This is a genomic window from Shewanella canadensis, from assembly GCF_003966225.1.
Taxonomy (GTDB): domain Bacteria; phylum Pseudomonadota; class Gammaproteobacteria; order Enterobacterales; family Shewanellaceae; genus Shewanella; species Shewanella canadensis.
The window spans coordinates 57,672-115,342 of sequence record NZ_RXNU01000010.1 but is presented as its reverse complement, the minus strand read 5'-3'; the positions used below and the strand labels follow the sequence as shown (position 1 = coordinate 115,342).

53 protein-coding genes (2 of these 53 cut by a window edge) are annotated in these 57,671 nt (G+C 47.3%); 29 read left to right on the top strand and 24 right to left on the bottom strand.

The annotated features are described in order from the left end of the window. A protein-coding gene (locus EKG38_RS17225; RefSeq protein WP_126521459.1) for a pseudouridine synthase crosses the window boundary here: on the top strand, positions 1–381 show its final stretch. 558 nt of this gene lie to the left of the window's left edge; the window shows 381 of its 939 coding nt (coding positions 559–939); its start codon lies off the left edge, out of view; it ends in the stop codon at positions 379–381. 62 nt (positions 382–443) lie between these two features. Here the strand turns inward: EKG38_RS17225 and EKG38_RS17220 are convergent, their stop codons facing one another. Continuing rightward, positions 444–2,393, bottom strand: a complete 1,950-nt coding sequence (locus EKG38_RS17220; protein ID WP_126521458.1) for an alkaline phosphatase D family protein — start codon at positions 2,391–2,393, stop codon at positions 444–446. A 127-nt stretch (positions 2,394–2,520) separates the two neighbouring features. Here EKG38_RS17220 and EKG38_RS17215 point away from each other — a divergent pair, with 127 nt between their 5' ends. The 4 genes from EKG38_RS17215 (at position 2,521) to EKG38_RS17200 (ending at position 6,319) form a co-directional block, all read left to right on the top strand. After that, entirely contained in the window at positions 2,521–3,306 is a 786-nt protein-coding gene (locus tag EKG38_RS17215) for a hypothetical protein (RefSeq protein ID WP_126521457.1), read from the top strand. Positions 3,307–3,322: 16 nt separating this feature from the next. Further along, positions 3,323–4,573, top strand: a complete 1,251-nt coding sequence (locus EKG38_RS17210; RefSeq protein ID WP_126521456.1) for a sensor histidine kinase — start codon at positions 3,323–3,325, stop codon at positions 4,571–4,573. Between the two features lie 4 nt (positions 4,574–4,577). Further along, positions 4,578–5,180, top strand: coding sequence for a response regulator transcription factor (locus tag EKG38_RS17205; protein ID WP_246033205.1), 603 nt, complete (start codon positions 4,578–4,580; stop codon positions 5,178–5,180). A 164-nt stretch (positions 5,181–5,344) separates the two neighbouring features. Beyond that, positions 5,345–6,319, top strand: a complete 975-nt coding sequence (locus EKG38_RS17200; protein WP_126521455.1) for a sensor domain-containing diguanylate cyclase — start codon at positions 5,345–5,347, stop codon at positions 6,317–6,319. 348 nt (positions 6,320–6,667) lie between these two features. On the opposite strand, the gene EKG38_RS17195 is transcribed toward EKG38_RS17200, so the two are convergent. Further along, on the bottom strand, positions 6,668–7,297 hold the full coding sequence (locus EKG38_RS17195; RefSeq protein WP_126521454.1) for a response regulator transcription factor: 630 nt from the start codon (positions 7,295–7,297) through the stop codon (positions 6,668–6,670). A gap of 213 nt (positions 7,298–7,510) precedes the next feature. Between EKG38_RS17195 and EKG38_RS17190 the strand changes: the two genes are divergently transcribed. Continuing rightward, positions 7,511–9,352 (top strand): sensor histidine kinase, encoded by a 1,842-nt coding sequence (locus EKG38_RS17190; protein WP_126521453.1) that lies wholly within the window; start codon positions 7,511–7,513, stop codon positions 9,350–9,352. 191 nt (positions 9,353–9,543) lie between these two features. Here the strand turns inward: EKG38_RS17190 and EKG38_RS17185 are convergent, their stop codons facing one another. Both EKG38_RS17185 and EKG38_RS17180 read right to left on the bottom strand, forming a co-directional pair. Next, positions 9,544–10,899, bottom strand: a complete 1,356-nt coding sequence (locus EKG38_RS17185; RefSeq protein WP_126521452.1) for a hypothetical protein — start codon at positions 10,897–10,899, stop codon at positions 9,544–9,546. 285 nt (positions 10,900–11,184) lie between these two features. Further along, positions 11,185–11,922: an SDR family NAD(P)-dependent oxidoreductase gene (locus tag EKG38_RS17180; RefSeq protein ID WP_126521451.1), complete on the bottom strand. Its 738-nt coding sequence runs from the start codon at positions 11,920–11,922 to the stop codon at positions 11,185–11,187. A 249-nt stretch (positions 11,923–12,171) separates the two neighbouring features. Here EKG38_RS17180 and EKG38_RS17175 point away from each other — a divergent pair, with 249 nt between their 5' ends. Both EKG38_RS17175 and EKG38_RS17170 read left to right on the top strand, forming a co-directional pair. Further along, positions 12,172–13,065 carry a LysR family transcriptional regulator gene (locus EKG38_RS17175; RefSeq protein ID WP_126521450.1) on the top strand — a complete coding sequence of 298 codons (894 nt, stop codon included), beginning with the start codon at positions 12,172–12,174 and terminating at the stop codon, positions 13,063–13,065. A 192-nt stretch (positions 13,066–13,257) separates the two neighbouring features. Then, entirely contained in the window at positions 13,258–13,635 is a 378-nt protein-coding gene (locus EKG38_RS17170; protein WP_126521449.1) for a hypothetical protein, read from the top strand. Positions 13,636–13,773: 138 nt separating this feature from the next. Here EKG38_RS17170 and EKG38_RS17165 read toward each other — a convergent pair whose 3' ends face one another. After that, positions 13,774–14,688, bottom strand: a complete 915-nt coding sequence (locus EKG38_RS17165; RefSeq protein WP_126521448.1) for a LysR family transcriptional regulator — start codon at positions 14,686–14,688, stop codon at positions 13,774–13,776. Positions 14,689–14,819: 131 nt separating this feature from the next. On the opposite strand from EKG38_RS17165, the gene EKG38_RS17160 reads away from it, so the two are divergent. Together EKG38_RS17160 and EKG38_RS17155 are read left to right on the top strand one after the other, a co-directional pair. After that, the gene (locus tag EKG38_RS17160; protein WP_126521447.1) at positions 14,820–15,911 is read left to right on the top strand and encodes an alkene reductase; all 1,092 of its coding nucleotides are present in this window, start codon (positions 14,820–14,822) and stop codon (positions 15,909–15,911) included. A 749-nt stretch (positions 15,912–16,660) separates the two neighbouring features. Further along, complete coding sequence (locus tag EKG38_RS17155) at positions 16,661–17,461, top strand: hypothetical protein (protein ID WP_126521446.1); 801 nt, start codon at positions 16,661–16,663, stop codon at positions 17,459–17,461. Positions 17,462–17,794: 333 nt separating this feature from the next. On the opposite strand, the gene EKG38_RS17150 is transcribed toward EKG38_RS17155, so the two are convergent. Further along, on the bottom strand, positions 17,795–18,100 hold the full coding sequence (locus EKG38_RS17150) for a panthothenate synthetase (protein ID WP_126521445.1): 306 nt from the start codon (positions 18,098–18,100) through the stop codon (positions 17,795–17,797). Between the two features lie 966 nt (positions 18,101–19,066). On the opposite strand from EKG38_RS17150, the gene EKG38_RS17145 reads away from it, so the two are divergent. Next, on the top strand, positions 19,067–19,420 hold the full coding sequence (locus EKG38_RS17145) for a YkgJ family cysteine cluster protein (protein ID WP_126521444.1): 354 nt from the start codon (positions 19,067–19,069) through the stop codon (positions 19,418–19,420). A 409-nt stretch (positions 19,421–19,829) separates the two neighbouring features. On the opposite strand, the gene EKG38_RS17140 is transcribed toward EKG38_RS17145, so the two are convergent. The 5 genes from EKG38_RS17140 to EKG38_RS17120 all read right to left on the bottom strand — a co-directional run bounded on the left by EKG38_RS17140 (position 19,830) and on the right by EKG38_RS17120 (position 26,175). After that, positions 19,830–21,011 carry a putative sulfate/molybdate transporter gene (locus tag EKG38_RS17140; protein WP_126521443.1) on the bottom strand — a complete coding sequence of 394 codons (1,182 nt, stop codon included), beginning with the start codon at positions 21,009–21,011 and terminating at the stop codon, positions 19,830–19,832. A gap of 270 nt (positions 21,012–21,281) precedes the next feature. Next, positions 21,282–22,685 (bottom strand): tetrathionate reductase family octaheme c-type cytochrome, encoded by a 1,404-nt coding sequence (locus EKG38_RS17135; RefSeq protein ID WP_126521442.1) that lies wholly within the window; start codon positions 22,683–22,685, stop codon positions 21,282–21,284. A gap of 45 nt (positions 22,686–22,730) precedes the next feature. Further along, a complete protein-coding gene (locus EKG38_RS17130; protein ID WP_126521441.1) occupies positions 22,731–24,443 on the bottom strand; it encodes a DUF3373 domain-containing protein in 1,713 nt (570 codons plus the stop codon). A gap of 213 nt (positions 24,444–24,656) precedes the next feature. Continuing rightward, positions 24,657–24,986 (bottom strand): c-type cytochrome, encoded by a 330-nt coding sequence (locus EKG38_RS17125; RefSeq protein WP_126521440.1) that lies wholly within the window; start codon positions 24,984–24,986, stop codon positions 24,657–24,659. 469 nt (positions 24,987–25,455) lie between these two features. Beyond that, on the bottom strand, positions 25,456–26,175 hold the full coding sequence (locus tag EKG38_RS17120) for an SDR family oxidoreductase (protein ID WP_126521439.1): 720 nt from the start codon (positions 26,173–26,175) through the stop codon (positions 25,456–25,458). A 200-nt stretch (positions 26,176–26,375) separates the two neighbouring features. On the opposite strand from EKG38_RS17120, the gene EKG38_RS17115 reads away from it, so the two are divergent. Beyond that, entirely contained in the window at positions 26,376–27,275 is a 900-nt protein-coding gene (locus EKG38_RS17115; protein WP_126521438.1) for a LysR family transcriptional regulator, read from the top strand. A 59-nt stretch (positions 27,276–27,334) separates the two neighbouring features. Here EKG38_RS17115 and EKG38_RS17110 read toward each other — a convergent pair whose 3' ends face one another. Both EKG38_RS17110 and EKG38_RS17105 read right to left on the bottom strand, forming a co-directional pair. Beyond that, positions 27,335–27,922 (bottom strand): class I SAM-dependent DNA methyltransferase, encoded by a 588-nt coding sequence (locus EKG38_RS17110; protein WP_126521437.1) that lies wholly within the window; start codon positions 27,920–27,922, stop codon positions 27,335–27,337. Between the two features lie 70 nt (positions 27,923–27,992). Beyond that, the gene (locus EKG38_RS17105) at positions 27,993–28,190 is read right to left on the bottom strand and encodes a hypothetical protein (protein ID WP_126521436.1); all 198 of its coding nucleotides are present in this window, start codon (positions 28,188–28,190) and stop codon (positions 27,993–27,995) included. Between the two features lie 378 nt (positions 28,191–28,568). Between EKG38_RS17105 and norV the strand changes: the two genes are divergently transcribed. The 3 genes from norV (at position 28,569) to EKG38_RS17090 (ending at position 31,623) form a co-directional block, all read left to right on the top strand. Beyond that, positions 28,569–30,065, top strand: a complete 1,497-nt coding sequence (norV, locus tag EKG38_RS17100) for an anaerobic nitric oxide reductase flavorubredoxin (RefSeq protein ID WP_126521435.1) — start codon at positions 28,569–28,571, stop codon at positions 30,063–30,065. Then, a complete protein-coding gene (norW, locus tag EKG38_RS17095; RefSeq protein WP_126521434.1) occupies positions 30,062–31,207 on the top strand; it encodes an NADH:flavorubredoxin reductase NorW in 1,146 nt (381 codons plus the stop codon). Before norV ends, norW begins: the two co-directional genes overlap by 4 nt. A gap of 77 nt (positions 31,208–31,284) precedes the next feature. Continuing rightward, entirely contained in the window at positions 31,285–31,623 is a 339-nt protein-coding gene (locus tag EKG38_RS17090; RefSeq protein ID WP_126521433.1) for a TehB family protein, read from the top strand. 102 nt (positions 31,624–31,725) lie between these two features. On the opposite strand, the gene EKG38_RS17085 is transcribed toward EKG38_RS17090, so the two are convergent. The 3 genes from EKG38_RS17085 to EKG38_RS17075 are packed head-to-tail and all read right to left on the bottom strand — an operon-like array spanning position 31,726 to position 34,926. Further along, positions 31,726–32,496, bottom strand: coding sequence for a class I SAM-dependent methyltransferase (locus tag EKG38_RS17085; RefSeq protein ID WP_126521432.1), 771 nt, complete (start codon positions 32,494–32,496; stop codon positions 31,726–31,728). Further along, entirely contained in the window at positions 32,493–33,449 is a 957-nt protein-coding gene (locus tag EKG38_RS17080) for a DUF547 domain-containing protein (RefSeq protein ID WP_126521431.1), read from the bottom strand. Before EKG38_RS17080 ends, EKG38_RS17085 begins: the two co-directional genes overlap by 4 nt. A gap of 16 nt (positions 33,450–33,465) precedes the next feature. Continuing rightward, positions 33,466–34,926: a radical SAM protein gene (locus tag EKG38_RS17075; protein WP_126521430.1), complete on the bottom strand. Its 1,461-nt coding sequence runs from the start codon at positions 34,924–34,926 to the stop codon at positions 33,466–33,468. A 353-nt stretch (positions 34,927–35,279) separates the two neighbouring features. Between EKG38_RS17075 and phsA the strand changes: the two genes are divergently transcribed. The 4 genes from phsA to EKG38_RS17055 all read left to right on the top strand — a co-directional run bounded on the left by phsA (position 35,280) and on the right by EKG38_RS17055 (position 40,739). Beyond that, a complete protein-coding gene (phsA, locus tag EKG38_RS17070; RefSeq protein WP_126521429.1) occupies positions 35,280–37,562 on the top strand; it encodes a thiosulfate reductase PhsA in 2,283 nt (760 codons plus the stop codon). A gap of 12 nt (positions 37,563–37,574) precedes the next feature. After that, positions 37,575–38,147, top strand: a complete 573-nt coding sequence (locus EKG38_RS17065; RefSeq protein ID WP_126521428.1) for a 4Fe-4S dicluster domain-containing protein — start codon at positions 37,575–37,577, stop codon at positions 38,145–38,147. Further along, complete coding sequence (gene nrfD / locus EKG38_RS17060) at positions 38,144–39,085, top strand: NrfD/PsrC family molybdoenzyme membrane anchor subunit (protein ID WP_126521427.1); 942 nt, start codon at positions 38,144–38,146, stop codon at positions 39,083–39,085. Before EKG38_RS17065 ends, nrfD begins: the two co-directional genes overlap by 4 nt. 460 nt (positions 39,086–39,545) lie before the next feature. Continuing rightward, entirely contained in the window at positions 39,546–40,739 is a 1,194-nt protein-coding gene (locus tag EKG38_RS17055) for a conjugal transfer protein TraF (protein ID WP_126521426.1), read from the top strand. A gap of 303 nt (positions 40,740–41,042) precedes the next feature. Here EKG38_RS17055 and EKG38_RS17050 read toward each other — a convergent pair whose 3' ends face one another. After that, positions 41,043–41,777, bottom strand: coding sequence for a sulfite exporter TauE/SafE family protein (locus EKG38_RS17050; RefSeq protein WP_126521425.1), 735 nt, complete (start codon positions 41,775–41,777; stop codon positions 41,043–41,045). 126 nt (positions 41,778–41,903) lie between these two features. Continuing rightward, on the bottom strand, positions 41,904–42,218 hold the full coding sequence (gene metJ, locus EKG38_RS17045) for a met regulon transcriptional regulator MetJ (protein ID WP_012144376.1): 315 nt from the start codon (positions 42,216–42,218) through the stop codon (positions 41,904–41,906). A gap of 234 nt (positions 42,219–42,452) precedes the next feature. On the opposite strand from metJ, the gene metB reads away from it, so the two are divergent. The 7 genes from metB to EKG38_RS17010 all read left to right on the top strand — a co-directional run bounded on the left by metB (position 42,453) and on the right by EKG38_RS17010 (position 49,818). Next, a complete protein-coding gene (gene metB / locus EKG38_RS17040; protein WP_126521424.1) occupies positions 42,453–43,619 on the top strand; it encodes a cystathionine gamma-synthase in 1,167 nt (388 codons plus the stop codon). Positions 43,620–43,631: 12 nt separating this feature from the next. Beyond that, positions 43,632–46,019, top strand: coding sequence for a bifunctional aspartate kinase/homoserine dehydrogenase II (locus tag EKG38_RS17035; protein WP_126521423.1), 2,388 nt, complete (start codon positions 43,632–43,634; stop codon positions 46,017–46,019). Between the two features lie 461 nt (positions 46,020–46,480). Next, complete coding sequence (gene metF / locus EKG38_RS17030; protein ID WP_012144373.1) at positions 46,481–47,371, top strand: methylenetetrahydrofolate reductase; 891 nt, start codon at positions 46,481–46,483, stop codon at positions 47,369–47,371. A 358-nt stretch (positions 47,372–47,729) separates the two neighbouring features. Continuing rightward, a complete protein-coding gene (locus EKG38_RS17025; RefSeq protein WP_246033204.1) occupies positions 47,730–48,104 on the top strand; it encodes a hypothetical protein in 375 nt (124 codons plus the stop codon). Positions 48,105–48,245: 141 nt separating this feature from the next. Then, the gene (locus tag EKG38_RS17020; RefSeq protein WP_126521421.1) at positions 48,246–48,461 is read left to right on the top strand and encodes a hypothetical protein; all 216 of its coding nucleotides are present in this window, start codon (positions 48,246–48,248) and stop codon (positions 48,459–48,461) included. A 25-nt stretch (positions 48,462–48,486) separates the two neighbouring features. Then, positions 48,487–48,714, top strand: a complete 228-nt coding sequence (locus EKG38_RS17015; RefSeq protein ID WP_126521420.1) for a cysteine-rich CWC family protein — start codon at positions 48,487–48,489, stop codon at positions 48,712–48,714. Between the two features lie 363 nt (positions 48,715–49,077). After that, positions 49,078–49,818 carry a PIG-L deacetylase family protein gene (locus tag EKG38_RS17010; protein ID WP_246033203.1) on the top strand — a complete coding sequence of 247 codons (741 nt, stop codon included), beginning with the start codon at positions 49,078–49,080 and terminating at the stop codon, positions 49,816–49,818. Positions 49,819–49,893: 75 nt separating this feature from the next. Here the strand turns inward: EKG38_RS17010 and EKG38_RS17005 are convergent, their stop codons facing one another. Both EKG38_RS17005 and EKG38_RS17000 read right to left on the bottom strand, forming a co-directional pair. Next, positions 49,894–50,733: a tetratricopeptide repeat protein gene (locus EKG38_RS17005; protein ID WP_126521418.1), complete on the bottom strand. Its 840-nt coding sequence runs from the start codon at positions 50,731–50,733 to the stop codon at positions 49,894–49,896. An 847-nt stretch (positions 50,734–51,580) separates the two neighbouring features. Continuing rightward, on the bottom strand, positions 51,581–51,988 hold the full coding sequence (locus tag EKG38_RS17000) for a hypothetical protein (protein ID WP_126521417.1): 408 nt from the start codon (positions 51,986–51,988) through the stop codon (positions 51,581–51,583). Positions 51,989–52,172: 184 nt separating this feature from the next. On the opposite strand from EKG38_RS17000, the gene EKG38_RS16995 reads away from it, so the two are divergent. Both EKG38_RS16995 and EKG38_RS16990 read left to right on the top strand, forming a co-directional pair. Further along, complete coding sequence (locus EKG38_RS16995; RefSeq protein ID WP_126521416.1) at positions 52,173–52,388, top strand: FAD-dependent oxidoreductase; 216 nt, start codon at positions 52,173–52,175, stop codon at positions 52,386–52,388. A gap of 163 nt (positions 52,389–52,551) precedes the next feature. Then, the gene (locus EKG38_RS16990; RefSeq protein WP_246033202.1) at positions 52,552–52,968 is read left to right on the top strand and encodes a hypothetical protein; all 417 of its coding nucleotides are present in this window, start codon (positions 52,552–52,554) and stop codon (positions 52,966–52,968) included. On the opposite strand, the gene EKG38_RS16985 is transcribed toward EKG38_RS16990, so the two are convergent. After that, positions 52,939–53,454 (bottom strand): MarR family winged helix-turn-helix transcriptional regulator, encoded by a 516-nt coding sequence (locus tag EKG38_RS16985; protein WP_126521414.1) that lies wholly within the window; start codon positions 53,452–53,454, stop codon positions 52,939–52,941. The genes EKG38_RS16990 and EKG38_RS16985 overlap by 30 nt on opposite strands. Positions 53,455–53,647: 193 nt before the next feature. On the opposite strand from EKG38_RS16985, the gene EKG38_RS16980 reads away from it, so the two are divergent. Beyond that, the gene (locus EKG38_RS16980; protein ID WP_126521413.1) at positions 53,648–54,190 is read left to right on the top strand and encodes a VOC family protein; all 543 of its coding nucleotides are present in this window, start codon (positions 53,648–53,650) and stop codon (positions 54,188–54,190) included. A 50-nt stretch (positions 54,191–54,240) separates the two neighbouring features. Here the strand turns inward: EKG38_RS16980 and EKG38_RS16975 are convergent, their stop codons facing one another. The 3 genes from EKG38_RS16975 to EKG38_RS16965 all read right to left on the bottom strand — a co-directional run. Beyond that, positions 54,241–55,197, bottom strand: coding sequence for a hypothetical protein (locus EKG38_RS16975; protein WP_126521412.1), 957 nt, complete (start codon positions 55,195–55,197; stop codon positions 54,241–54,243). Between the two features lie 305 nt (positions 55,198–55,502). Then, entirely contained in the window at positions 55,503–57,344 is a 1,842-nt protein-coding gene (locus EKG38_RS16970) for a DEAD/DEAH box helicase (RefSeq protein WP_126521411.1), read from the bottom strand. A 228-nt stretch (positions 57,345–57,572) separates the two neighbouring features. Then, a protein-coding gene (locus EKG38_RS16965) for a M28 family peptidase (protein ID WP_126521410.1) crosses the window boundary here: on the bottom strand, positions 57,573–57,671 show its end. It continues 966 nt past the right edge of the window; 99 of the gene's 1,065 nt are visible here — the last part of the coding sequence; the start codon falls outside the window, past its right edge; it ends in the stop codon at positions 57,573–57,575.

The following is a 57,671-nucleotide window of genomic DNA, read 5'->3' as shown; positions in this document are numbered from 1 at the left end:
GAGTTAACGTTTCCTGTTCATTGGACGGTAAAAAACCGTATGGTTAAGGGAGAGCCCAGCTTCACCATGAAAGTGGTAGAGGGGGAGGCTAATACCCATTCTGAGATCACTCTTATCGAGATGCGAGGCGAAATCGGCGTGTTCAAGTTGTCACCGATAACCGGGCGTACACATCAACTCAGAGTGCATATGCAGAGTCTGGGGATGTCGATACTCAACGATCGATGTTACCCCGTGCTTCAGCCGAAGGCCGAGGATGATTACGAGCGGCCGTTAAAGTTGCTCGCGAAAAGGCTTAAGTTCAAGGACCCGGTGACGGGGATCGAGTTCGATATCGAGTGTGATGGCTTAAATGATGGCTTAGATGATGTTGAGTCATAGAAGGTAAGCCATCACAGCAACCGGTAAATTAAGCGCTCTGGTTTAATGCTCTTTGTCGCAGTTTATCGGCTCGACTCCTCAGCTTGTACTTGAGAGTCCCGGTGCTTTCGACTCGGTTTGTTGAAGTGTGTCTCTGTCATATCCGCATGGAGTACGCTGATTTGAGTGGGGGCACCGTTGGGCCCGAATCTGACCAGACCGATACCACTCCTGTTCACTAATCGCCTGCTGCGTTCGCCATTGGGGCGACGACCACGAATATTCATCCGCTTACGCTTGGTAAAAAAGTTTAGCGGCGAGAAGTGGCCATAAAGCCAGCCATTGAGTTTATCGAAAATGGGCAGTAACTTTTCCGGAAACTGATTCTTAATACCGCTGCAGGTGATCTGGTAGATCTGCGGGCCGCCTTTTCTGAAGCGAATATGGATATCGTAGCTGAAGGAGTAGTGCACATCGCCTGAGAGGATGACAAACTGCTCCGGGGTCTTTCTGTGTTGAAAGATACTCAACAGAGTATTGGCCGTTCCCGGGTGCGCCATCCAGTTCTCGGCATCGATTAACAAGGATCCCCCCAGCATTGTTGCCGTTCTCTGCATCGTCTCTATCAGTTTTACCCCAAACATGGGGGCCGCCGAGACGATGATGACCTTACTCTGACCCACCAACTCCTGTTGAAGCTCCATTAAGGCCTCCCAGTCCATCAGGCCCGACGGCTTGGCAAGGTTAGACTCGCTACGCCAGCGATTGGTACGGGTATCGAGCACCACCAGTTTAGGGGAGGTGTTCAGGGTGTAGTGCCAGTGTTCGAATCTGAGCAAGGTATCGATCAGCTGGTCATGTTTGGTTTCATCTTGCGCTGTAAAAAAGTCATTCAGCAGGGGAGCTATTTCAGGCGTAAATTTGGCGGGGGCATTGCCTATTCCCTGAAAAATGGCATAACCAATCAGCGCATTACCTATAATGCGTTTAGAGAAGGCATGGCCATAGGCTGCCTCCTCCCATTTAGCGGTGAGGTTCCAGTCATCGGTAATATCGTGATCATCGAAGATCATATAGGTGGGCAGATGTGCCATAAGCCGCCTGACCTGAGCCAGGCCGGACTTAAACTCCAGCAGATGTATCCACTCCCGCCCCCATCGTTTAGTGTTCGCCGCCGATAAACCCACCACCTCTTTGGGAATATCGATCTTTTCCCATAGCTCGGGTGACCAGCTGAGCAGATAGAACGCGATAACTTCCCCCAAACTGACCAGATGATTTTCGGCGATGGAAGAGGTAAATATGGGGTGGTTCTTATACCAATGAGTAATGGGGGTCTTAGCCGGGTACTGGGTTCTGGGAAGTAAGTTCTTATGCCTGCGGTAGAGCGCCGCGGGATGGTAGCTTATCGACTCACTCCCCGGCAGGGCTGCATGGTCAAATTTCTCCTGCGGTAACCCCAGTAGTTTTATGACCTCACCGATGGCGTAGATCATAGGGCCGGCGACGTCATCGACATAGACCTGATCGCCGCTGAGCATCATGAGTGCGGGTCTGGCCTCTACACTCAGGTTCTGCTGCAACCTGGTGTCGGCGGCGACTAAGGCATCGCCGCTATGGTGGTGAGCATTACGGCACGAACCGTGTAGCATAGTATCTATGTCAGGTTTGATGACAAATTCAGGTGTGGCATTTTCCGGGTAATTGAGCGCTTCTATTTCAGCAAAGATGGCCCCATGTTGACTGTCGTCGAGTCGGTAACTTATCGCTTCATTAGCTGGCAGAAGCTGAGCCCGGTTGACATGGATAATATATTGCCAGGCATGCTCTCCAAGTCTGAGGGCGTGCACCTGATTGGTGCTCAGTGACTCTTTAAAGACGAGTGCTGATGTTTCACTGTGGTGCTTCAGAGCCAGAGTCAGCGATAACTCATTCATAGGCTCACGACTGACATACCATAGGGTAAAGTTATCTGAGTCGCAGTGGCGAAGAGTGGGCCCCGCTATGACAAGTGGTAGTTGCGCCTCTGGCATTTTTTATCTCTTTTTTAAACCATCCCGGATAGCTCACAGACTAAACAAGTCACTATGGTTTGAAAAGCTTAATCGCTATAGTATCCAATTGGATTGGATCAAAATTCATTGAAATGGAGTTTAACGAATGATTTCCGTAAAAAGAGTGTTATTACTGATTCTTGCAGCCGTTATAGGCTCACCAGTTAACCTATACGCTTGCGATGCACTTCCCTCTCAAATAGACAGTGTTATCAAGGACAGTAAAAATAATATTATTTTGGTTGGGGAGATGCACGGAACCCGTGAGTCTCCGGAAAAATTTTATCAGATAATCTGTAATGCGCTAAAAAATCAAGAACGGCGACTCGTGGTTGGAATCGAGCTCTCAGAGGGGCAGATCATCATGGATGGAGATGCGAAGCACCTCGAGTCCAGTATTCAAAACTCCGAAGTCTGGAGGACCCAACATGATGGTAAGACGAGCCTTGCCATGTATGACTTGCTTATGAAACTTAACGAGTTAGTTAAGGCCGATGCCCTGGATCTTCTGTTTTTTGAATCCGAGGATGAACAGAGAGATCTCGATATGTCTAAAAAGATTATTGAGAGTATTTCAGAACATAATTTGATTATTGCTTTAACCGGGAACCGGCATAATAAAATTAAGCATGGTAACTCATGGGACTTAGCTTCGAAGAATATGGGAGCTTACATCAAGGAGTCAGGCGAGGCCGTGGTGAGTGTTAATTTACTTCAGACCGGTGGTACTGCCTGGGTATGCGAGTCAGGCTGCAAAGTTCATCAGCTAAGGGATAGGGATTTATCTACTAAGGAAGAGGTCTTTAATGCCGGTGAAAAAAGCCGGTATGAGATCCATTGGATGCTGGGTAAGGTGAGTTCATCGGCTCCCAGGATTTTTTCAGAAAACTGACACAGAGACCTAACGTATGCCCCACAGTTTACTTCCTAACTTGAGACCGTCGGATCAGCTGGCTTTCTTGCGTATCTTGAGTCTATTGCTCAAGCTCGGACTGACATTTACCGCGGCGGAAACTTTCGGGCTCTCCCTGTATAGTCCGGCACTTAATTATGCCCTGCTGCTTGAAACCATCTATCTCGGGGTCACCTTCTCGATACGCCATCCGCTACAGTCGAAAGACTCGGGCCTGTTCATCGCGCTGCTGCTCGATACCGCATTTTGGATCACCTGGCTCTATTTTACCGGCGGGGCCACCAATGCGTTTATCTCGTTGTTACTGCTGCCTATCGCGATAGCGGCCGTGATACTGCCTCGCTGGGCACCCTGGTCTCTGACCCTTATCTCGACATTTGCTTATAGCCTGATGCTCTACTTTGTCCCCCAGGAACAGATGCAACACCACGGCATGGATATGAGTTCACATTACTTAGGTATGTGGTTTAACTTCGTCATATCATCACTGGTGCTGACCACCAGTGTCGCGTTTATCTCCAAACGGATGAGGCGGCAAGACTCTGAACTGGCCTATATGCGTGAAGCTCAGTTACGGCAGGAGAAGCTGTTGGCGTTAGGCACCGCGTCGGCTCAAATGGCGCATCAGCTGGCCACTCCGCTGTCCAGTTTACGTCTGCTGGTTGAGGAGGTGGACGAAGAGCTAGGGCATAACTCGCCAGCGGTTAAGGAGATGGATACCGCCCTGTTTCGCTGTGAACAGACTCTGACAGAGCTCAGGTGTGCGACCGAATCTATTCGCGAGCATAAACGGGTAGAGGTTGAGGTGGGCGAGCTTATCGCTATGTTAAGGCAGCAGGTCACACTGCTTATGCCTCAATTAAAACTTGAGTTGGAGTTGGATGAGGAGGCCAGCCACACCTTAGTGCAAACCGATACCAGCTTGTTGCCTGCTCTACTCTCTTTAGTCGAAAATGCCGCTCGTGCCAGCAATGAACACCTGCAGGAGCAGAGAGTCAAAATTGAGATAATTCTTGATGATGTTTATCCCTGTATTCGTCTTCGGGTGCGTGATTACGGTGTTGGGATCCCTAAGCGTCTGTTGTCTCAATTGGGGCATAAGCTGGTGGACAGTCCAACGGGGATGGGAATAGCGTTGATGCTTAGTCATGCCAGTTTTGAGCGTCTGGGCGGGAAATTGATTTTGGGTACACATGTGGATGGTGGTGCCGTCGCAGAAGTAACTTTACCTGTGGAGGGAAGCTAAAACTATGTCACTAACTCATTCACAAGCTAAGTCAAAAACTAAGCAACAAGCCTGCTCGCTATCTAAGTCGAAAAAGCTGTTGATCATCGAAGACGATCTGGCTCTGGGCGGGGTATTGGCGAGGCGCTTAACACGGCAGGGATTCGAGTGTCAGCAAGCCCATGATGTGACACAAGGTTTGCTGCTTGCGCGGCAATTTCAACCCAGCCATATCCTGTTGGATATGAAACTAGACGAAGACAACGGTTTGTCCTTGATTGAGCCGCTGCGTAAGAGTTTGCCTGATGTCACTATGGTGCTGTTGACCGGTTACGCAAGTATTGCCACCGCCGTCGAAGCTATCAGAATGGGCGCCGATAACTACCTGGCGAAGCCGGTAGATACGCAAACTCTGCTTAGGGCATTGAATGCGGCTCCCGCGGACATGGATGTTAAGAGTGTAGATGAGGTGCCACTGAACCCAAAGCGTGTCGAGTGGGAGCATATTCAGCAGGTGTTGAATGCGAACAAGGGCAATGTGTCGGCAACCGCTCGTCAGCTGGGAATGCACCGGAGAACGCTGCAACGAAAACTACTGAAGAAGCCAGCGCTTGATCATAGGGCGTAAAGTTCAAAAAACTGGATGTAACTCTTAATGCAAACAAGGGCAATGTGTCGGCAACGACCCGTTCAACAACCCGGAATATATGGCCTGTAGGTTAAAAGTTAAGAGTTTTGGTTGATCTGTTATAAGATGTATCTGTTGTACATTATTTGCCACAGGAGTTCTTGATGACAAAGAATGCAGAGTTTGAAACAGATCGTTTTTTACTCGATACCCCTCATGATCTTATCTCTATCGAGAAGTGGCAAAAAACGATTAATTTATTAGCCAAGCTTTTTGATGCGCCGGCCGGATTTCTCGTGCAGTACACCCCCAGTGGTTTTCAAGTCACCATCGCCAGTGAGCAAGACTCTAACCCCTATCCCGCCGGTGTGGTCATTGAACCCGATGCGAATATATTTTGCCGTAAAATTGTCGAGACGCGTACAGAACTTTATGTCTCTAATGCATCGATTGACGTGTGTTGGGATACCAACCCGGAGGTGCGCGATGATGGTTTCACCTCCTATCTGGGCGTTCCGGTATTTTGGCCCGACGGAGAGGTCTTCGGTACATTTTGTGTGATGGATTATGAAGAGACAGACTACAAAGATACTTACATTGAACTGATACATCATCTGAAAGATATTCTCGAAGCTGACTTGGCTATGCTGGGCCTCTATGAGCAGATGCAGAAGCTGGCCATTACCGATCCGTTAAGCGGGATCAATAACAGACGAGGTTTTCTCGTGCTGGCGGAGCAGCGCATAAAGCTGGCGAAGCGCACCGAGAGTCAACTGGGGCTGCTCTATCTGGATGTCGATGACTTTAAGTTGATTAACGATGAGCATGGTCATAGTGTCGGCGACCTGGTGTTACAGCATATTGCCCGGGTATTGAAAGCGTGTGTGCGTCAGTCCGATGTGATCGGGAGGATGGGGGGAGACGAGTTTGTGGCTCTTATCGTGATCGATGATGACAATGATATGGATGCCATACGCAGTCGTATTCTCGATGGGTTTAGCCGCCAAGGCGATGATTTTACCTTGCCCATCTTCTCTGCTTCTATCGGTGGTGCAAAGCTTGAGTTAACCACAGATTTTGAGGCTCAGCTTGAGGCCGCAGATAAAAATATGCTGCTCCGTAAGCGAGGCCGGGCTTAGTCGATTTAGGCAAAAAAATCCCCGGGGACGGAGGAGTCGCTCGGGGAGGGTAGTGCAGTGGATGTTTCCCTAAATTTTAATATTCGGTGACAGGCTTCAATCGATTCATATATAAATTGCTCTCATCGCTTAGGCAGTTGACTGCGAAAGAAATCGTCTGGAACTGAAGTGAATCGTCGAGTAAATAAGCACAAGTGTCAGTTTAGAATTGTGCCGTTAAAATCAATATCTGACAAAGGTTTATGTGCAAACTGCGACAAGGTGTCGCAGGCAAACTGGCTCAGGAAAAGCTGTCTCAGGAAAAACTGTCTCAGGAAAAGTTGGTTGCAGAGGGGCTAGCCAGGAGGTTTAGCTCGGTGGGCCTAAGATCTCATCCAGATCTTCAGCGGAACTCATCTGTGAATATTTGGCCAGTTCGGCCATGTTGTGTACCTCAAGCTTCTTCATCACTTTCGCTCGGTGAACCTCTATGGTCCTCAAAGAGAGGAATAGCGCCTCCGATATCTGCTTATTGGTCATCCCTTTAGTGAGCAGATTCAGTACCTCTTGCTCTCGTTCCGATAGGGTAGACAATTTCCGTTTGAGAGACTGAGCCTCGAAGGTTCTATGGCTGTAGAGCATCGCCTTGTCGATTGCACAACTCAAGGCTTTTCCCGAAACGGGTTTTTGGAAAAAGTCACAGGCTCCCTTTCGAAAGGCATCGACCGCCATGGGCATATCCCCATGTCCGGTGAGAAAAATGATGCCCAGTGGGCTGTCTATTTCGAGTAGCTTTTGCTGGACCTCCTGCCCGCTGACTTCCGGCATTCGGCTATCGAGTATGACGCAAGCAGCCCGATCTAAGGGGACAGTATTGAGAAAGTCATCACCATTATTAAACGCCGTGATGTGATAGCCGAACTGGCCGAGCATAAAGCTGAGCGAGTCTAAAATTGCGACATCATCATCGACGAGATAAAGCGGCAGTGTGTTCGGCATACGGGGCTCATTCGTTGGGATCTCAAATTAGAATAATCGGATGTCCGCTTGATCTCAAAGGGTTTGAGATAGGTATGATGAGTCAGATCACTAAAACAACTTTTATAGGCGTATAACTACCAAGTACCTGTGATGAATCGGTCTCCACTCACAGCTTTTTAACAAGGGTTCGTCTAACTTAGTACGATAAAGACAGTTTCAGTGGATTGAGTTATGCCTGCGGTACTCTTCATCATAGTAATGCTTATATCAAATGCAGCCTTAGCTCACTCCGATGAAGAGGCGAGTCTGCTCAACACTGACATGCGTCTTCCTGAGCGTCATTTGCGGGTCGGTGTACTGGCCAACCATGGTGTTATGCAGGGCAAGCTGCGCTGGCAGCCTATGATGGACTATCTGTCCGAAAGAGTACCGGGAGCAAATTTCGAGGTCGTGCCTTTAGGCTTTGAAGATATGAGCCAACAGATGCTCAATCACGATATTCAGTTTATGATCACCAACCCGGGTCAATATTTTAACCTGAGCAGCAACTTTCCCCTCTCTTGGTTGGCGACGATGAAGAGCCGTAAGCATCAAGGCACCACGTTTGCCATCGGCGCGACGATTATCGTTCGTGCCGACAGTGATATCTATACCCTTAACGATCTCAGAGGTAAGAGTATCGTAGCCAGCGGTCCTCAGGCGTTGGGCGGCTATCAAGCTGCCGTCGGCTTGTTGCATAAGATGGGCTACTCTCCGGAGCAATACTTTGGCGATCTGCGTTTCTTAGGTTTCCCACTGGAACCCATCGTCTATCAGGTAAGGGATAAAACCGTCGAGGCGGCGATCACGCCTTTCTGTACCCTCGAGGAGATGATAGACAGTGGCTTGGTAAAGAAAGAGGACTTTCGGGTTATTCACCCCACCTTGCCCAAAGGGTACGACTGTCTGGTCAGTACCCAACTCTATCCCAATTGGTCATTTGCCGCTGCCGAGACGGTGCCGACTCAGATAACACGGGCAATAACCCAGGCGCTGTATGACTTAGAGCCCGATGACGAAGCCGCGATTAGCGCAAAAACTATGGGGTGGACCGCCCCCGTCAGCCAGCTAAAAGTGATCAAACTATTTAAAGAGTTACAGCTGAAAACTCCGCCACCGCCACTTTATCAAACTGTCTTGAAATGGATGGAAAAAAATAAGGAGTGGGGAGGTGCGCTGCTGTTACTCTTCCTTATTTCGACGGTTTATCACCTCTGGCTGGAGTACAAGTTCAGGCAGAAGAGTGAGTTTCTTATCGATACCGAGAGACAGCTACAGGATAAAGCCCTGCAGCTGGAGCGCCTGCAGAGTACTGCCATTTTAGGGGAGATAGGTTCCGGACTCGCTCATGAGCTGAATCAACCCATAGCGGCCATCACTCAGTACAGTGAAGGGGGCATGATGCACCTCAATAACTCGGGAAGAGCGGACGCCGAAACCTATGAAATATTGGGGAAAATTAATGCTCAGTCGATACGTGCAGGGGCCGTGGTTCATAGAATAAGAGGCCTGTTGAAGCGGCGTGAAACCTCGGATGAGCTGTTCAGCCTGGATCTGGTGATGAATAACTCATTGGTGCTATTTTCAGCCGAGTTTAAGCGGCACTCGGTGCAAGCGGAAATCAGCACTCGGGGCACTCCCTTTAACCTCAAAGGCGATGAGGTCGGTGTGAGCCAGGTGGTTGCCAATATCATCAAAAATAGCTTAGATGCCTTCGATGGGAGCGTTAAAGGCAATAGTAATAAAGATAAAAAGATCTATATCAGCGTGAATTATGACCCTGAATCGGTTCAGATACAGTTATTCGATAATGGTCCAGGGCTACAGAAGTCGCCTCAGGAGTTAATGGTGTCATTTTGCTCCACCAAACGAGATGGGTTAGGGCTAGGCTTAGCTATCTGTAAGGATGTGATCTCTCATCATGGGGGGCAGTTTACCATTCAAAATTGTAGTGAGCTGGCACATGTACCAAACCTTCCCTGGTTACAGGGCTGTGTGGTCAAGATAGTGTTACCAAAAGCCTCTGACAATTAAGAGGCCATTGAGGCCTCAATGGTGGTTAGGCTTTTTGTTGAGGGACTAAGCGTCTGTCACTTCTGAAATTTGACTGATGATGACTCTGGTAGCAGCGTTACCACGCAAGGGCATATCAGGCGAGCAGATAAAAATGTCGGCTAAATCGATTAGCCGGCATTTTAGCTAAGGTTCAAAAAACAATTCAGCGATTACTTTTCATGGATAGAAGGTACCCTCGCGGCTCTGTCGTCATAGTCATCCGGATGGCACTTCTTACAACTGTCGGCTGCTGAATTGAAAGGCTGTTTCCAAACAGGCTTATTATTGGCGTCGCGGGCATCGCCAAAGTAATAAGGATCGTCAGATGGGTGCGACAAATCTATTTTAAACGTATGATTCAATCCTGGCATATGGCAATCTTTACACTCTGTGAAGAACTCATGTGCACCTTGGCTCATACCACCCACATCAGCGAACTTTTTCCCGGCGTGACACTCGCTGCACTCCTTAACGGCGTTTTCGTGACCAGGCTTATCCTTATTGAAAGGAGACTTATGTATATCGTGGCAGGCAGAACAATGGAAGTTCGATTTCTTGGTTATGCCAATGCCCGTATCAGGGTCTAGGCCCTTGAGGGTATCACCAGCTATGCGGCCACTATCATTTGATTGACTTTCCTGAAGGACTGGAACACGGCCATTCAGACTGTCGCCACCGAACTCAGCGTTGAATCCGCTGGTAAATTTAGGGTACATCTTGGCACCTTCAGTATACGAGGTGTGACACTCTCCACAGGCCACCGGTTTACCGAAAGCCATATCTTCGGCGAGGAGGTCGGCGGTCGATCGACCAGTGGCAAGTCTGGTGATATTCGTTTTGGACGGCGACTTGATATGTTCACTGCCGCTACCGTGACAGGCTTCACATTGAACGCCACCAGCGGCGAAGGTGCCGCCCATTCCTGGCAGATCGTCCTGCCGGTTCAGGTTTCGGTTGTCACCGGTTTCATAGGTGTAGTCTTTCCAGCCGGTAGCGTGACATTTGCCACACCAGTAGATATCTCCAGTTCCTTCCTCTGAGGTTGCTATAGGTGGATTCGAGAAAAAGACGCTGCTCTTCTCCCCTTGCATTCTATATCCGTGCTTATCAATGAAATTCATCCCTATTTTAGTACCGCCGATAACATAAGAGACATCATCCCAAGTGGCGGGGGTGCCCGCGGCATTTCCAATACCTTCCAGCAGGTCTAACATGTCGCTCCTATCAACGAAGGCGTAGTCGGGAGCTTTACCTTCCAGCACTTTATTTAGCATGAAGTTGTGGTTGGTTTCCAAGAAGCTTTTCTTGTCAGAATGGCAAGTCAGGCAGGTATCTGTCCCGACATAGGTGAGCGCTTGTGGGCTGTCCTCCACTGGGGGGACTATAACGCTACCACCGTTGTCGTCCACAGGCGGGACCACGTCGGTATCGCTGTTGTCGTCACTACCGCAGGCTGCCAACATGGCAACTGTGGCGGCAAGCGTCAGTATCCGTAATGATCGTTTTACGGGTGTTAAGTTCATCATCTACTCCTCATCGAGTTTGGTTAAGTTGCATGGCACTCCGTTGCCGATTTGGGTTCGTCCGTCGATTTACTGCACTTATTTATCGCTGCTCTTCTTCCCGTCTTCTTTCGCCGGTCTTGATCAGGCGCCTTGCGGTTTAGTCAGTGCAGCTTACTTCGGTTAATTGAGCCTGCCTCAATATTAAAGTTTATCTTCAATGGATTGCTGGATTCTCTCTTTGACTGTTTACCTCATATAGTGTGGGGACTGTAGGAGGTTCGTTTGTGTTTTGTATCCAAAGGAGAGTTAAAGCATGAGTCCTCCGCCGGCTTGTACAATCTGTCCTGTGATCCATCCGGCGCGGCTGTCGGCAAGTAATAGAACTGCATTAGCAATATCTTCGGGCTCACCTGGACGGCCCAAAGGGGTTTGCGCAACAATCATTCCTAGCATTTGTTCATCCGATTGAACACCCGCTGATATATCCGTCATAGTAAAGCCCGGTGCGATAGCATTAACTCGGACATTGCTTGGACCCAACTCTGCAGCGAGGAGTCTTGTGGCATGATCTAGGGCCGCTTTTGATGAAGCATAAGCGGCTGACCCCGGCATTACGCCATGTGACATGGTAGATGTAATATTGACAACAGTTCCCTTGCTGCTAACAAGGTGAGTCATTGCTTCGCGTATAAGAGCCAGAGGGGCAAACACATTTGTTCGGTACATATTTTCAATGTCTTCGTCCCGAGTTTCGGATAGTGGACCCATAGTCCCCATTCCGGCGTTATTTACCAGAACATCCAATCGACCATATTTGCTGATGACTTCATCAATGATGCGTTTAGGCTCTTCCTTTTTACAGATATCTCCTACTATTGAATAAGCCAACTCTCCCAGCTCATGTGTTGTTTTCTCCAGCACAGATTGTCTTCGGCCTGTGATGACCACTTTTGCACCTTTCGCGATAAAAGCTGAGGCTGTGGCTTTGCCAATTCCTGTACCGCCACCTGTAATTAATACCACTTTGTCTTCGAATAATTTCATTGGTTTCTCTTATTTCATTGTCAATTTAGCTAGTCGGAATATGTGCTTTCTAAAATTAATATTTGGGGGGCAAGCTGTGTCTCTGTAAAGTGTCTATGCTCCCTTATGTCGCTCGCCTAACAGGGAGTGTCGCCCTGTTTTTTACGGACTCAATCATATGGTGTTCACAAATGAATTTGAACTGGCTAAAATTGGGGTTTGCTGTTCCGTTTTTGCACCATCATTGCTTAATTGATAGAGATAGTAAGTATGAAAAATTTTGAGTGGGATGATTTACGTATCTTTTTGGCAATCTTTCGAGGTCGCTCCATCAGGGCTGCATCTAGGATTATGGGGGTAAGCCATTCCACCGTTTCACGACGGTTACAAGCAATGGAATTACAATTAGAAAGCAAACTTTTTACTCGTCAACCTGAAGGTTTTATCTTAACGGAAGTTGGAGAATCGGTGGTTAAACGAGCAGAGCGAGTAGAAACTGAGATTCTGAGTATAGAGAGAGAAATTTTTGGTCGTGATACATCGCTGGCGGGCCTAATCCGTATTTCCGCCCCTCCGAATATAGCGCAACATTTATTGATACCGTGCATTAGAGAGTTTGCTGCCCTTTATCCGGATATTGATATTCAACTCGACTCTTCATACGAGTTTGCCAACCTTAGTCGTAATGATGCAGATATCGCTCTCCGTATTCAGAAAATGCCTGATGATCATCTAATTGGACATCAGCTGCCTGATCTTGCTGGTGCAATTTATGCCACACCTGAATATATTGCTACACACAGTTTTACTGGTAAGGAATCAACGGCACGTTGGGTTGGATGGGGCTCACACAAAGCAATGGCTAAGTGGCATGGAGAAACGCCCTACAGTCACTGTAAGGTACAGCATTGTATACATGACCCACTCGCCCACCTCCAGGCTGTGAAGGAAGGACTTGGTTTTTCGATGCTATATTGTTTTATTGCTGATAAGGAGCTGGGGTTGATTCGTCTGCCAGAACAAGCAAAACCTAATTATTCTCCTTTTTGGATTCTGACTCATCCAGATCTTATTACAACAGAGCGTGTTCGTGTATGTGTGCGTTTTTTGCGAGAAGCAATATATAAACAACAGTCGCAACTGACTGGGGGAATTAGCTTTTGATTATGTGAGGGTCTTTATTTGTCTTGTTGTTAGGGGGAATGTTGCCGATAAGCGAAAGGGATAAGCTTGAGAGTCTTCACAGATTGGAATACCCGATTAGGTTAGATTGTTTCTGGTGATTTTCGGTGTTCTAGAGCCCGAATATCCACATTGTTTTTGTCATTAATTTATATAAATAACAATAAGAAAAATATGAACACTCTGTTTACCTACATTAAGGCTATTCACAGCCAAAAATCTGAGACTGAACTCGTCAATATCGTCAATATCGTCAATAAAGAAACCAAATCAGATGCTTATATTGATGCAGGTGTCGATGTGGGGGGCGGCGGTGTTATCGAGGTGAGTGAGTACGAGGCCACCTACCACTATGATAACGGCGTCGTGGTTCGACATAAGGTTGAGCGGGACAGTATTCCATCTGAATTGCAGTGCGAAGAGTGCTGGATCAGCTACGAGGTGCTCGATTTTGCCGGGCAAGATATCAAGCCTTTCAGGAAAACGTTTTATAACAGCTGTCAGGAAGAATTCTGGCTGAAGATGCACAGTGATTCCTTAGCCTTCGAATGAAGGTTGATTACATTTTCTTTTTTACTTCTCAGGTATTGGGTGGATTTATTGAAGCTCGTACCTTTACGGTTATTTATCACATGTTGTGCGTTGTAAATCGAGTATAAGCCTCTCAGTGAATTAAAATATAACAATAGTTTATGTTAACAGTGGATAGCTCTCATCAAATTCTTGTGATTTCTGTTTGAGAAAGTCGATGACCGTTCGGACCTTATAGCTCGGATAATCCGTTTGCAGGTAGACCAGTTGCAATGGAATACTCTCGGCCAGTTGATCGCCAAATAACACCTTTAAACGCCCACAATGGACCTCTTTGGCGACATCAAACCAGCTCTTATAGGCAATGCCTTCACCTGCCAGCGCCCAGTCTTTGATGATGGCACCATCATTACAACTTCTATCCCCTCTGACTTCGATTTCGTATTGACGCCCCTTATGGCTAAATGGCCATTTGTGCCAGGGTTCACCGCCGCGATTGAGGAGCAATATCTCATGGTTAGCGAGATCTTTTGGTTGAGTGGGCAGACCATGCTGCTCGATATAGTCGGGGGATGCCACCGCTACACGAGGCATCATGGCGAGCTGCCGCCTCATTAAACTAGAGTCTTCCAGATGTCCATAGCGTAAGGCCAGATGGACATTCTGGTCGATAAGATCCGCCATCTGATCGCCAATATAGAGATTTATTTTTATCCCCGGCGCACTGCGCGCGAACTCATCCAGCCACTCCCTGACGATGTTTCTTCCTAAGTCGGAGGGGAGGGCAATACGGATCTCACCTTTCAGTTCACCCCGATTGTCGGCCAAGGCGTTGCTGGCACCGTCGAGCAGTTGCAGTGCTTTGCGGCCCGTTTCGATAAACAGATGACCCTCTTCGGTGAGTTTCATTTTTCTGGTCGAACGGGCAAACAGCAGACAATCGAGCTTTTTTTCGAGTCGCTGCAAAGCCGCACTGGCTGCGGCCGGAGTCATGCCGAGCTCGCGACCGGCCGCCGACACGCTTTGTAGATCGGCAATACGTATGGCTAATTGGAGATCGTTGAGGTGATACATATCAAATATTTTTTGAAAATGATTTTAATATTAGCCTAATTATCAAAAGTAGTTAACAAGAATACACTCATTACATCGAACACACTTGGCCAACATAAGTTTGCCATCTTTAACCTACATGAGGAGCTGTTATGAGCCTTTTTACCCCTTATAAAAAGTCAGAATTGATGTTAAACAACCGCATGGTGATGGCGCCTATGACCCGCTCACGCACCACACAGCCAGGCAATATCCCCAACGAGATGATGGCAACCTATTATGCACAGCGTGCATCGACGGGCTTAATTATCACTGAGGCCACACAGATCTCCGATGACAGCCAGGGTTACTCCTTCACCCCCGGTGTTTATACTCAGGCGCAGATAGCAGGCTGGCAGAAGGTCACCTCTGCGGTACATCAGGCGGGCGGAAAAATTGTTAATCAGCTCTGGCATGTCGGCCGCGTATCTCATCCGGTATTTCAGCAGGGTCAAGCTCCGATAGCGCCATCGGCAATTAAGCCCACTGATACCCGAGTGTGGGTGGTAGATGCAACACACCCCGAAGGTCAGATGCTCGATTGCCCGATCCCAAGAGAGATGACGCAGGCCGATATCGACCGCGTAGTGGCTGACTTTGCACAGGCGGCGAAAAACGCCCTCGATGCAGGCTTCGATGGGGTGGAGATCCATGGTGGCAATGGCTACTTGATTGACCAGTTCTTGCGAACTAACTCGAACCACAGAAGCGATGCCTATGGCGGCTCGCCTAAAAAGCGTATCCGTTTCTTGCTTGAAATCGTGGCTGCAGTGAGCGCTAAAATTGGTGTCGGAAAAGTGGGAGTTCGTCTTGCTCCTTTCGTGACGTTCAAGGATATGGGCTGCCCCGAAATTGTTGAGACGATCTTATTGGCCGCTAAGCATCTAGGCGAACTCGGAATTGGCTATATGCATTTGTCTGAGGCGGATTGGGATGATGCACCACAGATCCCGCAATCATTTCGTGTCGGGCTAAGAGAAGTATTCAAGGGAACCATTATCGTCGCGGGCCGTTACGATGTTGAGCGTGCCAGTGAGATCATCGACCAAGGTTATGCAGACTTAGTGGCCTTTGGCCGCGCATTTATCGCCAACCCCGACTTGCCCTATCGTTTGCAGGCAGGCAAACCGTTAGCCGCCTTCGATAAAGGCCCCCTGTTTGGTGGCGGGGCGGCAGGGTATATTGATTACCCTAACTATCAGTGACTAGTGAGTTGATTCTCAGCCTTCGAATGAAGGCTGATTTCATTTTCTTTTTGGTTTATTTTTATTGGCCAGCGTGTTTGAAGGCGTACATTCATTGGTGTCTATCACCTCCGGTGAAGTATGTGCAGATACTTCGGTGACACGCTGCAAGCACTTCCATGTGTGCTCGGCTGTGACATCCCTGTCACAGACGGTCACCGCCGCATCTACACTTGTTGATTTACAAGAAAGTCACCTCTTCGATTAAGCCTTATATCTTTAATTCCTGATATTTGATCTGGTTTGTTTTTTAGTCAGATAATTTTGAATTGTGCAGGTTAGACTATTGAAGTGGCCAAAAAAGGAGAGTAAATTCAAATGGCTATATAATGGAAAGTAAACTCACCGATAGAGTAGCAACTCCTTCTCTCTCCGATAGAAAATAGTAAGAGCACACAGTTACATGGGGCCTACGGCATCATTTAATATAAATTGGAGAAGTACTTTAGTGAAAGGACAAGTCGGATATACATATATTAGAATTTGCAGCCTTGCTTATAGATGCAGGCGATGATTCAGAGAAGTTGTAGTTGATCCGATTCAGTAGACACTTCACTTTAATATAATGACATGTTTATACAAATTTATAAGACAAGTAAAAACTCTGCAATATCAATGCAGCAAAGGCTGCGACAGTTTATTTAGATTGAGGGGGAAATGTTTTTTTATTCTTTAATGCAGCGTTATACATATAAGGAACGGGGGATAGTTTGGCTAAGTTTCTCAGGGACCAGAATCTAAAAAACATAACTGTGACCGAGCAAATGCTCGATCTTATCAACGAATTTCTGGAGGAAAGAGAGCTTTCAACAAATGAGGAGCTTACTGCTACGGGCGCTAATGATGATGAAAAACTCTTGCTGAATTACATTATTCGGTTTGACAATCGAGGGTATAAACTTGTCGACTATGCAGATGTAAAAAAATACTATTCACAAGCTACTGAAGTTGAGCGCATGCTCTTTACTCTTGATTCTACTGAAAGTGTTAAAACCAATCGCCTATATGGGACCTTCTTCGAGATAAGACTTGACTCAAGGGATCCAAAAAACACTTTTATTCAGGTTTCATCTGATGACGGGGATGCTGTTGACTCAGTGTTTTGTGGTCTAATTGATATCGTAACGAAATTCAGTAACCACAATGGCAAGGTTAGGAACACTTGGAGTCAACTTCTGGTTCAAGTATTAGGTGTTGCCGCTGGTTTTACTCTTAGCCTTATTGCTGGGTTGAAAGTCGCACCTTTTGTGAAATTTGAAAATTCATTTGTAATAACCTTTATTTTTTCATTCTTAATATTTTCAAATGCTTGGGGGTTTATAAATCAGCAGATATTAAGATACATAGACTACGCATTCCCCAATATTAAGTTTTCTCGTCAGGGTAAGTCGACATTGCATTGGTTATCTCAAGCTCTTGTCGGCGGTATCGTCGTGGCATTTACACTGTTACTTATTAGCTCTGCTTTTGATTGGATAGGTAAAGTTCTAAGTGAGTACATCGGTACTTAATGTGTATAACAAACAAAGTCTGTGGGATTGTCACCTCTATACAGAGGTTCCTTTGCTGACGCTCAGGCTTCATTTAACTCTTGTTGTACTAAAATCGTGTTAGCTATTACAGAACCACTGAAATCGAAGAGATAGATACTCAGGTGTGAACGCGGCTGTGACCTTCGACAGCAGGGACGCTGTCGTAGAGGCTATAGGGATATACTCGCGCCGTGGCACAGAAGTGTTTACACAAAACGCGAGCCGCAGGCTACAAGAAGGTGCGGCCTTCGACTCACTAGCCAATTGTTAAAGCACTGAGTCCTCGCATTACAGTCGCGATGACACCCTGAGCTAGCCCCATTTCTTACCTAGCGCTTCGAGTCCTGCACCCTCTAGATCCTCTGGGCTCATCAGGATGCTAAATTCACAACTGGCATCGAAGTTGAGGAAAAAGGGTTCAGCATAGCGAGGCACATCGGATGCGGATTGCAGATCTATCACGAAAACCCCGCCGCGTTTCCCGTCCCGCTCGGTGAAGTAGGCCGTCTCAGGTTTGATATCTTCCAGGATCCTAGCAATGATCTCGCCAGCTTTACCGTTTCTGACATGGGAATTAAAAGGCTCAAGTGGAAATTGAACTGTGAGTAACATTTTCATCGGATGACTCCTTTTGTTGCATATTTAGCATACGAGATGGTTCAGTGAGATGGGGGGGGAGATTAAAGCCTAGTAGAGAGGTGAGGAAAGCACAAAAGTGGGGCAAGCATGGCCGCTCTACGATTTAAAACAACCTTAGTATTTTTGGCGTCCATACACCTTTATCGAAGAGTTTTATCTGGCTAAACTCGTCCCTAGTTTTGAGTGTGTCGCTGACTCGTTCAATTGGTTTTGTAGATAAGTAAAGCTTTGATAACTTGCTATAGTCTAGATATGTTGTTGATTGATTATGGGTGGCTATGATCTTTATTGAAGGAGTCGACTAAGAATGAGGGAGATACGAAGCCGAAGAGAGAAATCACAGTTAGTAGGAAGGGCAATCACTTATTTTTCTATAGCGCTGATAGTTATCCTTTATGCACTAAACCGACTGCAATATGTGAGTGATCTAAAAGTGATCACTGGGGTATTTGTATGTATCGCGGTTAATGCCTGTGCAAGTCTAATTTTGTCATTTTTTACCAAGGAGTATTCAATCAGTACCTTAGTCTTGACTCAAGAAGAAAAGCCGCAGTATTTTATCGCATTATCGTTTTTGCAAGCTCTGCTGCTTGCATCTAGTTTGCTGGGTATATACTTGCTTAACATGTGAATTTATTTTCAAGGCTAGTGGAACCTAAATGATGCCAAGTTCGTGGAAGCAGCGTTTTCGCAGGGTTTTATTAAGACTCACCCTTATACTGCTTCCTGTGAGCATCCGTTTCAAAACTGGTGTTAGCTATTACAGATGCACTCAGTAATAACTCGGTGTAAGTGCAGCCGAGGATGCACTTACACATTCCCCCGCCGGGGAGGCCTTTAACGCAATGGCGTTATTGCACGCTGTAAACTTAAAGACATTGCCAACTTCTAATGCATTAGGTATAGAACTATAATGGTCGCGAAATGCACCAACATTAGATATCAATGAACAATAACCGAGAGATAATCGCGATTCTGCGCGAGCGTATTCCGACGTTCGAATGTGTGCCGGGTTGTCACGACTGTTGCGGACCTGTAACGACTTCCTCGGAAGAGATATCGCGTCTGCCAGTGAAAACTAACGCTGAACATGACGCCGCATTAGCTGAGTGGAACTGCGTTCACCTGGGGCCTAATGGTTGTGAAGTGTATGAGGAACGACCGCTGATCTGCCGAGTGTTTGGCACAACACCCAATATGCCTTGCCCAAATAGTTGTCGACCAAAAGAGATGATTGACTCGAAAACGGAGAGCCAGATCCATCACTTCATCGCGAACACACGGCAAGTATTGGTGTAAGTGATCAATAACCTGCTTTAACTTTAGTGAGTTATGTGGGGTCAGAATAAACTTTAGTGCTAACAATTATTCTGCCCAAATCGTGTTAGCTATTACAGATGCACTCAAATCGAAGAGAGCAATAACTCGGTGTGAACGCGGCTGTGACCGTCCGTGACATGGCCGCTCTATGACCTCCATGTCACCACGGCATTTGTGAATCCATTCACATCAAATGTCACGGTCGAAGCTATAGGGACCCTTTCCGTTAATAGAAAGGGTGCCGTGTCACAGAAGTCACACGCGAATTGCCAAATTAAGAAAGTAACCATGAAGGTTAAACCTTCAAGCCCCCCCCCCTCGTTTACAACGAATGAAGCCCAAAGGTTAACCTGCAGATTTTTAACCTTTTAAATCTGAGACTCTTAACTTAAGATTTCAAATCTGAAAAGATCCGCCAGTGTCGGCGTCCCATCTCAAGCACCACGCCTACAGCTAACCCGGCTGCCGTATTGATCAGCAAGCAGATTGCGGCGGTGGAGAGGATAACCAAGATACAGAAAGGCTTGCCGTCGAGCAGACGCTTCGACCAGGCTAGTTGCAATCCGGCGATGGAGAGCAGGCTGCCTAAGATAGCCAGTGGGATTAAGCCCAATAACCAGGCGACATTCTCTCCCCAACTGAAGGCGATAAGCAGACAGGTGCTGCCGAATATGACCGGTGCCCAGATCCCTCGAGCGCCGAAGTGATGCTGTACCGCCAAGCCTCCGGCGCCGTGGCACATGGCCGTCGCTCCGAAGGGAGTTAGCAGCAGGTTTGCCAGCCCTGAGCTGGTGGCCAGCCGTTTGGGGGTAAACTTCTCTTTGTCGCCGGGAAACTTCTCCTTTGCCATGGCCGATGTCGCGATAACGGCATTGGTCAGGGTGAGTGCCAGTTGAGGCAAGACCAGCAGGACTGCGGCCGATGACCACTCAGATAGTGTTGGCCAGCTCAGGCTCCATTGCTGACTATGCATCGTGCTCTGCATCGAGGCTTGGGTGGAGAGTAGGGCCGACTCCGGTGTTAAGGGCGAGCCCGAGTGATACTGCCATAACATGCCGAGGATGATGACCAGCGGCATGGCGAGATAGCGAAGCGGCAGGAAGCGACTACAAAATAGTAGGGTAAATGCGCCCAGACCCAGAATCCAGGTCTGGCTCATCATCTGCGCGCCCATCCACATCAACTGAATGCCTATCGCGAGCTGAATACCTATGCTCACCGCCGGAGACAGCTGTTTCGCCATCCAGTTTATGGCACCGCTAAATGCCAGCACCAGGAGTATGGCGCCCATCATCATGCCGCTGGCCTGTAGCATGCCCGGGGTCAGCCCCTGAGCTATCACTAAGGCGGCAATCACTTTCATGGGTTGTACGGGAATGGGCCGCCTGTAGTAAAAGGCGGTAAACAGGGCAAAGAGTCCAAAGCCCATAAATATGCCCTGAGGCGAAAAGTGATTGAGCGCGATCAGGCCCAATACCAGCGGAAGGAAAGTCCCCAGATCGGCGAAAGCGCCACTGAACTCACCGGAGAATTGATCACATTTTTTAAGGAATGTGGTTTTACATGTCATATAGCTTGCCGTAGGAAAAGAACTCCCTCTTATCGCAAGTATAGTGCCAATATTTTAGCTCGTTTTGGGTATTCAAGGGAGTAATATGCCTCTATTTAAACAAGCGCCGGGACAAGTTGGGCTATTTTCATGAAAGTAAGGGATGTTTTATCCGAAAATGTCTAATGCCTAATGTCTAAAAATTGGGATAAGGTGTCAGCCGACCAATTGCAGGGCTGGTCGGCTGACGATAGTGCACTCATGGGAGGATGAGTACGCTAATTGCTTTGGTTATTTCGCGTGTTTTTCTCCTTTCTTGTTCTTCATCGGGTCGCCTTCATAGCCCAGCGCTTGCCAGTTCATGCGAGTGCCTTTCTTATGGCAGTCGTTACACTTAAGGGCATCCTTTTTAGGAGAGACCATGTGGTTGATACGCCACCACATCTCAGTTGCGGCAAAGCCATGCTCGCCACTGTACTTCAGTCCCTTCTCAACCATAGTTGCATTGGCTTCCATACCTAATTTAGCAGCGAGATCCCAGTTAAACTCGGTCCAGTAACCACCTTCACCAAATGTCTTTGGTGAGATAAAGATGTTCAGCTTCTTGTCGTAGATCTGCTTGCCGGTGTGAACCTTGAAGGGATAGATCTTCGCTTTGGGATCTTTGATATCACCCAGTGGGTAGGCCAGCTTGGTTACCTTGGTCGGATCCATCTTGTCACCGGGCATATAGGCATCGGCCTTGCCGTTAAACCAAGCATAAGACGGTGTTATCATTTTTTCCCAGACGAAGCTGCCCTTCTTCTTCTTGTAGGTATGCTTACCGTTCGCATCTACAGTGCCTTCCTTGTCCTGGCCTGCAGTTGACCAATCCCAACTTACCTTAGTTGGCTCGTTCTTGGCGAAGAAAGGAATATGACAGGTCTGACAGGCGACGCTGGCGGTATGGGTGTTGATGCGCTTGTTTTTATGAGGCGTATTATCGTGACAGTTCTCGCATCCAATATGATCGAGACCGCCTGGTGATACTCCCATGGCATTACCCGTGATCTGATGTTGCTCGGTCGTGTGACAGGCCTGACACTGGAAGTCGTTGCCATCGCTATCCATATGCACATCTGTGGCCTTGTCCGGATACGCCATCGAGGAATCGAGGTCGCCATGCTTGACACCATCGCCGCCGCCGCCGTAGAAGTGGCAGCTACCGCAGTTATCACGCACGGGTGCGCCGACGTTCTGAGCGACTTTTTCAAGATTGACGCTAGCGAATACTTCCCCGGCACGAAGGGGATCTTTAACATAGGTGCCAGTGGTGTCGTGACAAACCAGACAATCGACCTTGGTCATATCGGTAAAGTCGAAGTTATTGTCTTTCCAGCCATAACCGGCATGGCAACCGGTACATCTGGGTTCGTTACCGGAAATGGCAATACAGAAGTTATTGATACTGTTTTTCTTACCACGTTTTACCGTACGGCCTGGAAGTTTTTGTTCCAGTTCCCAGGTCCAATGCGATGACTTCATAAAGTCTTTGGCATGATCTTCATGACATTCGATACATTGCTGGGTCACTTGAGTCCCTTCGGTGAAGGGGCCTTCAATATAATCTTTATGTTGATTGGCGGCATTCGCTGGGCTGCTGAGTAGAGACAAACCAGCTAGCGCAAGGGCAAAGGGGATCAGAGTGTGTTTCATATTATTTTTCTCCCACCCCGGCCGAAGCCGGGGGGTTGAGCTGGACTAGAAGTTAACGGTCAGAGACGCGTTGATGTCAAAAGCGGTATCGACCACAGGTAGCATCGAGTAAGCGCTGCCTGCTATAACTTCATCAATCTCCTGTGGCGCACCGACTGGGGTGCCGCTGCCTGTATACTCGAAATCGTAGTATAGGCCGGCGAGCTTGATGAACATGCGTGGGTTGATATCGAACATATAGTAGGCTTCACCGACATGTCCGCGAGTCGCTAACTTGCTACCGATAGGATCGTCTTGTGCCTGAGTGAATGGTGTCCAGTATTTAGAACCATAGTTATACTCGAGACCGAACTTACCGTAAGGTGCAGGGATCTGAATACCGGCATAGATACCGTAACCATCTTTTGGACCACTATCGTCGGCCGCGCTTGGCATCATGATGATTTCACTACCATCGGCATTGAGCTGAGCTTCAAATACTGCATCACTGAGCATGCCACCGAACATACCGGCATTGCCGTTACCGTCGGCGCGAGTCCATCCGCCAGAGACAAACCATTTAACATCGTTATCTTCTTCGCGAGCGAAACCAATTCCGCCCAGGAACATATCACCAATTACACCACTGGGTTGTACACGGGTCTCGAAGTTAAAGTTGCTGAACTTCTGCATGTCCTGGTACATGGTTGGGGCAAAGATTCCGGCAAGTTGAGTCGGAAATGCCATGGTGCCTTTGAAACCATCGTTGACATCTTTGGCGCCAAACAGGGTAAATTGGAGGAAGTTCTTGCCATCGTTAATCGCATCGATGTTGAAGCCGCCGAGGTGAGTATCTTTAGTGACGATATCGCCAAACATCTCGCCGTTACCGAATTGAGACTCGAAGCCCTGACCATAACAGAAACGGATGACCTGGCCTTCTACACCTGTGATGTCACCCAAGTGATAGCCCATGGTTGCGCCATCGAAGTTAAAGTTCACTAAGTGACCTGAAGGTGTTCCGCCACGCTTCTCATTTTCACGATACTGGGTTGGTGGGCCATAGGTTGAAGGTCGACGTCCGATTGAGAGATAGAGAGGTGAGCCACCGATATTCTTCCAGTCGAAATAGGCACGTTCTACTCGTAAAAAGTCACCGCTTGGGTTACCGCTGCTGGTGCCATCCATGGTGAATGAACGCCAGGAGTCGAATACCTGTACACCCGTTGAATCTCCCCAGTTTTTGAACATGCTCAGACGGCCTGCAAAACTGACGTTGTCCCATACTTTGGCTTTCAGATTCAGTCTGAGTCTTGTGGTGTAGAAGATATCGTTATCGATATCCTGAGTCGTCTTCTGTGCTAAGACATAAGGCATGGTTCCCTGAAGCTGGCCGCTCTGAAACGCCGCTGCCAGATTCGGATCGGCTGCCATCATCTTACCCAAGGGGGAGGCCGGGTCGTTTGGCATACCGAATGCGCCTGACATCGCCTTAGCGCCGAAGTCGCTGAAATTCACCTTGATTGCAGGGTTCCAGGTGACATTTTGATAGTGGAGTGAGTGCGCTTTGGTGCGGAAATCACCTGTGATAAGAATTCTGTCGAGTGCCGAGTGACGTTCATTACTGTCCACGCGGTCATTGATATCGTCCAGCTCACTGGTGATATCTTCGAGCTGTTTCTTCAGGTCGGCAATCTTTTGATCGTCAGTATCACCAGCATATACCGATCCCGATAGCGCCAGTGCATTTGCAACGAGCAGTGATATTAAGGTTCTCATAACATCTCTCCTTGGGAGTGCTCGGCTGAGTTTTAGTTCTTGTCGAGTCACTCATGAGTTAAGGTCTTAATTAAGGTTCAGGCCTTACATCTATTTATTAAAATCTGACTAACTATCGACAAATTCAGGCTGATGGGAGGCCTGGGGAGTTCCCCCCATATTTTCAAATTTGTCATTTATTAGTAGTTGGTTAGCGGTTAATTGCTAACTATATTAACCACAGGTTTGTGGTTGGTCCGAGTCGGCCGCATGGTCGTAAAGGAACTGCTGAATATCTTTTAGATCCTTTTCAGACAGAGCGTTAAAGGCTTCTTGATCGCCTTTATGTTTCAGACGCTTAAAGTAGCGATCCCACTGACTCATGGTCTTGCTCATCGGAGTAAGTTCTCCGGCTGTGTCACCTTTGCTGTGACAAGATTTACACTGTTTCTTGTACAGGTGCTTGCCCTTCTTAGGGTTACCACCATCTGCTGCGTATACCTGAGCACTTAGCGAGAATGCGAGTACGATACATGCGCCTATTGTTATTATCGGTTTCATCATCTTTTCCTTAGCCACTGGAATATGTGACTTACTTATAGTTAGCAGAATGACTCTGCCTTGTTACTAAATTTAGCAAAAAGGAGTAGATGTAAATTTGATGTTGATCATATTTACAAGAAAAATCTAATTGAACAAAATATCATGAATAAAAATCTAATGGATTGGCTGTGACATTTCTTTTAATTTGTTTTATTTCAGGCGGTTGCGCAGGTTAGTTGTTTTTTTGTTTATGAGAGGTTTTTCGTTGTTTTAAACAATTTATAGCGATCCTTGATCACATTTATGCACTTTTGCTATTCCTTTTTCTACCAATAATGGAATAACCAGTTGTTAATGGATGGTTGCGGGAGGAGGGATGAATAGGGAGAGGGGGAAAGATATGGAGTGACGGGTTCACAAAACTTGTTCCCGCCCTCCAATATTACAAATAATGTGCTATACCAATTGCACTAAATATCTGATTAGTGCCTTAAGGTTGCTGTCGAGTCGGGGCCAATACGATTTCACGTACGCAGACACTCTGAGGTTGCTCGAAGGCGAACAGGGCCGCTTCTGCAATTGTTTCCGGTGCAACAACACCGCCCATGAACTCTTTCCAATCTGCGTAGCCGGCTTTTATCTCATCGCTGGTGGTATGACCGAGTAGCTCAGTTTCGACGGCGCCAGGCGCAATAGTGACAAGGCGTACGTCATCCATGGCAACTTCTTCACGGATATTTTCTGTCAGTGCGTGTACCGCGAATTTAGTGGCGCAGTATGCTGCATGGTTGGGGAAGGTTTTACGGCCTGCAACCGAGCTGACATTGATGATGGTGCCTGTCTTGCGGGCTTTCATATCGGCCAGTACAGCATGAATTCCGTTGAGTACTCCCATCACATTGATGTTAAGCATCTGAGCCCACTCGGCAGGATCTTGAGTGTCCGCCTGACCGAGTAGCATCACGCCAGCATTGTTAATCAGGCCGCCAACCGGACCAAACTTTTCAACGGCCGTCGCGATAGCCGTTTTTATCGCCTCACCATCGGTGACATCGACGCTGATGCATAGGCTGTTTTCGAGTTCGAGTGCCTGCATAGGCTCGATGCGGCGAGCCAGCAGTAAGAGTGGGTGACCCTTGACGCTAAATGCCTTCGCCATTGCCGCGCCGATACCCGAAGATGCACCTGTAATTACAATAAGTTGTTTCATGATTTTTGTCCCGTTGACTCAGTTCGGATAATTGGACCGAGCTGTAAGTTGATTGATGACTAGCTGTTTAATGGAGCCATTATAGTGGTAGGCTTATTGTTGATATATAATCTATAGCGAACATGATTGTTTACGCATGGCTTCTAATTGCCCGTGTGAACATTGGCTTAAACGTAAGTGATTAAGAGCAGGAATGAGCGATGAACAGCGATCTGAATCTTGCGGATATACGCGCCTTTACCGTGATTGCGAAACAGGGCAGCTTTACTCTGGCGGCCGAGGTGCTGGGCTGCTCTCGCTCTCATCTGTCTAAGCAGCTATCCCAGTTAGAGCATTTTCTCGGCGTGAGCCTCATCACCCGTACGACTCGTGCCCAGCGGCTAACCGAGCAAGGGCAGCAATTTTTCGAACAGTGTCAGGCCGCTCTGGAAACCATAGACGGTGCGGTGGCGAGTACGGTAGATAATGCCAGACACCTGCAGGGGCAGATCAATATTAACTGCGTCGGCGGGGTTATTGGTGAGGAGATCGTTACCGCCTTAGTGAATGATTTTATCGCACTCTACCCGGATATCAGCGTTAATCTCGACTTCAGCAGTCAGCGAGTGGACCTGGTGGTCGATGAGTTTGATCTCGTGTTTCGTATGGGGGAGCTCGAAGACTCGGGTATCGTCGCCCGTAAGTTGATGAGCATAGAAAATATGACCATGGCCTCACCTCAATATCTCGAACGTCGTGGTTACCCTGATCATCCTAAAGCGCTTAAAGATCATCTCTGTATCACAGGCTCTATCGATCATTGGTTGTTCGAGCAGGAATCAAACCCCAACAACAAGGTCGAGGTTGCCATCAAAGGGGGATTTAGGTGCAAGAATGGTCGCGCCATGAAGGCGAGTGCACAAGCGGGCAACGGTATCGTGAGACTGCCGAAACTTTATTGTCCACAAGAGTTGGCCAGTGGTGAGCTGGTGTCGGTATTTGAAGAGTGGCGGGTTGCCGATACGCCATTTTATCTGCTTTACCACAAGGACAGGTTTCAGCCCGCCAGGCTAAAGGCCTTCGTCTCTTTTGCGGCTCAGCATTTTATGGAGTATGTCTAAACCCATATTCGGAAAGAAGCTATTCACTCCTGGCCCGTCGCGCGTCTGACAATAATGGGTTAGATATTTGTCCCACAAGCCATGATGACATCCATCGAGCCTTTTGAACTGGTCATGACAAAAGGGAGTTCGATAGTGATCTGTTTAAATTCATGTGTCTCTAAACATTGCAGTATGCGTTGTTTGGTTAAGCCCATTGAGGCGCTTTCATCTTGTGCGAGCCAATCGAATTGGATAAAGAAGCCACCGCTTGTTAATAAGGATTTCAGCTGGCCTAAAGTTGCTTCATAATCGGGTAAGAAACTACATACGGAAGAGGCGATGATAAGATCGAACTTTTGGTTTAAATAGGGGTGATTGTTGATCAATTCATCGCAAAGAAAATCTGAAATTGTCGATACATTGTCGAGGTCTTTCTCCTCGAGTAATTTAATCATTTCATGTGAACCATCCAACGCAACAATTTGTTTAGCATTTGGGCTGAGTAACTGAGTTAAATTGCCGGTACCACAGCCAAAATCGAGTATGGTTAACTCTTCTTCTAACAGGTTTTTGGTATTCAGCTCAGATAACACCTTAAGTGCATACTCCTGTACTGACGGATCTTTATCCCACTCGGGAGCGTACTCATCCCATTCATTGTTCACGGTATCTCTTCCTTTTTATTCAGTTAAATGTGCTGATATATACTCGTGTGGCTAGAGTGTTTTGATGTTTTCATTCTTGTGTAAATAGGGACTCAACGCCTGTGATGCCAAAGTATTGCACCGAACGTTTAACCACGATCTTCTTAGCGATCAATTCACCATCTTTGAAGATCTTCACCACCTTCTTCCCGCCTTTATCGTCGGCAGAATACTCATGATCGTCGTTGAGTCGTAAGTTGTCGAACTGACTTTTCATTATGAGATGCATAAATTCTCCTGTTTCCGGTTATGAGCTATTGGTGAGGTATTACAGCTCATAGCTATGAATATAAACTATTTTTACCGATTGGCATAAAGATTAGAGAGAGTCATTTTTGTGGGTTATTCAGGAGTGAGAATCGCTTCCTCGTTTCCTCGCTCACCTGTGAATTACCCTTGTTATTAAGACATCCTTTTTCACTCTTAACTGTGGATGTCAATATGACTACCTACTGTCATTATCACAATCTTTGTCACTGTCTTTATGACAGTTGCATTTGACTGTTATTTAACAAAACCCCATAAATATAGTCACTTAAAAACTTGGCCCGCCTTGTGCTATAGGATAACCAAGTTTATTAATTTTAGTATTTTTTGAGGTTTAATCATGGCTATTCATGTCAAGAACAATATCCAGTGGGTCGGGCAACGTGATTGGGAGGTACGTGATTTTCACGGCACTGAATATAAAACTGAAAAAGGGACCAGTTATAACAGTTATCTGATCCAAGAAGAGAAAACGGTGTTGATCGATACCGTCGATCATAAGTTCAGCCATGAGTTCGTGCAAAAATTAGAGATGGAGATCGATCTGAAGCAGATCGATTACATCGTCATTAATCACGCCGAAGAAGATCACGCCGGTGCCTTAGCGGTACTGTTGGCAAAAATCCCTGGTACCCCAATCTACTGTACCGAAAATGCCATCGACTCTATCACCGGCCATCACCACCACCCCGAGTGGAACTTCCATATCGTAAAAACCGGCGATAGCTTAGATCTTGGTAACGGTAAGCAACTGATCTTTATCGAGACGCCTATGCTGCATTGGCCCGATAGCATGATGACCTATATGACCGGCGATGCCGTGTTGTTCAGTAACGATGCCTTTGGTCAACATTACTGTGACGAGCGCCTGTTTAACGATGAGGTCGATCAGACTGAGCTAATGGATCAATGTCTGCGCTATTACGCCAACATTCTCACCCCCTTCAGCCCGTTAGTGACCGCCAAGATCCATGAAGTATTAAGCTTCAACCTGCCAGTCGATATGATTGCTACCGCCCACGGCGTGGTATGGCGCGAGGATCCGACGCAAATTATTCATAAATACCTGGAGTGGGCCGACGAGTACCAAGAAGATCGCATCACCATCTTCTACGATTCCATGTCTAATAATACCCGCATGATGGCGGACGCCATCGCTCAGGGGATCCATGATGTCGACCCTAAGGTTGCGGTGAAGATCTTTAACGTCTCCCGTCACGATAAGAATGAGATCTTGTCTAACCTGTTCCGCTCTAAGGGCGTGCTTGTGGGCTCATCGACCATGAATAATGTCATGATGCCAAAAGTGGCCGGCATGCTGGAGGAGATCACCGGGCTGCGTTTTAAGAACAAGAAGGCCGGTGCCTTCGGCAGTTTCGGTTGGAACGGTGGTGCGGTAGACCGTATCCATACACGTCTGACCGATGCCGGATTTGAGACCCTGTTAGGGCTAAAGACAAAGTGGAGGCCGGATGGAAAGGCGCTGCTGGAGTGTCGTGAGCACGGTAAAGAGGTGGCGCGTAAGTGGGCGTTGCACCCGCTGGAGAACATCGAGCCTAAGCAGGCAACCCCCGTCAACGAGCCCCTTTTGAATGAAACTGAGGCATCAGAGCCTGCCGTGAATGCCCAAGTGACATCAACCCGTGTCGAGACGGCCGCGGGACAAAGCATGTTGTGCAGCGTTTGTCAGTGGGTTTACGATCCTGCGCTGGGTGAGCCTAATCAAGATGTCGCCCCGGGAACCGAGTGGAGCGACGTGCCGGAGACCTTCCTCTGCCCGGACTGCAGCTTAGGTAAGGGAGTGTTTGACCCTATTGCCAAAGAGGCCGCGGCATGAATCAGCCCATCGTTATCATAGGCAGCGGTTTCGCCTCCTATCAGTTGGTGAAGACGATACGCAGGCAAGATAGCCAACAGGCTATTACCGTGATCACCGCCGATAGTGGTGATGACTATGCCAAACCGGATCTGAGTCATGTGTTCACTAAGGGACAGATGGCACAGGATCTGATCAAGATGAGCGCCGATGAGTTTGCCAAGATCCATGATATCACCTTGTTGCGTCATCGCCGGGTCGAGAGCATAGATGCGGCGCAAAAGACGTTACGCTGCAATGGCGAGACTATCGCCTACGGCCAGCTGGTGCTGGCGACGGGGGCCAAGGCCTTCGTGCCTCCTATCGATGGCGATGCGGCAGGTCGTATCATCACGCTTAATGGCCTGGAAGAGTATCGGGGTGCTCAGGCTGAGCTTGCGAATGCGAAATCTGTGTTGGTGATCGGTGCGGGCCTTATCGGCACCGAGATCGCGATGGATCTGGCAAGCGCCAATAGAGATGTGATATTAACCGACAGGGCCGAGGCACTGCTTCCGGGCCTGCTACCCGACTTTATCTCTTCGCAACTGTTTCAGTCGTTGGGCAATCAAGGGGTGAAGATAGCGCTGGGGACTCAAGTCGAGCGGTTGCAGCAAGCCGGAGATGCTATCTCAGTAACGCTGAGAAACGGGCAAGAGTACAGTGTCGATGCAGTGGTATGTGCGGCGGGCCTGAAACCCAATATTCAGCTGGCGGTTGAGACCGATCTTAAAACCAATCGCGGCATAGTGGTGGATCGTCAGCTCCGAACCTCTACTGCTGATATTTTTGCTCTCGGGGACTGCGCCGAAATAGAGGGGCATCTGCTGCCATTTCTGCAGCCGATATTGATGAGCGCCAATGCCCTGGCTAAAACCTTACTCGGTCAGGCCAGCGATGTGGCATTGCCGCCTATGATGGTCAAGGTGAAGACGCCACGTCTGCCTATACAGTTAAGTGGCAACACGAGCCGCACCGACGCCAACTGGCAGATGGATGCAAACAGTGAGGGGATGACAGCAAGAGCCTTCGATGAGGAGAAAAAGCTGATTGGTTTCGTCGTTACCGGCGGACATATGAAGCAGGCATTTTCTCTGTTGCGTGAGCTTCCGGCTACGATTTAACACACTGAATATATTTTTTTCTAGACTATTGAAGAGAATTTACCATTCGTTTTAAGAAAGATTACAGAGAGGTTACTATGAGTCATTTACGTATACCGGCCAATTGGACCATACAGCGTTCTACACCATTTTTTACCAAGGCCAATGTACCAGCGGCATTGCTGTCCCATCACAATACCGCCGAAGGGGTATTTGGTCAGCTGTGTGTCATGGAGGGAGTGGTGACCTATTTTGGCTTTGCCGATGAGCATGCTCAGGAACACGAAGCTAAAGTGGTTATTCAAGCCGGGAATTTTGCTACCAGTCCGCCTCAATATTGGCACCGTATCGAGCTGTCCGATGATGCGCAGTTCAATATCAACTTCTGGTCCGAAGAGGATAAAGGCGATAGCCCTCTATTCAATGCCAGAAAATAACTCTTATACCGATAGGGATTAAGAGTAAGCTTAATTTATTGCCGGAGTCAGACATGATTCCGGCTATTCACCTTGAACTATTTCTTCCTGGTCATGCCTTGGCTATTTCCTTGCCGATATCGTGTAATAACCCGCTCCCCCTTGTTCGATAAATTCAGCTAGCTGTATCAAAGCGTCTTGAATATTGCCATCTTTTAGCGAGTCCATCGGTAATGTACCGGTTAATCCCAGAGCCTTTTCTGGTAGCCGTTGCAGAGCGTTAACTTTATGTTTAATCGAGTCTATGCTGGCCAAAATGCTTGCCGATCTATCTTCGAAGCGTAGTTGACTAAAGCCTGCTTGCTCGGCTTTTTGAATGCTGGCTTCATGGCTCAGTGCCCCGGCAACACAGAGCCAGCGATTGAGTGTCGTTTCCAGTTTGCCAGGCAAAGTTTGATTGAGGAATATGTCAGATATCGCGATAAAACCGCCGGGTTTGAGCACGCGGTAGATCTCATGCATCGCTGCGTCGCGATTATCGAAGGTGCAGAGGGCGCATTCGCAAAACACCACATCCAGACTGTTATCCCGAAATGGCAACTGCATGGCATCGCCGCTGATGAGGTTAAGTTTTGTGAGCGAGCGATGGGTCTGTTTTGCCGTTTGAAGATTATCCATGCCTAAGTCCAGACCCAGGACCTGAGCACCATACTGTTTGACTAAGAAGGCCGCGGATGTGGCTCTGCCTGTGGCGATATCGAGCACCTTACTGGTGCGATTAACCAGACACTGAGCCGCGAGTGAGCGCGTGGTCCCAAGGCCGCCGGGATGAAAGCTATCGCCCAGCAGGTGGTGGGTCAATGGGTGCCGATAAAGATCCGTGCAGCAGTTCATCTGCTAATCTCTTCTCGTTCGGTGTGAGGTGAATCCTCACCCTGGCTGGTGTTGAGGCTCCAGTCATATTCGATATATTCAAGCGGCTGGTTGCTGGCCCGTTCAATCTGTTCATTAAGCCGCGTATCGGTAAACTGTTGAATGTAACTTATCAGGGCTCGCTCTTTACTCGGTGTGGGCAGCTTCTTGTCTGCCCTTGCCGCCAGACTCAGAGGAGAAACGGCAGCAAAGTCGTCGATATACCAGCTGAAAATCTTGGATAGTTCGAGAGCTTGGCCTTTATCCTTGATACGAACATTGTCTGGGTCATTGATAAACTCAATGGCGGCTTGTTGCAGAAAAGGTTCGAGCTCTACACCAACGGGCAACTCGGGGCGCATGGGAGGGCAGGAAGCGCTGCCGCAATTGAGCACGAAATGCAGCCTGGGATCGGCCTTGGCGTGCACCATCTTCTGCTGCTCGAGATTATATAGATTGTATGCCTTTCCCCCTATGATGAATTGCTGTTTATAGAAAAAACCTAAGCCTTTAATCACCTCCAGTGGAGCCTTGATATCGGTAACGGATTTTAGCGGCCAATTCTCTAAGATACTGTGGATCACCAGGGCGTTATAGCTGTAGATCCAATAGGCGAGGGCATCTTGCTCGCTGGCAAAGCGATCGGGAGTACTTTCAGGGCTGAATTTAGCGACAGCAGCAAGATACTGCTTAAGTTCATAATGGGCATTGGGGGTTTTCTTCCATGCCTCATAATCGATATCGCCTCGTTTATCGACGAAGCGTTTTAGCAGCAGCTCAAAGCTATGATGAGAGAACCCCTGAGCGGGGAAGCTCTCTGGCAGAGGCGCATCGATATGCTCTATCTTTGCCTGAGTATTCCAAAACCATAGCCCGACGGTAAAACCGCTAAGTAACAGGATTGAAAATATCAATTTACCTATGCTGAAGGTCATCTATTTTGGTTTCCTCTTAAGGCTCAAAATACTGAGAGACGCTACCCTTCATCTTAGGGCGCTTAGCTCGGATAGGGTTTAAGACTCTCTCTTCCAGATCATCGCGATAGAGCATATTGAAGGTATCGAAGGGGATAACGCGTTTGGCATCGGGATGCACGATATGAACACAGCTTTTGCGAATGCTTCTGAGATCGAAGGAGTAGGCATCGATAAACTCCATGATCACTACCCTAAACACATTCTCATAACCCAAGGTGTTCCAGTCGCTCTCTCTGCTGCCTGAGGTCAGTAGGCCTGCAAGGGCTCGAGGCTGACTTTCGGGAGAGTGGTGAGTGGAGAAGAGCTCGAATATCTTGTTTTTTATCAGGCTGTCGCGCTCGTAACTGATGGTGTTAGTGCCGCCTTCGATTAATGTTTTCGGGTCGATAAGCCCTGTGAGGGGAGTGAATTGGCCATCGAGCTTAAGTGCGTAGGCCATGGCTATACTGTCGGCGTGACAGGGCACTGGGATGATATCCTCCGGTGCGAAGGTCGAGTTCTGTTGCAGTATGTTACGGCGCACTTCGGTGAGGGTTAGCCTGTCTCTCGCTGCCTGATAACCTTGGTCATATCTCTCCAGTCTACCCGCCACCTGCACAGGTTGAAAGGTGATGCCGCGAACGCAATTCTGAAGCTTGGCAAACTCGATAATATCGCCGAGTTGATGGTCGTTTACGCCGCGCCTGACGGTGACCACTAAGGTCGTTGCGACATGGTATCTGTTGAGGTGTTCGAGCGCCTTTTGGTGGATGCGCTTCAGCGGCGAGGCTCGCATGATCTCCAGCGCGTCATTCTCCAGAGAGTCGAACTGCAGGTAGACCTCTATGCCCGGTGCATAATTGGCGAGTCGTTCCACGAACGCTTCGCTTTGGGCCAGTTTCAGGCCGTTAGTATTCACCAGCAGGTGTTTTATCGGTCGTTTCTTGGCCTCATCGAGAATGGCAAAAAAGTTCGGGTGTAGGGTGGGCTCACCCCCCGATATCTGAACGATATTGGGCTCACCTTCATTTTTAACGGCGAGATCCAGCATGGCCTTTATCTGCTCCATACCTCTATGGGTCTGTCGCTCGGGAGAGCTGTTGGCATAACAGGTTGGGCAGCGAAGATTACAGTGATCGGTGACCTCAACGAGCACGGTGCAGCCGTGTTGTTCGTGATCGGGACAGATCCCACAGTCATAAGGGCAGCCCCATCGGGTCTTAGTGTTATAGCTGCGACATTGCTCGGGAGTTTTCAGGAATATTTCCCGACTACGGCGATAGTATTCGATGTCGTCGGCGAGCATCACCTGTTCGAAACCATGTTCAGGACAATTTTTCAGCATCCACACAGCCCCATCGGCAAACACTATCTTGCCATCGACGCGTTCCAGACAGGTCGAGCATAACGATATGCAAGTGTCGTAATAGAGGTAGGGCCGCTCTTTTGTCTTCATAAGGCTGTGATTACCGTCTTCTTGTGTATTTATTGTTCAACACTTAAGAATAGACACATTATTTGAACTAACCATTTCATCCCCCCTCACATTTTCTGCTCTATTTCTGTTCAGTTTGAACCGTACATTAGATAAATATCACATTTCTATTTTGTAAAATTGAGATTTCATTGCACCAGATCACACTCACCTTGCCTATGTGGTTTACCACAATACCCCTTAATTTTGTAAGGGATAACAATAGTCCTAAGCTTCTGAGTCGGCGCGTCAGGCCAGCATTAGGGGCATCAAACTAATAACAGTGTTAAACAGTGAGTGATTTCATCTTCCACTGGAAGTTGATGGAGGTAACCATGATTAAGCTCGATAGGCGGAATTTTATTAAAGGAGCAGGAGCAGGGGGCGCAACGTGCGCTCTGGCGACTATGCTACCGGGATCTTTAGCGGCATTGGAAAAGGAACCACTTAAAGCAGTGGGCAAGGAGGTCGCCAGTATCTGTGAGATGTGCTCTACCCGTTGCCCGATTTCTGCGCGTGTGGTCGATGGCAAAAATGTCTTTATTACGGGTAATAAGGAGGCGAAATCTTTTGGCGGTAAGGTGTGTGCCAGAGGTGGTGCCGGCCATAGCCTGCTCTATGACCCACAACGGATCGTGAATCCACTTAAACGTGTCGGTGAGCGTGGTGAAGGCAAGTGGGCCGAGATTAGCTGGGACGAAGCCTATAAGATGATGGCTACTAACCTTAACCGGATCAAGCGTGAACATGGCCCCGAGGCTGTGGCGTTTTCTTCCAAGAAAGGTTCGCTCTCCGGTCACTTCTTCCATCTGGCCAAGGCATTTGGCAGCCCGAACACCTTTACCCATGGCTCGCTTTGCCCGGGTGCCTACGTGATCGCCGCCAAGTCTATGTTTGGCACTAAGCTGAAGCGAGATCTGGGTAACTCTGAATACATCATTAACTTCGGTCACAATATCTATGAAGGCATCAACATGTCTGAGACCCGTGGCATGATGAAGGCGCAATCAGAAAGAGGTGCCAAGCTGGTGGTCTTCGAGCCCCGCTTCTCAGTGGTTGCCGATAAAGCCGATGAGTGGCACGCAGTGCGCCCAGGAACGGATGTGGCGGTGGCGCTGGCACTGTGTCATGTGCTGATCACCGACAAGCTGTATGACCAAGCCTTTGTTGAACGCTATGTGGTCGGTTTCGAAGCATTTGCCGCCGAAGTCAAAGCCTATACGCCCGAGTGGGCCGAGGGCATTACCGATGTGAAGGCGAAAGATATCCGCCGCATCGCCCATGAGTTAGCAGCCGCAGCGCCTCATGCCGTGGTTGATTTCGGACACAGAGCGACATTCACCACCGAAGAGTTTGATATGCGCCGGGCGATTTTTGCCGCCAACGTACTTATCGGCAATATCGAGCGTAAAGGTGGGCTATATCTGGGCAAGAAGGCCAAGACCTATAACAAGTTTGCCGGTGAAACCGTTGCCCCTAAGTTAGCCAAGCCTGGCGTGGAAGGCATGCCCAAACCGACGGCCAAGCGCATCGATCAGATGGATAAGCAGTACACCATGGTGTGGAAAAATGGCGGGGTTTACCAGAGCATTCTCGCCGCGACACTGGAGGCAAAGCCCTATCAGCTGCGCGGCTGGGTAATGAGCCGTACCAATCCGATGCAGACCATGACGGACAGGGCTAAGGTGCTGGCGGCGCTTAAGAAGATGGAATTTGTTGCCGTCTGTGATGTGTACATCAGTGAGACCGCGGCCTATGCGGATCTTATTCTGCCTGAATCGACTTATCTGGAACGTGATGAAGAGATAGCCGATAAATCGGGCAAGAATCCTGCCTATTATGTGCGTCAACGTGTGGTGGAAACCATAGGTAATACTAAGCCTTCCTGGCAGATATTTAAGGAGGTTGGCGATGCGCTTGGCTTAAGTAAGTTCTATCCATGGGCCAACATGGAGACCTTGCAACTGGCTCAGATGAACCGGGATGACAAGGCATTGAGGCACATCAAGGAGAAGGGCTATGTCAGCTATGGTAAGCCATTGATGTTGCGTGAACCCTCTATGGTGGCCAAGTTCACCGACACCTATGCCAATGCCAGAACGCCCGATGATGATGGCACTTATGCCAGTGCGCTTAAATTCAAGACGCCAAGCGGAAAAATTGAATTGAGCTCGGCGGCTGTCGAGGCATTTGCGCCTGGACGTGGCGTGATCCGCTACCGTGACGCACCGCTTAAGCGAGCCGATGAACTCTATTTCATTCAGGGTAAGGTTGCCGTGCATACCAATGGTGCGACCCACAATGTGCCTATTCTTGCCAACCTTATGGCCGACAATGCTGTCTGGATCCATCCGCTAACGGCGGGACGGCTGGGCATCAGCCATGGAGATGCGATTCGCCTGACCAGCAGTGTCGGTAGTGAAACCAGTTATGCCATGGTCACTCCCGGGATCCGTCAGGATACGGTATTTGCTTATATGGGATTTGGTTCCAAAAACAAAGAGTTAATTAGAGCGTCAGGCAAGGGGTTGCATTGCGGAAACCTGTTGCCCGATAGCACAGCGCCCGTTGTTGGTATGAACTTACACACCACAGGTGTCAAGGTCGAAAAGGTCTAATCGGAGGCAGTTATGAGTAAACGTTATGTAATGGTGCACGATGAAAACAAGTGCATCGGCTGCCAGGCCTGTAATGTGGCGTGTCGCAGTGAAAATGGAACCCCGGAGGGGGTGACCCGATTGCAAGTCAGGGTTGAAGGACCATTTGGGCAGGCGCCAAACCTGCATTTTAAGTACCACAGGGTATCGTGTCAGCAGTGTGAAGATGCACCTTGTGTCAAGGTCTGTCCGACCGGCGCGGCCTATGTTGGCGAGGATGGTATCGTTACCATCAAGGAAGATAAGTGTGTCGGCTGTATGTATTGTGTGGCGGCGTGCCCCTACAAGGTGCGTTTCGTCAATCCGGAAACTAAGGCAACTGATAAGTGTAATTTCTGTAAGGATACTCGGTTGGCTCGTGGCGAGTTACCGGCCTGTGTCACCGTTTGTCCGACCAATGCTTTGACATTCGGAGATGCCAACGAGCCCGACAGTGAGGTCGCAAAGTTACTCAACACCAAACCAAGTTACCAGGATAAGATTCACCTTGGCACTAAGCCCAGGATCTATCGTATTCCGACTAAGAGAGGGGGGATAGAGTCATGAACAATACATGGGGAGATATGGCGCAATACGATCCGGTCACATGGAACTGGGTCATCGCAGTTTATCTGTTTATGGCAGGCCTGTCGGCCGGTAGTGTGCTGATCGGCATAGGTATGCGCTGGTACAGTAAAGACACGCTAACGGAGAGTCCGATCCTGAAAGCGGCGGCAATTATTGGTCCGGTGGCGATTAGCTTAGGTCTGGCGTGTTTGGTGTTCGATTTGACCAAGCCTTTCCACTTCTGGGTTATCCTGGTCAACTATAATTTCCAGTCGGTGATGGCGCTTGGTGTACTGGCGCTTTTGGTCTACACGCCCTTGGGTATCGCCTATGGCTTAATCGTACTGCGAGACGAGTTGCCCAAATGGGGACTCGGCTTCCTGAGTCCGGTTGCACAGATGCTGATAGGCTGGCGTAAAGCGATTGAAGTGCTGCTGTTTATACTGGCTATCGGTGTCGGGGCATACACAGGCTTCCTGATCTCGGCGATGAATGCTTACCCTATGCTCAATACGGCAATACTGCCGGCGCTCTTCCTGGTCTCGGGATTATCGGCCGGTGCGGCGGCGAACTCTGTGGTTGCCCTGTTGATGTTCAAGGTCGATAACCATGATAGAGAGCTTAGCCGTATGCATGCTCTGGAATTACCTGTGATGGCGACTGAGATCATGTTCCTGTTCATGTTGTTCTGTGCCCTGTACTTCAAAGGTGGCGCAGCGGCAGTGGCGCTGGCATCGCTCACCACCGGTATGTGGGCTGGGGTATTCTGGATTGGAGTCGTGGGTATCGGCTTCGGCGTTCCTCTGCTGTCTATGTTGATGCCAGCGGCGACGCGTCATACAAAAGGCGCGATGCTGATGGTGGCTTGTTCAGGATTAACCGGGGTATTGGCACTGCGTCACTTTATTCTTTATGCCGGGCAAAGTTACATTTACTAGTTGCAGAGTATTTTTTGCTATCAGTTGAGCCCGGGTGCAATATCCGGGCTTTTACTTACATAGAAATTTGAAGATCGCACATTAAGCAATTGTTAACTGCATCTTGGCAGTTAACCGTTATCAGCCTAACCTTCACCAAGATATTTATCTCTTCGATTTTATCGCCCTGTTATCATTTTTATAAGCAGGTGACATAGTTATTGTTTTCATCTTCATGGCAAAAAGAATGAATTTCAAGTAGTTAGTTTTCATTAAAACGAGTGATAAAATACCGTTTGAATTTTGAGTAATTAATTAGCTAGATTCGTTTGTTTTTTTTGAGCTCTTATCGCACACAATTCCGATTGTTGGACTATCTTTAAATTTGACTGTTTTATGCTTATTGGCTTTTGTCTAACCGCACTAAGTCACAGTGGGTATAGATGCAGTAAAAATTAAAATAAAGATAAGGGATGAATGGATGAAAATGCTAAAATTAGCCTTGTGCTGTGCTTTATTATTACCCTTCTCCGCATCAGCTGGTCAACAATATTATGAGGCCCGTAGCGACGCTATGGGTGGTGCTGGTGTTGCGTCTTCTAACCGAGAGGGGGCAGCGTTTATTAATCCTGCTCTGCTCGCACTACATGCCCCCAAGTTCGATGATTTTGTCCTCTTGTTACCTGTACTCGGGGCCGATGGGGCCGATAAAGATCAGATGGTCGATAAGTTCGATGCGCTGGAAATCTCATATGATGGTTTGGATGCGGCGATTACGGCGGGAGATGTGGCTGCAATAGAAGGTTTTCGCGGTGACTTGATTGATGATCTCGAATCGTTAAAAGGTAACACTGCCTATGTTAGTGCCGGGGTTGGCGCGTCTGTGGTTATCCCTAATCACAAGATACCGATGGCTGTCTTTTATAAGAGCTATATCGATGCCATAGGTGTCGCCGCTATTGAGCAATCTGATATAGATGCATTAACGGCACTCGATCCCAATAATCCACCTGAGATATCAGATCTGGATTCTCAAGGTGCTGTCATTGCTGGTGCCGTTTCTGAGTTTGGCGTGGCATTAAGTTACCCTCTTTCTATTGTTAATATGCCTGTGATGGTTGGGGTGTCGCCTAAGATTCAGCGTATAGATACTTATAATTATGTGGTGAGTGCGAATAACTTCGATTCCAGTGATTTCAATGATTCTAAGTACCGAAATGATGAGACGACATTTAATCTGGATATTGGTGTGGCCATGGAGCCAGTAGAGGGACTTGTTCTAGGGTTATCGGGCCGTAACTTAATTAGCAAAGATGTGGAAACTGTTGAAGCTCAAGGACGAAGATTTACCTATCAGGTTGAGCCCCTGTTTACCGCAGGTGTTGCCTATGATTGGGATAAGCTCACATTGACATCGGATATCGATCTTAATTCTCATAAGCGTTTCGATGAGATAGGTGGGACTCAGTACTGGCGCTTAGGTGGGGAGATGAGAGCTACGGATTGGTTGGCGCTGCGTCTGGGTTACCGACACGATATGAAGGATAATACTTCGAACATCTACTCTTTAGGTACCGGCTTTGCGATTGGGCAGGTATTTTATCTGGATTTAACTGGCATGGTTGGCAGCGATGATGCGATTGGCGGTGTACTGCAAACCTCATATCATTTTTAACAGCAACAATATGTTAAAGATAGATCGAAGCAAGTTTTAAGCTCAAAGTCAGAGATAAAATGCTGGATATAGTCAGGAGTGTGTAAATCGCGCGAGGTGGCTTGCTTGTCTTGCTGAACTCGTTTTAGCATCCAGTTTTTTTATCTCATAGAGCAGATTTGATATGAGGCATATAACTCTATGCCTCTGTACCTTGAGCTAAGACAAAGCAGAGCTAGATTCTGAAATGAATTCAGAATGATAAATGCCCAAGATTCTGTTTTACTTCCCGCTTCCAACTTACAGCTTATCGCCCTTAGCTTTTTAAAGCTCCGCTATCGATTTTATCGTCAATACCAAGGCACTCACAGAGCAGAGTAACAGGGTTATTTTTCTGGTTTTATTCTTATCGATATGGCCAACCAAGCGACCCGAGACCAGATAGGCCAATATTACACTTGGCAATAACATCAGTGACAGCCATAGGTGTTCGATAGCCAACAACCCGGTTATGGCTAAGATAACCAGTGCGATCGTAGAGCTAAAGATAAAGAAGGCTGAGAGTGCGGCTCGAAACTGGTTAGCATCTTTGCCCGAAAGCAGTATTGCCATAGGTGGCCCCCCGATGGCGGCGATGTTACCGAATATTCCAGATACGAATCCGGCGGCAAATAAACTTTTGCGATTAACCTTTAAGTTGAACTTCATCAGGCTGAGAATAACGGCTGCGGCAACGATTCCGGCTATTGCCAGCCCCAGAATGGGCTGAGGGGCAAATATCAATAAACCTGCCCCAAGAAAGCCGCCTGGAATGCGGCCGAGCAGAGCATATTGCAGCCCGTTAAATTCCAGTGCGCGACGCTCTCTGAACAGTGTAAGCAATGAGATAGAAAACCCCATAAAAATAACGGGAGCCGGCACCAGTTGAGGATCGACCAGATAGAGTAAAGGGGTCGCGACGACCGCCAGACCGAAACCGATAAGACTTTGGGTGAGGGCACCGAAGAAGATGATGATCGAGGCTAAGAGTAAGCTGGTTGGGTCGATTATTGAAAGCACTGCATCTTCTCTCGGTTAAGCTTGTGGGAAAAAGTAACGGAAAATCAATCTATCTGAAATCGTGAGCGGCGGAAACAAACAGGGATCGCATAGCGATCCCTGAAATTGACTGAATATGGGGACGGGTTACTCTACATCTTCCCACTCAATTCCCATCTCATCCATCAAGCGTTTCACCTCTGCCGGAATACTGTCAGGTTTATCTTTAGACAGATCTTCATCATTTGGCAACGGCTGACCGGTATAGGCATGCAAAAATGCTTCACACAGGAGTTCACTGTTAGTCGCGTGGCGCAGGTTATTGACCTGACGACGAGTACGCTCATCAGTCAGTACCTTCAGCACTTTCAAGGGAATTGAAACGGTAATCTTCTTTACCTGTTCATTCTTCTTGCCGTGTTCAGCATATGGGCTGATATAATCGCCATTCCACTCAGTCATTGACTCACCTGTAAATTCAAAATTCGGGGCAGATTTTAACCCTTTAATTTGTACAGTCAAATTATTGCCTCTTATTTGCGACAATTGCAAATAGATTTCTATATGTTTGGACGTCTAAATGGCTATAACTTGTTGACGATGGCGTTTACCTTAGGTACATTTAGACGTCCAGACATCTCTTTGTGTCGATTTAAATGAAGTATGATGTTCAGTAAATAGTTTTAGGAGATGTAGATGACCGAGCGTAAGTTAGCCACAATTGCAGTCCGTCAAGGGATTGAGTCTGATACTCAACATGGTGCGGTCGTACCACCAATCTACCTTTCTACTAATTACTCTTTCGACGGGCACAAGAATCCCAGAGATTTTGATTATAGTCGCTCGGGTAATCCGACCCGCTCAATTCTTGGTGATGCAATCGCCGGGCTAGAAAAGGGAGCCACGGGTGTAGTGACCTGCACCGGGATGGCCGCCATTACCCTGGTGACGAGTCTGCTAGGCCCCGATGATCTGTTGGTGGTTCCCCATGACTGCTATGGCGGTAGCTACCGTCTGTTTACCAATTTAGCGAAAAAAGGACAGTTTAAGTTGGCTGTTGTCGATCAGACCGATGAGTTAACCCTTCAAGATGCCATAGCGCAAAAGCCTAAGATGGTCTGGCTCGAGACACCTTCGAATCCATTGTTGCGCGTGGTCGATATCGAAGCTATCGCGAGAGCGAGCCATGCCGTCGATGCACTCGTGGTGGTAGACAACACGTTCCTTTCGCCTATCTTGCAGCAACCGCTGCTGCTCGGAGCGGATATCGTTATTCACTCTACGACCAAATACATCAATGGACACAGTGATGTGGTCGGCGGCGCCGTGGTGGCTAAAGACGAGGAGTTAGGGGAGTTATTGCACTGGTGGTCAAATACCTTAGGGCTGACCGGATCGGCGTTCGACAGCTATCTGACATTACGTGGTATTCGCACGCTTGCCGTCCGCATGCGAGAGCATCAAGCAAACGCCCAAAGAGTACTGGATACCTTGATATCGAGTCGTGCCGTCGAAAAAGTGTATTATCCGGGTCTTAAGGATCACCCCGGTCATGAGATTGCCGCGAAACAACAAAAAGGCTTTGGCGCTATGTTAAGTTTCGAGCTTAAGGGGGGAGAAGCCGAATTAGTGGCCTTCCTCGAGCAACTTAGCGTGTTCTCCGTCGCAGAAAGTTTAGGTGGGGTAGAGAGTTTAGTCGCGGTTCCTGCGACAATGACCCATAGAGCAATGGAGCCAGAGGCTCGAGCCGAAGCCGGGGTGAAAGATACCCTTATCCGTCTTTCTGTAGGTATTGAAGATGCAGATGATTTAGTTGCTGATATACAGGCAGGACTTGCTGCGGCATTAGCTGCCAGCTGTTAATAGGAGTTTAAAATGGCGCGTTGTCATTTGCATAAATTTGGTGGTTCCAGTCTGGCGGATGCCGATTGTTATCGCCGTGTGGCTCATATCCTTCTCACTCACGGCAATAGCGACGATCTAGTCGTAGTCTCCGCCGCAGGTAAGAGCACCAACTTTCTTTATAAGTTATTAGAGTTAAAAGATAGCGCCCAGCTGTGGCAGCAGGAACTGCAGGTGCTGATAGGCTTTCAGCAAAACCTGATCGAGCAGCTGCTTTCCAATGAACAGGCCACAAGTTTAAGAGAACGTTTGTCGATCGATAAATACCAGCTTATCAGTCTGTTTTCACAGGATGAACTGAAGGAGTACGAACGCAGCGAAGTGGTGAGCTTCGGTGAGCGCTGGTCCGCGCGCCTGCTGGCGGCCTTGCTCAGGGAGTCAGGTGTTGCTGCGAGCGATGTCGATTCCAGGACGCTATTATTGGCCGACGAAGGTGGCGTGCCGCAGATAATGCTAGTCGAGTCCCGTCAGCGAGTTCGGCAAGTACTTAATGACCATCCCAATGAAAGATTAATTATTACGGGTTTCATCTGTGCCAACAGTCGAGGAGAAACTCTGTTGCTGGGACGCAATGGGTCCGATTATAGCGCCACCCTGATCGCCAGTCTGGCCGCCATCGAGCGGGTGACCATCTGGACCGATGTCGAAGGGGTATTCAATGCCGACCCCAATAAGATCAACGATGCTAAATTGCTGAAGAGTCTCTCTCTGGATGAGGCAAACCGTCTCGCTCATCTGGGCTCTCCGGTACTGCATAATCGATCTCTGCAACCTCTTTTCGATACCGAAGTCAGCTTAGCCGTACGTTCGAGTTATGCATCCCACACCGACTTTACCCTGATTGCGCCCAAGAGTTCTTCGGCCAGTGCGCCGGTGGTGACCAATTTGGCCAGTGTGTCGCTATTTAACTTCAGAATCACCACCGAGGTCTCCAACTTAGCCGAATTATTGGCAGCGTCTGGGCTAAAACCCTTGGCTCATTGGCAGCTTGCCCATGGCCGGGTTGAGTTGGCGTTTACCCATGAGAATCAGCAGCAGGTGCGAGCTATCCTCGAATCTGAAGTCCCGGGGATATCGGATCTGCTTCTACGTGAGGATCTTGGCCTGGTCGCCCTCGTCAGCGCCGATGCCGAGCTCTATCGTCGTGGCTTTGCCCGGCTGTTGAGTCGTGATGCCAGGCCGTTATTCAATGACGGCTTGAGTCTGGTCACCTTAGTTCCCTGTGCCAATGTCAACTTACTGACTCAGAAAGTACATAGGCGCTGTGCCGGTCCGCGTAAACGCATTGGTGTGCTCTTGCTGGGTGTGGGTAATATCGGAGAGGCCTGGGTCGATCTGTTTACGCGCGCACGTACATCCCTGAATAAAGAGTTGGAAGCCAGTGTCGAACTGGTAGGCTTATTGAGTTCAAAGAAAGCCTTGTTGAAAGAGGAGGGGATAGGTTTATCCTCCTGGAAGCAAGAGTTTGAACAGCAAGCGACCCCCTGGCTGTATGATCACCTGTTTGAGCAGTTGCAAGCACTGGATTGTGATGAAATTATCGCACTGGATATCAGTGCGAGTGCCGAGCTGACACTGCAGTATCCGGAGTTTTTCGCCAGAGGCATTCATGTGGTGAGTGCGAATAAGTTGGCAGGCTCTGGCCCATTGGCTTTCTATCGTGAGCTGAAACAGCAACTGGGAAATCGCAGACTATTTTGGCGCTATAACGCCAGTTGTGGTGCGGGATTACCGGTGCAACATGCACTGAATGACCTACATAACAGCGGCGATAGTATCGAAGCTGTTGGTGGCATCTTTTCCGGAACCCTCTGTTGGTTGTTTGAACATTATGATGCCAGTAAGCCCTTTTCAGAGCTAGTCATGGAAGCTAAAAGCTTAGGTATTACCGAACCCGATCCCCGTGATGACCTTTCCGGCCGCGATATGCAGCGTAAGTTGTTAATACTGGCCCGTGAAATTGGTCATGAGATAGAGCTTGAAGATATTGAGCTTAACTCCTTAGTGCCGGCGACATTAGCCGATATTCCTCTGGAGCAATTTCTTGAGCGTATTACCGAGCTCGATAGTGAGATGCTACAGCAGTTGCAGGCCGCAGCGGAGCAGAATAAGGTGCTTCGCTATGTGGCGGGGCTGGATGTGATCGAAGGTCGGTTAAAGGCTGGAGTGGGTCTCCAGTGGGTTGACAGAGAACATGCCTACGCCAATTTGACTCCAGGCGATAATGTCTTTGTGATCCGCAGTGCCTTCTATCAGGACAATCCTCTTATTATCAGAGGACCCGGAGCCGGACGAGAAGTGACCGCGGCTGCTGTGCAGTCGGATCTGGCGCAGATCTGCAGAGACCTGGTACAGGAGTAAGAAGGTGGCTTCGCTTCGGGGGCGCTTTGCTTCGAGGGCGCTTCGCTTCTAGGACGCTTCGCTTCGAGGTCGCTTCGTTTCGAGGTCGCTTCGCTTCGGGGTCGTTCTCAATTTCACTTCGAGAGAAGAGCAAAAGCTTTTCCTCGTAGCAGCTTTGCTGCGTCCTCGCAGGGCGAAGTCCGTCCCCTAAGGTGCTTTCCAACCGTCCTCTAGCGACGAAGTCGCGTCCTCATCTCATAGCAGCTTTGCTGCGCCCTCGCAGGGCGAAGTCCGTCCCCTAAGGTGCTTTCCAACCGTCCTCTAGCGACGAAGTCGCGTCCTTCCTTTTTAAGAACTATCATATTTGTATTTAGTACTCTATTTGCTATTGACTTAAATCAGAGTTTCTCTAATATGGATGTATAGACGTCCAAACGTCTAAAAGAATTTATTTATTGAAGATAGTCGTAGAGGGAATAGAAATGGGTTTTCATCATGCACAACATGCTACATCGCTAAACCAGAGCTTAGCCGAGCTTAATGGCGATATTAACGTTTCTTTTGAGTTCTTCCCTCCTGCCACTCCAGAGATGGAAAAAATCCTCTGGAATTCCATTCGTCGCCTCGAACCGCTTAATCCTAAGTTTGTCTCTGTTACTTACGGGGCGAACTCGGGTGTGCGTGACCGTACCCATGGGGTGATTGAGCGTATTCAGAAGGAAACAGATTTAGTTGCCGCGCCGCACCTCACCTTGGTCGATGCCAGTGATGAAGAGCTCAAGGAGCTTGCTAAGCATTATTGGAATTCGGGTATCAGGGATATCGTGGCTCTGCGCGGTGACCTGCCTGAAGGCAGCCCTAAGCCAACTCGTTTCGCCAATGACTTAGTGCGATTACTGCGTTCTGTCGCCGATTTTGATATCTCCGTTGCGGCCTACCCCGAAGTGCATCCCGATGCCCTTAATGCTCAGGCTGATTTGATTAATCTGAAGAAGAAGATTGATGCCGGCGCCAACCGTGCCATCACGCAATTTTTCTTCGATGTCGAGTCCTACCTTAGATTCCGTGACCGTTGTGTTGCGGCCGGAATCGATGTAGAGATCGTTCCTGGCATCTTACCCGTGACCAACTTTAAACAGCTTAAACGCTTTGCCGGTATGACCAACGTGTCGATTCCCGGCTGGTTACATAAGCAGTTTGAAGGTTTGGATGATGACCCGACGACCCGACAGATGGTGGGGGCCAATGTGGCTATCGATATGGTTAAAGTGCTGTCTCGTGAAGGTGTAAAAGACTTCCATTTCTACACCCTGAACCGCGCCGAGCTTACTTATGCCATCTGTCATACTTTAGGTGTGCGCCCGGGGAAATAAAGTTATAAGCCGTAAGTGTAGGAGTGGCTTTAGCCGCGAAGGCTTAGAAAATTAGAGCTACGAGCTACGAGTTGAAATCTATGCCCTGCCTTATCGGTGGGGCATTTTTATTATTCGGATAAAAATCTGTTCCGGGCTCGCTTAATATAGGGGGAAGGTTTTGCCCTGAAGAGTAGTGAACTGTTCCTGGAGAGCATGGCTCGGTTCAATACAATTTATCCTTGATGAATGATAATGTGCATAAGTTGAACAGAGCCTGTTGGTTCTTTATGATGAAGTCTTGGATGTTCGAGGAAAGAGTTGAGTTGGTGAGGTTATTTATGTTTCTCAACACTTTTTAAATTTAAGGATGAATTTGATGAAGTTTTTAGTGACGGTTTTTTTGCTGTTATCTCTGTCTGCATGTCATGGGATCAGGTTAAACACCAGTATGACACCCGGTGTCGATGAGTCTTTAAGAACCTATAAAGTTCAAGAGTACTCCATTGCTGAAATTCAGCGATATAAAGCCGAATCTCTGGGTAAGGTCGTCTCCTCCTATTGCAGAACCAGACCGACCCAGCCTAAACCTAGCGAGTCATTTCTTCTTGGCGAGCTTAAGTATAAAACTCAGAGGCTGGGTGGCAATGGCGTGGTGATCATGGAGTGTGTCGATCATCGCCTCAATAACAGCTGTAACGATTATCTGGAATGCAGAGCCTTAGCCTATCGCGTCGATTTCGATAGCTTGTAGGCTGCTACCGAGAGATAGCTTATGAATATCTTAATTGTGTCAGATATATTCGGCGTTTCTGCTCATTTAGAAGCGTTAAAACAGGCCTTCTCTGATGCTGGAAACTCTTGCCGTATCGTCGACTCCTATGGTGGAGCCTAGTTGTTTTCTGATGAACCATCGGCTTATGAGGCAGAGATTTTCAAACATCTTCTCTGCAGATACGCTAATTCGTTAAACATCTCCGAATATATTCATAATGTGGGCTGTTTAGAAGATGGTTCACCTTTCGGTGTTTTTCAAGGTAGTTGGCACTCTTTGCTTAGGTATGGTGTCGCCTTGTATGATGGGGTGAATCATCCTGCGGATGAGTTTTAAACTGCCACGAAGGACAAGCATAGTCATGAGTAAAAAACTAAAGCAAGACCAAATCTGCCCTTTGTGCCAACGACAAAACGGCTGTGCCGTCATTGAGGGAAAGGAGCTCAAAGATTGCTGGTGTAATCACACCACTTTTCCATCAAAAAAAGTTGTCGAAGAGGAGGCTCTGGAGCTTAAGGGGTGCATCTGTGAGAGGTGTATAGCTAAGCTAAAAGAGGAAGCAGATTTAGGACTGAAGAGGTTAGATTGAAGCAAGGCAGTGAGAGCTACATTCCATTCTCATTCAGTCTCATCAGGTAGGTAATCAGTTTAGAACTCAATTTCGAACTATAAATACTCCCGATATGAATGTCTCCCCAAATGGTGTGGCTTTGCTAATCAGCAATGGCATCATTTTGGCTGACACCCGTTTTTTAGTCGGCTCTCCCTTGGTGTATCTAGCCAATATTTACTATGCTTGGATCGATTCTCTTGTCTGAGAGTTTAACCGGTGAATGCGAGGTGAGCTATGGGCCAAAGGATTAGGTTGACTCTGATACTTCTCATGCTTGCTTTAAGCGTAACAGGCTGCCATTTTGAGAATGGAAGAGCACAGTCTGATGGGAGATATAGTATGGAACCGGTGGAAGAGATGGCGGGGGATCTCTCTGTCGTCGCTATTTTTGCTCATCCGGATGATGAGACCTGGATATCGGGAACGTTAGCAAAATTGAGCGATCATGGCGTAAAAGTCTTTCCTGTATATGCCACTTCAGGAGATGCTGGGAGTGACCATTCAGGGCAAAACTTATCAGGAAAGGCCTTAGCCGCAGCTCGGGAAAGAGAAGCGGTTGAAGCTAGCCGGGTATTAGGATTGATGCCTCCAATATTCTTACGTTTACCTGATGGGAAATTGAAACTTTATCAGGAAAAACTGAGAAATATGTTATCCGGTATCATTCGACAGCTGGAACCATCAGTATTAATGACTTTTGTAGAGGGAGGAATCACAGGGAATAATGATCATAGAGCTATTAGTGGTCTGGTCACTGAGTCTTTTTCTCTTAATTTGATCTATTTTGCAATATCTAAGACTAAGGCAAATCAACTTTCAACTACAGCCAATGAATTTGGAATAGATTATCTGGTTGAGAAGCCTATAGAGAATGGTGCTATTAGTTTGAGGGTAGATGTTTCTGATTACGCCGACAAGAGAGTAAAAGCTATGGCTGAGTATACAACTCAGTTTCCAGTAAAAGTGATGAATGCATTCGGTAAGTATGTAGAAACTGTTTCGATTGAAGAGCTGGTAATTGTAAAAAATAACAGTGTTATTAATGTATTGCTGTGCTATTTGGAAAGCGATAAGTGCTAGTTATTGGTCCGTCGATGGAATAGGAGGGGGACCTCCTATTCCATCGACGATTATCTCTCTGTAAATAACTTAGGTTTATGGTCGCCACTTTATGGTTTCTAGCCCCCAATTACTTAGCAACACATCTCTGATCCGCTCACGATCTGATTCAGTACTACATCCCCAGAGTTTGGAGCAGGTTCTTCCCGCAATTTTTGAACCTGTGCCAGATGATGTATCAGGTATAGATTTGTTTAACCTAGCAATCTCAGAATCGAAATATTCTGTATATTCAGGTGCCGTGATGACTATTGTTTCCATTTCATTAATAGGAGGATTAGAGCCGGCAGCTAGTGTGGCCTTAAAATCAGATTCAATTAAGCCGAATAACTCAGTCAGTTCCAAAGATGCTGTTTTAGGTGAGTTTTTTAATCTATTTGAAAACTTAATGGTCTCGTGGTTATTCAGTTTGTAAGCTGCAGATAACCATCTGTCAGCTTGCGGTATATCCTGAGGAATGAATCTACCATCGAGGTAGATCTTTCCAAGTACGAAGCATGCTGGTGAAAAATCATATTTAGTGGCTTTTTTTATAAGACTCACTCCTTTCTCTACATCTTGGAAATCTGAATCCTGCAAGTAGAGTACGCCTGCTTTATATTGCGCAGAAGTTATGCCAAATTTTGCTGCTCTTCTAAACCATTTTAGTGCTTGTTCGGTATTTTTTTCAGTACCATAACCTGCGTAGTATAACTCTCCAAGAGTCGCCATAGCTTCAGAATGCCCCCTTCGGGTAAGTATTCTATAGGCTGTGAAATATTCTTTGCACTCAGCCGTGTCACAAGCTTGTAAGTGGTTCGATGCTCTGGCTGTACCAGGAGTATAGCTTGCGATGACAAATACAATTATTGCCATCCAATAGATGAATCCTTTCATTTTTAACCCTTATTTATAGAAACATTTTTGTAACATGTAATGTTTTAACAGTTATTTAATTTGATTACAAATCGAACTAATATCATGGTGTGCAAAGTTGGGGGCAAATATGTTTATGATTCATTGCGCTGGATAGAAGGGGATTCGAGGAATTGACTTTGCACTTTAAAAGGGACCGTGACATTGTATTGCATCATGCTATTTCGTTTGAATTCAGGCTTTTAGCAAGCGTTTAGCGGCTTCTAGGATGGTCATTAACTAATACTTAGTAAATGGTATGCCCTCGGGGAGTGAGTGATGATATTAAGCGAAGTGAAGCATAATCAGTCGATAAAATTAAACTTATCTATTATGGCCGCAGTAATACTGCTCACAGCATGTGGAGGCTCTGATCGTGATTTTTGAAGTGACTGCTGTGGAGCGGATACTACACCCGATACACCGGCATCAAATACTGCACCGGTGGCTAATGCTGGTGCAGATATAACCTTTGCAGTAGATAGTCAATCGCTGATTGACTCTTAATGGCACAGTAAGGGCGTGGTTTTTTAGTTTGATATTATGATTTATTACTCTGGATGATCATCTTGTGGTTGATATAGCCAGCGAGACTCCGGTCGTAGAGCTATCTCCGTCTTTGCTTTTCACTTGTATTTGTTAATCCTGCTTAAAGACCTTGCAAAGTTGTGACAAAGGCAGAAAGGCTCAATACAGAGAATTGATTGAGATACAAAACATTAAGATAGATACACAAAGATATTTTCAGAGTATTAGGTCTGAAACTTAGCGTTCTACGAGTTTTGGAGACTCTTTTTTATGAAAATTCGTCTCTATTTGAGAACTGTTTCTAATATGAAAGTTCGACTTTTTTTTCTGTGCATAGTTGATGCTCAAGCCAATTCAATGCTTTTTGGGTTCCAATGTTAGCTCCCGAGAAAAGTTGGATATTGAGCTGATCAACCTGTCTCATTTCCGCGAATTGTGGGGGGAGCTTGGCATCGGATTCATCATAAAAAACCACCGCCGTTGCCTTTAGGTTTTCTTGTGATCCCATACATAGAAGTGTTTCATAGGAATAGCTGTAATTATTTTGTTTATCAATAAGTAAGGCGAAGTCGTGATTGAATATTGTACTCATATATTCATCGAACTCTCCTAGCATCTCGAGTGTGACCTCGACATTCGGCTCTATGGTTATCTGTGCAATGTTATTGGTTAAAAGTTCGACCGAACAGCCAAAACTGAACTTATGCATAATATCTTCCTGTTAGTTATTTTAATTATTTTAGCGCCCTTTAAACGTAGAACAGGTTTAGTGAAGCTGCAAAAAATAAGAATCAATTGGTCGTTTTAAAATGACGTTAGCATGAGAATACAAAAACGGGTGATAATTTTCAACAGGAATTGAGTTCAGTATGTCTTTATATTCAGTGGTTTAGTTGATTGGTGTCGATCTCAATAAATTACAGCCAAGCTATTCAGGTATTCGTCCTAAGTTACAGGGGCCTGGAGATAGTTTTAGGGATTTTCAGATCCAGGGAGAAGTCGAGCATGGTTTTAGCGGACTCGTAAATCTATATGGTATAGAGTCTTCGGGACTCACGGCCAGCCTTGCTATTGCCCGGTATGTGGCGGATAAGCTCACCATCGACTGAGCGTCAGTCTGGCTAGCTTTGCGTATCTTATAGATATTTAGATTTACGATTTTTTCAAATTAGAAACATCATAATGTACTAAATTTAGGAGTATCAGGATAAAACTGAAATTTCTTACGGACAAGATATTGATGGCTTATTTACGACTAGTTTGAGGTTTTGCATGCGTAATATCAGTATCGATTTGTATAAGTTGATAAGTTCCAGCTTACTCTTTTTGCTGTTTTCGACATTAGTCACGGTTGGTTTTGTTGTTGTCCTAACCGGAAGCGTTAACCGCCTTTTTCAATTAGATGTTCACCTGTCCGGAATCGAGATGGCTCTCTCTGTGGTCATGTTTGTTAGCCTTCCCTTTCTTGTTGGACGATTCTGCTACTACTTCTATCTTATGGTAAAGAGAGGCCGAAGAGAGGGGGTTCAGATATTTTGTTATAAAAACTTATTTAATCCGTTCAATTTCCTGCTGTTTCCAAGTTTACTTAATGCCTATGGTCAAGAGTCCAGAAGGCGTTGTTTCGTGTCTGTCATCTTATTATTCTGCATCTATGCTTTAGTCTTCTTTGTAGGAAGTAAACAATGATTTTGCTTGTGCTTGTATCGCCTTAGATTGGGCAAACAGCTTATCCATGATCTGCTTGAGTTGGTCATGCTCATCTTCACTGAGAACGGATAACAGTGCCTGCTCTCTTGCTAAAACCATCGGGGCTAACTCCCGATGCACTCTGAGTCCTTGGACTGTTAATTTTAATAAAGATGAGCGTTTATCACTCCTGTCTTCGACTTTTACGATTAACGCTTTGTTTATCATTTTGGCAAGGGCGCGACTGGTTTGCATTTTTTCCAAGTTGATCAGTTGACCTATATGTTTAGCCGAGAGTGCCTGACCCGTGCCAAGCACGGCGAGTATTCGCCATTCATGTCGTGTTAGATCGAAGTGACCCGTGTAGATCTCAGCAATATTATCGCTCACACTCGATTGCAGTTGTGTTAGCTGATAGGGAAAGAAGAGATCCATATCCAAACTGACTTCGAGGCTCTGACGAGGCTCTATGCTGTCTACAGCCATAAAAAGGGTCATCCTATAATGAGTTAAGCTCTCGATTATACCCAAACAGACATTAGATGCGACTTCATTCAATGGTTTATATCTTGTTGAAGATTCTCGATTTGACATACGTTGAGGATATATTGACCTACATGGCGAACAGGAGTACAGTTGGTAACACTTGTTACTATATTTGTTGGGGATTAGATTCGGTATGATTAATATTGAGCAGATACATCATGTGGCTTATCGCTGTAACGATGCTAAAGAGACGGTCGAGTTCTATAAAGATAAACTCAATATGGAGTTTCTGGTTGCCATTGCCGAAGATAAAGTGCCCTCAACACAAGAGCCCGATCCTTATATGCACCTGTTTCTGGATGCGGGCAATGGCAATATTCTAGCCTTTTTCGAACTTCCCAACTCTCCGAAGATGGATCGCGACAGAAACACACCCGAGTGGGTGCAACACATTGCGTTCAGGGTAAAAGATCGAGATGCCCTGGTAGAGGCTAAAGCCGAGTTGGAGACGAAGGGCGTAGATGTGCTGGGTATTACGAAACACGGCATCATAGAATCGATCTACTTCTTCGATCCCAGCGGTCATAGATTAGAGCTTACCTGTGTTACCGGCACGCCGGGGCAATTTGCAGAGTTGAAGAAGGTGGGACCAGCCATGTTGGAGGAGTGGTCAAGAACTAAGAAAGCGCCTAAACATGCAGCCTGGTTACATGAAGAGCAGTTCAATGGTAAGTAACGCATGATTGAAAGTGGCGCTGCCAATAGCAGCACTTATAAATAGATTACTCATAAACAAAACACCATCGCGGTACTGAGCGCTAATGGCCTCTCTGTGATGACGTGTTGTAGTTGATTGTGACATTTTTCAACGAGATATTTTCGTTTGAATAAGCTCTGTCTAAGTCGGCAGAGTATTCTTCCAGGCTCATCTTCAATGTTTGCCAGTTGCAAACTCAGCTTGTGATAATAAAGAATCAACTTCCGCTTAAAGGTTAATTTCTGTGTCGGGTCACTTAACAGACTTCGATAGTAATAAGATAGCTTTCGTCGTTCCCGAATGAGTTCGGGGAAAGCCTCTGTATCGAGTCTATTATCGATAAAGTCGAGTACCACTTTTTTCAGTAGCCCCATATCCTGCAGTGCTCTGGGGATTCTATGACCCACACCGGGTAACTTTAACCTGTTGATGACATTAGAATAACGCTCTACATGCAGGCGATCTGCTTTGAATAGTGGATCATAAATGATCGTTAAAGGAATACTACAAATTGCGGCATCTTTATTTAACGTAGAAAGGGACGAATTTTGACTGGCTTTTTGTACCTTTGGATCCCAAGGGGTGACTCGCTTGTCATAAGTGCTTAAGGGCATCAAGAGTAAAGCCCTGTCCAATTTTAAACTGTTAGCATAAAGAGAGGTGGCAAACCCTCCACGGCTTACCCCATATCCTATTCTCTCTGGAAATACACCTAACTCATCTCCCAGCTCTTCGAGGAAGTCTTCGAATTCACGGGACTGGTAATAGTTGTTCTCGCCTATATGAACAAATGAGATGGTATTAATTTTCTTTTTACTGAGAAAGTCGAAACCCCAAAGTGGCTTGTTTTCATCCATGCTTTTCTCATCTATGGCCTCACAACCCGGTGCAAAGGTAACAACGACAGGTTTCGAGGTGTCAATAATGAGGTACTGCATCATCATATCGCCGATACGCTGACGAATGTCTTGATTAAATTTCAGCATAGTTTGCAGTCTGAGAGATGTAAGGGGGGATTTTATTAATCTTGCTAAGCAATATCGCGTTTAGGGTGGGAGGAGTGTGAGCTGGACCTTGTAACAAATTGTACGGGTTATCAGTGTGCTACGTTAATGTTCAAGCTGTTTTTAATCGGTCTACTATATGTGTGATAACAGTTTCGATTGCGTATACAGATGTATATGCGAGGTAGTGGAAGAATGAGCAATTCCTGTTTTAAAGGTATAAAAAAAGGAGCCTCAGGCTCCTTTTTTTTACTCTGTCACTTCGTTAAAAGTGTACCGATAATTGATTACTCACCATCTTTCGATGGGTTACCTTTACGGTGTGGCTTTCTGTCACCCGATGGGCGACGGTCGCCAGAAGGCTTGCGTGGACGACGTGCTGGACGGCTATCGCCACCTGTAGGAATATCAGCACCTGCGGCATCACGGATATTAAGAGGTTTACCACAAACACGTACTTTCTTAAGGTGCTCTAGTACGTCTTTTGGCATTCCGTCAGGCAAGTCGATAGCAGTAACTTGATCAAACAATTGGATCTGACCGATGTAACGGCTGTCGATGTTTGCTTCGTTAGCAACGGCACCTACGATGTTACCTACGCCAACGCCATGCTCACGACCTACATCGATGATGTAACGGCACATCTTAACGTCTGGATTATCCTTCAATGAATCCGCTGCACCGAGGTTTGCTGGTGTTGGACGAGACTCACGACGTGGACGATCACCGCGCTCACTACGTTCACGCGAGCCGCGTTCGTTACGATCACGAGAGTTACGGTCATCACGGCTATCACGTTGACGTTCATGAATCGATGGTAACTGCAGTGGACGGTCTTTTTGTACTTGCTGCAGTAGTGCTGCGGCAAGAATGTCTGTATCGACTTCTAGTTGCTGACAAAGTTGAGCAACGGCGCCCTTCATGAAATCTAAAGAGTCTTTGGCGATAATCTCAGAAACTTGCTCACCTAGGCGAGAAAGACGACGCTCGGTCACAGTCTCTGGGCTAGGGACATCCATTGGTGAGATACGGCTCTTAGTCGCACGTTCGATAGTGCGTAGCATACGCATCTCTCTGTGTGTAACGAAAAGAATTGCCATACCAGTACGACCAGCACGACCTGTACGGCCGATACGGTGAACGTAAGCTTCGGTATCATATGGGATATCGTAGTTTACTACGTGCCCGATACGCTCAACATCGAGACCACGTGCCGCGACATCAGTTGCAATGATGATATCTAGCGTGCCACGCTTAAGTTGGTCAACGGCACGTTCACGTGCTTGTTGGTTCATATCACCGTGTAGTGGTGATGAAGCGTAACCGCGAGCTTCTAACTTCTCGGCTAGCTCAACACAACTGTTACGAGTACGAACGAAGATGATAATACCTTCGGTCTTCTCAACTTCTAAAACACGGACGAGTGCTTCAAGTTTGTTGTGTTGTGAAACTTGTACAAAACGCTGCTCAATAGTTTCAACAGTGGCAGTTGTCGCAGCAATCTTAACGTGTACAGGCTCAGACAGATACTTGTTAGCTACACGCTTAATCTGCTCAGGCATAGTTGCCGAGAATAGCGCAAGTTGACGTTGCTTAGGTGTATGCTCAAGGATCCATTCGATATCATCGATGAAGCCCATTTTTAGCATCTCATCGGCTTCGTCAAGTACCATCGCTTTCAGTGACTCTAACTTAAGAGTGCCACGGCGCATATGATCCATAACACGGCCTGGAGTACCTACAATGATTTGTGGTCCACGACGCAAAGCATTTAACTGCTGATGCATACTCTGTCCGCCGTAAATCGGCAGAACGTGTAGACCCTTCATAAATTTTGCGTAGCTACCAAAAGCTTCTGCGACCTGCACTGCAAGTTCACGTGTTGGTGCAAGTACCAAAATTTGTGGAGCATGAGTATTTGGGTCGATGCTGTTTAGTAGAGGCAGTGCGAAAGCACCAGTTTTACCTGTACCGGTTTGCGCCTGACCTAAAATATCTTTTCCGGCCATGAGAGGATCGATACTCGCAGCCTGAATAGGAGTTGGTTTTTCGTAGCCGAGCTCGTCAAGAGCACGCAACAAAGGCTCGGCAAGACCGAGTTCGCGGAAAGTTTTTTCACTGGATGACATGGGTTGTAGCCTTGTGGAATAGCAAGCACAATAAATGTACTTGGGTTTATAGACAGAAAATCAACCCCGTGTCGACTTCCCGCACCGAAAATTTATCAGTAAGCCAGTTATTATAGCAGGGTGCAATTGGTATTACCAATTAACATCGGTGGTTTTCGCCGGTAACCAGCTGAAATCATTAAAAACAACTTTGTTATTAGCGTGTTAGCTCGCTAAAAAAATAATTGTTTATTGAGATTGTGGCGTGTTTTGTAGTAGTAAACTGTTAATTATCAGCAGTTGATAGGCTGATTCAGTCACAGCGGCCAGAAATTTAAGATCTATTTT

What these genes read in the sequence shown, in the direction of transcription:
- EKG38_RS17220 (WP_126521458.1), bottom strand. Translation starts at nt 2,393, where the DNA reads ATGCCAGAGGCGCAACTACCACTTGTCATAGCGGGGCCCACTCTTCGC.
- EKG38_RS17215 (WP_126521457.1), top strand. Translation starts at nt 2,521, where the DNA reads ATGATTTCCGTAAAAAGAGTGTTATTACTGATTCTTGCAGCCGTTATA.
- EKG38_RS17210 (WP_126521456.1), top strand. Translation starts at nt 3,323, where the DNA reads ATGCCCCACAGTTTACTTCCTAACTTGAGACCGTCGGATCAGCTGGCT.
- EKG38_RS17205 (WP_246033205.1), top strand. Translation starts at nt 4,578, where the DNA reads ATGTCACTAACTCATTCACAAGCTAAGTCAAAAACTAAGCAACAAGCC.
- EKG38_RS17200 (WP_126521455.1), top strand. Translation starts at nt 5,345, where the DNA reads ATGACAAAGAATGCAGAGTTTGAAACAGATCGTTTTTTACTCGATACC.
- EKG38_RS17195 (WP_126521454.1), bottom strand. Translation starts at nt 7,297, where the DNA reads ATGCCGAACACACTGCCGCTTTATCTCGTCGATGATGATGTCGCAATT.
- EKG38_RS17190 (WP_126521453.1), top strand. Translation starts at nt 7,511, where the DNA reads ATGCCTGCGGTACTCTTCATCATAGTAATGCTTATATCAAATGCAGCC.
- EKG38_RS17185 (WP_126521452.1), bottom strand. Translation starts at nt 10,899, where the DNA reads ATGATGAACTTAACACCCGTAAAACGATCATTACGGATACTGACGCTT.
- EKG38_RS17180 (WP_126521451.1), bottom strand. Translation starts at nt 11,922, where the DNA reads ATGAAATTATTCGAAGACAAAGTGGTATTAATTACAGGTGGCGGTACA.
- EKG38_RS17175 (WP_126521450.1), top strand. Translation starts at nt 12,172, where the DNA reads ATGAAAAATTTTGAGTGGGATGATTTACGTATCTTTTTGGCAATCTTT.
- EKG38_RS17170 (WP_126521449.1), top strand. Translation starts at nt 13,258, where the DNA reads ATGAACACTCTGTTTACCTACATTAAGGCTATTCACAGCCAAAAATCT.
- EKG38_RS17165 (WP_126521448.1), bottom strand. Translation starts at nt 14,688, where the DNA reads ATGTATCACCTCAACGATCTCCAATTAGCCATACGTATTGCCGATCTA.
- EKG38_RS17160 (WP_126521447.1), top strand. Translation starts at nt 14,820, where the DNA reads ATGAGCCTTTTTACCCCTTATAAAAAGTCAGAATTGATGTTAAACAAC.
- EKG38_RS17150 (WP_126521445.1), bottom strand. Translation starts at nt 18,100, where the DNA reads ATGAAAATGTTACTCACAGTTCAATTTCCACTTGAGCCTTTTAATTCC.
- EKG38_RS17145 (WP_126521444.1), top strand. Translation starts at nt 19,067, where the DNA reads ATGAACAATAACCGAGAGATAATCGCGATTCTGCGCGAGCGTATTCCG.
- EKG38_RS17140 (WP_126521443.1), bottom strand. Translation starts at nt 21,011, where the DNA reads ATGACATGTAAAACCACATTCCTTAAAAAATGTGATCAATTCTCCGGT.
- EKG38_RS17135 (WP_126521442.1), bottom strand. Translation starts at nt 22,685, where the DNA reads ATGAAACACACTCTGATCCCCTTTGCCCTTGCGCTAGCTGGTTTGTCT.
- EKG38_RS17130 (WP_126521441.1), bottom strand. Translation starts at nt 24,443, where the DNA reads ATGAGAACCTTAATATCACTGCTCGTTGCAAATGCACTGGCGCTATCG.
- EKG38_RS17125 (WP_126521440.1), bottom strand. Translation starts at nt 24,986, where the DNA reads ATGATGAAACCGATAATAACAATAGGCGCATGTATCGTACTCGCATTC.
- EKG38_RS17120 (WP_126521439.1), bottom strand. Translation starts at nt 26,175, where the DNA reads ATGAAACAACTTATTGTAATTACAGGTGCATCTTCGGGTATCGGCGCG.
- EKG38_RS17115 (WP_126521438.1), top strand. Translation starts at nt 26,376, where the DNA reads ATGAACAGCGATCTGAATCTTGCGGATATACGCGCCTTTACCGTGATT.
- EKG38_RS17105 (WP_126521436.1), bottom strand. Translation starts at nt 28,190, where the DNA reads ATGCATCTCATAATGAAAAGTCAGTTCGACAACTTACGACTCAACGAC.
- norV (WP_126521435.1), top strand. Translation starts at nt 28,569, where the DNA reads ATGGCTATTCATGTCAAGAACAATATCCAGTGGGTCGGGCAACGTGAT.
- norW (WP_126521434.1), top strand. Translation starts at nt 30,062, where the DNA reads ATGAATCAGCCCATCGTTATCATAGGCAGCGGTTTCGCCTCCTATCAG.
- EKG38_RS17090 (WP_126521433.1), top strand. Translation starts at nt 31,285, where the DNA reads ATGAGTCATTTACGTATACCGGCCAATTGGACCATACAGCGTTCTACA.
- EKG38_RS17085 (WP_126521432.1), bottom strand. Translation starts at nt 32,496, where the DNA reads ATGAACTGCTGCACGGATCTTTATCGGCACCCATTGACCCACCACCTG.
- EKG38_RS17080 (WP_126521431.1), bottom strand. Translation starts at nt 33,449, where the DNA reads ATGACCTTCAGCATAGGTAAATTGATATTTTCAATCCTGTTACTTAGC.
- EKG38_RS17075 (WP_126521430.1), bottom strand. Translation starts at nt 34,926, where the DNA reads ATGAAGACAAAAGAGCGGCCCTACCTCTATTACGACACTTGCATATCG.
- phsA (WP_126521429.1), top strand. Translation starts at nt 35,280, where the DNA reads ATGATTAAGCTCGATAGGCGGAATTTTATTAAAGGAGCAGGAGCAGGG.
- EKG38_RS17065 (WP_126521428.1), top strand. Translation starts at nt 37,575, where the DNA reads ATGAGTAAACGTTATGTAATGGTGCACGATGAAAACAAGTGCATCGGC.
- nrfD (WP_126521427.1), top strand. Translation starts at nt 38,144, where the DNA reads ATGAACAATACATGGGGAGATATGGCGCAATACGATCCGGTCACATGG.
- EKG38_RS17055 (WP_126521426.1), top strand. Translation starts at nt 39,546, where the DNA reads ATGAAAATGCTAAAATTAGCCTTGTGCTGTGCTTTATTATTACCCTTC.
- metJ (WP_012144376.1), bottom strand. Translation starts at nt 42,218, where the DNA reads ATGACTGAGTGGAATGGCGATTATATCAGCCCATATGCTGAACACGGC.
- metB (WP_126521424.1), top strand. Translation starts at nt 42,453, where the DNA reads ATGACCGAGCGTAAGTTAGCCACAATTGCAGTCCGTCAAGGGATTGAG.
- EKG38_RS17035 (WP_126521423.1), top strand. Translation starts at nt 43,632, where the DNA reads ATGGCGCGTTGTCATTTGCATAAATTTGGTGGTTCCAGTCTGGCGGAT.
- metF (WP_012144373.1), top strand. Translation starts at nt 46,481, where the DNA reads ATGGGTTTTCATCATGCACAACATGCTACATCGCTAAACCAGAGCTTA.
- EKG38_RS17025 (WP_246033204.1), top strand. Translation starts at nt 47,730, where the DNA reads ATGAAGTTTTTAGTGACGGTTTTTTTGCTGTTATCTCTGTCTGCATGT.
- EKG38_RS17015 (WP_126521420.1), top strand. Translation starts at nt 48,487, where the DNA reads ATGAGTAAAAAACTAAAGCAAGACCAAATCTGCCCTTTGTGCCAACGA.
- EKG38_RS17010 (WP_246033203.1), top strand. Translation starts at nt 49,078, where the DNA reads ATGGAACCGGTGGAAGAGATGGCGGGGGATCTCTCTGTCGTCGCTATT.
- EKG38_RS17005 (WP_126521418.1), bottom strand. Translation starts at nt 50,733, where the DNA reads ATGAAAGGATTCATCTATTGGATGGCAATAATTGTATTTGTCATCGCA.
- EKG38_RS17000 (WP_126521417.1), bottom strand. Translation starts at nt 51,988, where the DNA reads ATGCATAAGTTCAGTTTTGGCTGTTCGGTCGAACTTTTAACCAATAAC.
- EKG38_RS16990 (WP_246033202.1), top strand. Translation starts at nt 52,552, where the DNA reads ATGCGTAATATCAGTATCGATTTGTATAAGTTGATAAGTTCCAGCTTA.
- EKG38_RS16985 (WP_126521414.1), bottom strand. Translation starts at nt 53,454, where the DNA reads ATGGCTGTAGACAGCATAGAGCCTCGTCAGAGCCTCGAAGTCAGTTTG.
- EKG38_RS16980 (WP_126521413.1), top strand. Translation starts at nt 53,648, where the DNA reads ATGATTAATATTGAGCAGATACATCATGTGGCTTATCGCTGTAACGAT.
- EKG38_RS16975 (WP_126521412.1), bottom strand. Translation starts at nt 55,197, where the DNA reads ATGCTGAAATTTAATCAAGACATTCGTCAGCGTATCGGCGATATGATG.
- EKG38_RS16970 (WP_126521411.1), bottom strand. Translation starts at nt 57,344, where the DNA reads ATGTCATCCAGTGAAAAAACTTTCCGCGAACTCGGTCTTGCCGAGCCT.